This window comes from Streptomyces caatingaensis, from assembly GCF_001187435.1.
Taxonomy (GTDB): Bacteria; Actinomycetota; Actinomycetes; order Streptomycetales; family Streptomycetaceae; genus Streptomyces; species Streptomyces caatingaensis.
Window position 1 is genome coordinate 57,672 of record NZ_LFXA01000014.1, and the last position, 54,568, is coordinate 112,239.

A 54,568-nucleotide genomic window follows, 5' to 3' on the forward strand; every position below is an offset into this window, starting at 1 on the left:
CCGATGCGCAGCGCGGCCGTCCGCTCCTTGATCTTCTCGATGAGGGGGCCGGCCGTGCCGCCGACGGCCACCAGGACCGAGACGGCCATGCAGCGCTCGCCCGCCGACCCGTACGCGGCGTTGACGGCGGCGTCCGCGGCCAGGTCGAGGTCGGCGTCGGGCAGGACGAGCATGTGGTTCTTGGCGCCGCCGAGGGCCTGGACGCGCTTGCCGTGCGCGGTGGCGGTGGCGTGGAGGGAGCGGGCGACGGGGGTCGAGCCGACGAACGAGACGGCGGCGACGTCCGGGTGCTCCAGCAGCCGGTCCACGGCCGCCCTGTCGCCGTTGACGACGTTGAGGACGCCGTCCGGAAGCCCCGCCGCGGCCGCGAGCTCCGCGAGGCGCAGCGCCGCCGAGGGCACCTTCTCGCTGGGCTTGAGGACGAAGGTGTTGCCGCACGCGACGGCGAGCGGGAACATCCACATCGGCACCATGGCCGGGAAGTTGAACGGGGTGATGCCGGCGACGACGCCCAGCGGCTGCCGGATCGCCGCGACGTCGACGCGCGTCGAGACCTGGGTGGAGAGCTCGCCCTTGAGCTTCTCCGGTATGCCGCAGGCGAGTTCGACGATCTCCAGCCCGCGCGCGACCTCGCCGAGGGCGTCGGCGTGCACCTTGCCGTGCTCGGCGGTGATCAGCCGCGCGAGTTCCTCGCGGTGCGCGTGCACCAGCTCCCGGTAGCGGAACAGCACGGCCGTGCGGCGTGCGAGCGAGGAGGTGCCCCACGCGGGGAACGCGTCGCGGGCCGCGGCCACCGCCGCGTCCACCTCCTCGGCGGACGCGAGGGCGACGCGCTTCTCCTGGACGCCGGTGGCGGGGTCGACCACCGGTCCGTGGTTCCCGGAGACGCCTTCGACGGGCTTGCCGCCTATCCAGTGGTTGATCGTCTTCATGGTGCGTGCGGGCCTTTCTCGGTCGGGGCTTCCCTGGCGTGGGCTTCCCGGGTGTGGACTTCCCGGGTGTGGGCTTCCCGGCCGGGGCTTGCCGGGCGTGGGCTTCCCGGCCGGGGGAGAGGTCGGGGGGAGCTCAGAGGTGGTGGCGGCGCGCGGCCGCCTCCCGCTCGTAGGCGGCGCGGGCCTCCACGGCGGCCGGCCGGGTGGCGGCGGCGGCGACGGGGACGTCCCACCACGCCTGGGCGCCGGGCGCGGCCGGTGCGCCCTCGGACGTGTCGGTCTCGACGTACACGCAGGTCGGCCGGTCGGAGGCGCGGGCCTCGGCGAGGGCCGCGCGCAACTCCCCGACGGTGGAGGCCCGCAGGACGTGCAGGCCGAGCGAGGCCGCGTTGGCCGCGAGGTCGACGGGGAGCGGGGCGCCGGTGTACGTCCCGTCCTTGTCGCGGAACCGGTAGGCGGTGCCGAAGCGTTCGCCGCCGGTGGCGGCGGAGAGCCCGCCGATGGAGGCGTAGCCGTGGTTCTGCACGAGCACCACGTTGATGTGGACGCCCTCCTGGACGGCGGTGACCAGCTCGGTGGGCATCATCAGATAGGTGCCGTCGCCGACCAGTGCCCACACGGGGCGGTCCGGGGCCGCGAGACGGACGCCGATGGCGGCGGGGATCTCGTAGCCCATGCAGGAGTAGCCGTACTCCAGGTGGTACTGGCGCCGCGAACGGGCCCGCCACAGCTTGTGCAGGTCGCCGGGGAGCGAGCCGGCGGCGTTGACGACGACGTCCTCGTCGCCGACGACGGCGTCGAGCGCGCCGAGCACCTGCGTCTGGGACGGCCGTACGGAGTCGTCGCCGGCGGCGTAGGCCGCGTCCACGAGCCGTTCCCAACGGGCCTTGCCCGCACGGTACTCGGCCTCGTACGCCTCGCCCACCCGGTGGCCGGCCAGGGCGGCGGTGAGCTCCTCCAGCCCGGCGCGGGCGTCCGCGACGAGGGGCAGGGCGCCCATCTTGTGGCCGTCGAAGGAGGCGATGTTGAGGTTGACGAAGCGAACGCCCGGGCGGGCGAAGAGCGTTGAGGAGGCGGTGGTGAAGTCGGTGTAGCGGGTGCCGACGCCGAGCACGAGGTCGGCGGTGCGCGCCAGTTCGTCGGCGACGGCGGTGCCGGTGTGGCCGATGCCGCCGACGTCGGCCGGGTGGTCGTGGCGCAGCGAGCCCTTGCCGGCCTGGGTGGAGGCGACGGGGATGCCGGTGGCCTCGGCGAGGGCGCGCAGGGCGTCCTCGGCCTCGCTGTGGTGGACGCCGCCGCCCGCGACGATCAGGGGGCGTTCGGCGGCGCGCACGGCGAGGGCGGCCTCGACGACCGCGTCGGTGTCGGGGGAGGGACGGCGGACGTGCCAGACGCGGTCGGCGAAGAACTCCTCGGGCCAGTCGTGCGCCTCGGCCTGTACGTCCTGGGGCAGGGCGAGGGTGACGGCGCCGGTCTCGACGGGGTCGGCGAGGACGCGCATGGCCCGCAGGGCGGCGGGGATCAGGGCCTCGGGGCGGGTGACCCGGTCGAAGTACCGGGAGACGGGCCGCAGGCAGTCGTTGACGGACACGTCCCCCGCGTACGGGACTTCGAGCTGCTGGAGGACGGGGTCGGCGGGGCGGGTGGCGAAGACGTCGCCGGGCAGCAGGAGCACCGGCAGCCGGTTCACCGTGGCGAGGGCGGCGCCGGTGACGAGGTTGGTGGCGCCGGGGCCGATGGAGGTGGTGACGGCCTGCGCGGCGAGCCGGTCGTTCTGCCGCGCGTAGCCGACGGCGGCGTGCACCATGGCCTGTTCGTTGCGGCCCTGGAGGTAGGGCATCGCGCCGGGGCCGGACTCCAGCAGGGCCTGCCCGAGGCCGGCGACGTTGCCGTGCCCGAAGATGCCCCAGCAGGCGTTGATCAGCCGGCGGCGGTGCCCGTCGCGCTCGGTGTACTGGTGGGCGAGGAACTCGACCAGGGCCTGGGCGACGGTGAGCCGGCGGGTCGCGGTAGCGGTCATCGGGCGTCTCCTGCGGGCGCGTTGTAGAGGGGCAGGCGGGGGTCGACCGGCTGGTCCGGCCAGGTGGAGCGGATCCAGCCGTGGTCGGGGTGGTCGCGGATGAGCCACTCGCGGGCCTCGCCGGGGCCGGCCATGACGTTGAGGTAGTACATGGCGTGGCCGGGGGCGGCGATCGACGGGCCGTGCCAGCCGTCGGGGATCAGGACGGCGTCGCCGCCGCGCACCTCGGCGAGGACGTCGGTGCCGCGGCCGTGGCCCGAGGGGGTGACGCGCTGGTAGCCGAGGCCGGGCCGGCCCGCGGCCTCCGCGATCTCGAAGTAGTAGATCTCCTCCAGCTCGCTCTCCTCGCCGGGGCGGCACTCGTCGTGCTTGTGCGGCGGGTAGGAGGACCAGTTGCCGCCCGGGGTGAGGACCTCGACGGCGATGAGCTTGTCGCACACGAAGGAGCCGGCCGCCGCGAAGTTGTTGACCTGGCGGGAGCAGGAGCCGGTGCCACGCAGTTCGACGGGGACGCCGGGGGCGGGCCCGTAGCGGGCGGGCAGGCGGCGCCGGCAGCGGGCGCCGGCGAGGGCGAAGCGTCCGCCGCCGGTGCTGGAGACGCGGACCTCCTCGTCGCGCGGCACGTACGCGAAGTCGGTGACCGCGTCGAACACGCCGGTGCGGCCGGTCAGTTCGAAGGTCTCGCCGCCGCCGGTGGTGACGGTGCAGCCGCCGGAGAGCGGCAGCACGATCCATTCGCTGTCGCCGGTGGGGAAGGAGTGGCCCGCGCCGGGCGGCAGTTCGAGGACGCGCAGGGAGGAGTGCCCCCAACCCGCCTTCTCGGGCGTGATGTCGAGGGCGTAGGGCCCGGCGGCGGCCTGTCCCGCCCTGAGGTGGAATCCGCGGAATGCGTTCATGAAAGGTCCGGTCTCCGTGGTCTACAGCAGTCCGACGGCGGTGTCGACGGCCTTCGCCACGTCCCCGTCGCCGGGGTAGAGCAGCGAGCGGCCGACGACCAGCCCCTGCACCGTCGGCAGGTGCAGGGCCTTGCGCCACTTCTCGTACGTCTTCTCCTGGTCCCGGGAGACTTCCCCGCCGAGCAGGACGGTGGGCAGCGTGGACGTCTCGCACACCCGCGCCATGTCGTCCGGGTCCTCGGTGACCGGCAGCTTCAGCCAGGTGTAGGCGGAGGTGCCGCCGAGGCCGGAGGCGATGGCGACGGAGGTGGTGACGGCGTCGGCGCCCAGGTCGTTGCGGACACGGCCGTCGACGCGGCGGGAGAGGAAGGGCTCGACGAAGACGGGCAGGCGCAGCGCGGCCATCGCGTCGACGGCGCGGGCGGCGGACTCCAGGGTCTCCACGGAGCCGGGGTCGTCGTAGTCGATGCGCAGCAGCAGCTTGCCGGCGTCGAAGCGGAGGCGGGCGAGGTCCTGCGGGCGGTGGCCGGTGAAGCGGTCGTCCATCTCGAAGGACGCGCCGGCGAGGCCGCCGCGGTTGAGCGAGCCCATGACGACCTTGTTCTCCAGGGCGCCGAGGAGGAGCAGGTCCTCGAGGATGTCGGCGGTGGCGAGCACGCCGTCGACGCCGGGGCGCGACAGCGCAAGGCACAGCCGTTCCAGCAGGTCGGCTCGGTTGGCCATGGCGAGCGCGCGGTCGCCGACGCCGAGCGCGCCGCGGGCGGGGTGGTCGGCGGCGACGATCATCAGCCGGCCGCGGTCGCCGAGGAGGGGGCGGCGGGTGCGGCGGGCGGCGGCCTCCGCGACGGCTTCGGGGTGCCGGGCCCGCAGCGCCGGGATGTCGGAGATCCGAGGGGTCAAGGGGTGACTCACCTTCTCGCGGTGCACCTTCTCGAAGTGCGGAAGTGCAGGGGTCAGCGGGGGGTTTCCGCCGTGCGCCGGGCGAGGAACTCCTCGACCTCGGCGGCCGTGGGCATGGCGGAGGAGCAGGCGAGGCGGGAGGCGACGATGGCGCCGGCGGCGTTGGCGTAGCGCATCACCGTCTCCAGGTCCCAGCCGGCCAGCAGGCCGTGGCAGAGCGCGCCGCCGAAGGCGTCGCCGGCGCCCAGGCCGTTGACGACCTCGACGGGGGTGGGCGGGACCTCGGCGACCCGGCCGTCGCGGTGCGCGGCGAGGACGCCCCGGGGGCCCTGTTTGACGACGGCCAGTTCGACGCCCCGGTCCAGCAGGGCCCGTGCGCAGGCGCGCGGGTCGCGCAGTCCGGTGGCGACCTCGGCCTCGTCGACGTTGCCGACGGCGACGGTGGCGTGGCCGAGCGCGGCCTCGTAGTACGGCCGGGCCGCGGCCATGGCCCGGGGGCCGGTGGCGCCGCCGTCGCCGGAGGCGCCGCCCTCGCCGCCCCAGAACATCGGCCGCCAGTCCAGGTCGAAGACGGTGACGCCGGACCTGCCGCGGGCCTCCAGGGCGGCCAGCGTCGCGGACCGGCTGGGCTCCTCGCACAGGCCGGTGCCGGTCATCCAGAAGACCCGGGCGGCCCGGACCGCGTCGCGGTCCAGTTCCTCGGGGCGGATGACCAGGTCGGGGGCCTTGGGGCGGCGGTAGAAGTACAGCGGGAAGTCGTCCGGCGGGAAGATCTCGCAGAACGTGACGGGCGTCGGGTACTCCTCGACGGGGGTCACCCAGCGGTCGTCGACGCCGAACTCCCGCAGCGCCCGGTGGATGTAGTCGCCGAAGGGGTCGCGGCCGGTGCGGCTGACGACGGCGGTGCGGCGGCCGAGCCGGGCGGCGGCGACCGCGACGTTGGTGGCCGAGCCGCCCAGGAACTTCCCGAAGGTCTCCACGTCGGCCAGCGGGACGCCGGTCTGCAGCGGATAGACGTCCACTCCGATGCGGCCCATGGTGATCAGGTCGTACGGATCGGTCATGTGCGCCCTTTCGGTTCGGCCGGGGTGCGGCCCGTCGGCTCTGCCCACAGGTCTAACCGGGGAGATCAAGCCCTGTCAACACTTTGTCCTTACATATTGACGTGAAGGGAGGGTGTGCCGCGGGCACCCGTGAGGTGTCCGTCCGTCCACAACGTCCTTAAGTCCGTATGTCAGGACGAAGTCTTGACACTCCCTTGACCGCCGTGGAGGCTGTGCCCCGCAACCGTCAGCGCCTCCCGGTCACCGCCGACCGGCGAGAGGAGAGCCGCAGCATGTCCGCATCCAGCGCCGCTTCGCCCGTATTGGACCGCATCCGCGTCGGTTCGGCACCCGACTCCTGGGGAGTGTGGTTCCCCGACGACGACCAGCAGGTGCCCTGGCGGCGCTTCCTCGACGAGGTCTCCGAGGCCGGCTACGAGTGGATCGAACTCGGCCCGTACGGCTACCTCCCCACCGACCCCGCCGTCCTCCGCGACGAGACCGCCCGCCGCGGCCTCAAGGTCTCCGCCGGCACGATCTTCACCTCCCTGCACCACGGCCCCGCCGTCTGGGACAGGACCTGGGCTCACGTCACCGAGGTCGCCACCCTCACCCAGGCCATGGGCGCCCGCCACCTCGTCGTCATCCCCTCCTTCTGGCGGGACGACAGGACCGCCGAACTCCTCGAACCGAGCGAACTCACCGACGAGCAGTGGCGGCACCTCACCACCGGCACCGAACGCCTCGCCCGCCGCGTCCGCGAGGAGTTCGGCCTCGACATCGTCGTCCACCCGCACGCCGACACCCACATCGACACCGAGGAACACGTCGAGCGCTTCCTCGACTCCACCGACTCCGGCCTCGTCAACCTCTGCCTGGACACCGGGCATTACGCCTACTGCGGCGGCGACAGCGTCAAACTCATCAAGACCTACGGCGAACGCATCGGCTACCTCCACCTCAAGCAGGTGGACCCCGCGGTCCTCGCCGACGTCACCGCCAAGGGCACCCCCTTCGGGCCCGCCGTCCGCCAGGGCGTCATGTGCGAACCCCCGCTCGGCGTACCGGCGTTGCCGCCGGTCCTCGAAGCCGCCCAGGACCTCGGCGTCGACCTCTTCGCCATCGTCGAGCAGGACATGTACCCCTGCGCGCCCGACCGGCCCCTGCCCATCGCCCGGCGCACCCGGCACTTCCTGCGCTCCTGCGGCGCCTGACCACCCACCCCCTCACCGACCAAGGAGCGGGCACCCCCGCATGAGCACCGACACCCCCCTCGGCATCGCCGTCATCGGCACCGGACGCATGGGCGCCGACCACATCCGCCGCCTCCACACCGTCACCAACGGCGCCCGGGTCGCCGCCGTCGCCGACCTCGACCCCGACCGCGCCGCGCACGCCGCCCACGGCATCGACGGCTGCACCGCCCACACCGACCCCGCCGCCGCCATGGCCGCCCCGGGCGTCGACGCCGTCCTCGTCGCCTCGCCCGGCCCCGCCCACGAGGCCGCCCTCACGGCCGCCTTCGCCCGCGGCCTGCCCGTCCTGTGCGAGAAACCCCTCACCCCCGACGCCGCCTCCGCCCTGCGCGTCGTCGAGGCCGAGGCCCGCCTCGGCCGCCGCCTCGTCCAGGTCGGCTTCATGCGCCGCTACGACACCGGCTACCTCCGCCTCAAGGAACTCCTCGACTCCGGCGCCCACGGCCGCACCCTCATGCTCCACCACAGGCACCGCAACCCCGCCACCCCGCCCGGCTTCACCGACGCGATGCTCATCAACGACTCGGTCGTCCACGAGATCGACGTCACCCGCTGGCTTCTCGGCGAGGAGATCACCGCCGTCCACGTGCTGCGCCCCACCCCCTCCGGCGCCGCCCCCGCGGGCCTGGGCGACCCGCAGCTCGTCCTCTTCGAGACCACCGGCGGACAGATCTGCGACACCGAGCTCTTCCAGAACTGCGGCTTCGGCTACCAGGTCGCCTGCGAGGCCGTCGGCGAGCGCGGCACCGCCCGCACCGGCGACGACCACGGCCTCCTCGTCAACGCCGACGGCCGCTGGGGCGGCACCATCACCCCCGGCTACGTCGAGCGCTTCGCGGACGCCTACGACCGGCAGGTGCAGCGCTGGGTGGACGCCACCCGCCGCGGCACCGTCGAGGGACCGAGCTGCTGGGACGGCTACGCGGCGGCCGCCGCCTGCGAGGCCGGCGTCCGCGCCCAGACCACCGGCGCCCGCGCGGCCGTCGAACTGGCCGGCCGGCCGGGCCTGTACCGCTGACCCGGGCCACCGCACCCGCCCTCCGAAAGGCCGATCCGAAAGGCACCACCCCTCGATGAACGTCGCCGTCGAACCGCCGTCCGCGGACCGACCCCGCACCACCCCGACAGCCGCCCCCCGCAAGGCCGGACGCTTCATCCTCGCCATCGCCGCCGTCGCGGCGATCGGCGGCGCCCTCTTCGGCTACGACACCGGAGTCGTCTCCGGCGCCCTGCCCTTCATGGAGGAGCACTTCGGCCTCTCCTCCCTCGGCGAGGGCGTCATCACCAGCGCCCTCCTCATCGGCGCCGCCTTCGGCTCCCTCGCCGGCGGCCGCATGGCCGACACCCTGGGCCGCAAGAAGGCCCTGCTGTGGGCCGGCGCCGTCTTCACCGGCGGCGCCGTCGCGGTGGCCGTCGCCCCCACCGTCCCCGTCATGACCGCCGCCCGCTTCGTCCTCGGCCTGGCCGTCGGCAGCGCCTCCGTCATCACCCCGCTGTACCTCTCGGAGATCGCCCCGCCGCACATCCGCGGCCGGCTCGTCTCCTTCAACTCCCTGATGATCGTGAGCGGTCAGCTCCTCGCCTACGTCGTCAACGCGATCCTCGCCCGCTGGGAGGCGTGGCGCTGGATGCTCGGCCTCGCCGCCCTGCCCGCCGTCGCCCTCTTCGCCGGCATGTTCTTCCTGCCCGACACCCCGCGCTGGTACATCAGCCGCGGCCGCGCGGAGGACGCCGGGCGCGTCCTGCGCCGCACCCTGCCCGCGGACGAGGTCGAGGCCGAACTCGGCCGCATCGAGCACGCCCGCGCCCTGGAGGCCGGCGCCCGGCGGGGCGCATGGAAGGAACTGCGCACCCCCTGGGTCCGCCGCATCCTCCTCATAGGCGTCGGCCTCGCCGTCGTCCAGCAGATCACCGGCGTCAACGCCGTCATCTACTTCGCGCCCAAGATCCTGGAGTCCACCGGCCTGGGCACGAACGCCGCGATCACCGCCACCATCGCCGTCGGCGCCGTATCCGTCATCGCCACCGCGGCCGGCATGTCCCTCATCGACCGGCTCGGCCGGCGCCCCATGCTCATGGGCGGACTGACCGGCATGGCCGTCTCCCTCGTCGCCCTCGGCGCCGCCTTCCACCTGCCGCGCTCGACCGCCGTCAGCGTCCTCGTCCTCGGACTGATGGTCCTCTACATGGCGTTCATGCAGGCCACCCTCAACACCGGCGTCTGGCTGCTGCTCGCCGAGATGTTCCCCCTGAGGGTCCGCGGACTGGCCATGGGCACCGCCGTGTTCGTCATGTGGCTGGTCAACTTCGCCGTCGCCCTGCTCTTCCCCGTGCTGCTCGACGCCGCCGGGGCGAGCGTGACCTTCTGGCTCTTCGCCGTCGCCTGCGTCCTCTCCTTCGCGTTCTGCAAGCGCTGGGCCCCGGAGACCAAGGGCATGGCGCTGGAGGACCTGGAGCACGAACTGCGCAAGGCCGCCGACGCGGCCTGACCCCCCTTCCCTTTCCCGACGAGAGTGAACTCCCCATGAGAATCGGCCTGATCGGCACCGGGCGCATCGGCGCCTTCCACGCCCGGACCCTCGCCGCCGTCCCCGGCGTCGACACCGTCGTCGTCGCCGACCTCGACGCCGCCCGCGCCGCACGACTCGCCGCGGACCTGGGCCTGGAGGCCGCCGCCGGCATCGACGAGATGTACGCCGCCGGCCTCGACGGCGTCGTCGTCACCGCCGCCACCAGCGCCCACGCCGCACTCATCCACCAGGCCCTCGACCACGGCGTCCCGGTCTTCTGCGAGAAACCCGTCGCCCTCGACGTCCCCGGCACCCTCGGCGTCGTCGAACGCGCCGCCGCCGGCACCGTCCCCGTCCAGATCGGCTTCCAGCGCCGCTTCGACGCCGGCTACACCGCCGCCCGCGACGCCCTCCGCTCCGGCGAACTCGGCTGGATCCACACCCTGCGCGCCTGCACCGGCGACGTCACACCCCCGCCCCCGGCCTTCATCCCCACCTCCGGCGGCCTCTTCCGGGACTGCTCCATCCACGACTTCGACATCATGCGCTGGCTCACCGGCCGCGAGGTCGTCTCCGTCTACGCCCAGGGCGCCAACCGCGGCGCGCCCTTCTTCGCCGAGGGCGGCGACGTCGACACCTGCGCCGCCCTGCTGCGCTTCGACGACGACATGCTCGCCACCGTCACGGCCACCCGCTACAACGGCGCGGGCCACGACGTCCGGCTGGAGGTCTGCGGCTCCCGGGGCGCCCGCTTCGTCGGCCTGGACGACCGCGCCCCCCTCCCGACGGCCGAGAAGAACCTGACGTGGCGTCAGGAAACGCCGTACGCCACCTTCATGGAGCGTTTCCACGACGCGTACGTCGCCGAACTGACGGCCTTCGCCGAGGTCGCCGCCGGACGCCGGGAGAACCCCTGCCCGCCGGACGACGCCCTGGAGGCCCTCTACGTCGCGGAGGCCTGCGACCTCTCCCGCCGCACCGGACGGCCCGTGGACGTCGCCGACGTCCGGGTCTGATCCGTCCTGTGCCCGCGCGGCCGCCACTCGAAGAGCAGGATGGTCGCGTCGTCCCGCAGGTCGCTGTGCTGGTGGTCCAGGATCGCGTGGATGAGCAGCCGCAGCACCTCCGCCGGGTGCTGGCCGGAGGCGGTGGAGCGGATGATGAAGTCGGTGAACCGGTCGAGCCCGAACTCCTCGCCCCCCTCGCTGCGCGCCTCCGTGACGCCGTCGGTGTAGAGCAGGACCCGGTCGCCGGGCCGCAGCACCGTCTCCCGGACCCGCCGGCCGACCGGCGCCAGCCGGAACGGCAGCCCCATCGGCGGCTGCGGGCCGCCGGCCAGGGCGTGGTCGATGACCCGCTCCTCGCGGATCAGCAGCGGCGGCGGGTGACCGCAGTTGATCCAGCGCAACACCCCCGTGGACACGTCGAGTTCGCACAGCACCCCGGTGCAGAACTGGTCCGGCAGCCACTGCGCGAGCGCCTCGTCGACCGTGCCGACCAGGTCGGGCAGATCGGCACCGCTGCGGCGGGCGTTGCGGGCGCCCGCCATGGCGACCGAGGTCGTCAGGCCCGAGGAGAGGTCGTGCCCCATGGCGTCGAAGATCGCCGTGTGCAGGACGTTCTTGACCACCGCGTGGTCGAAGGCGTCACCGCCGAGCTCGTACGCCGGCTCCAGCACCGCCGTCGAGACGCACTCGCTGTTGCCGATGGTGCGCGGCGGCAGGAAGGCCCGCAGCATCTCGGCGTGCAGGCTCATGGGCGCGGTGCGCGTCCGCGCGACCAGCCAGTCGCTGTACGCGCGCTTCGAGGTGATCGCCATCGCGAGCAGGTCCGCCAGCATCCGGCTCCTGCGCAGCCGCGCGCCGTCGAGCGACGCCGACCGCACCGCCAGCACCCCCAGCCGCTCGGAACCGTCCACGAGCGGCGCCCACACCAGCACGCCGTCGTCCGCGTCGGTCACCCGCAGCGACACCGTGCGGTACGCCCACCCCGCCAGCGTCCCCTCCACCGGGAGCGTCGGGTGCCGCTCGTCGAGCGGCACGAGGTGCCTCTGCTGGAGATCGACGAGGTAGATCAGCGCGTTGTCCAGGCCGAGCAGCGCGGCGCCCCGGCGCAGCAGCGAGGAGAGCTCCACCGGCATCGCCATGTGCGCCGCCGAGATCAGGTCTTCCAGCCGCTGGTCGTCGATCGCGGCCGGACCCTCCGCGGGGCCGGTGGCGGGCACGTGCGCTCGGTCGGGCACGGGCGTCACCTCTTCCCTCCGGCCTGCCTCGTTCCGCCGTGGCACGCGGCCCGGCCGCCTCGGACCGCAGGCCGCTCAGCCACCCCCGAAGAGCCGCGCGACCAGCCGGAACGGCGCCGCCACCACAGTGGCGACGGCATGGCCGACGGCCCCGAGCACATCCCCGATCGTCTGCGCCATGACAGCCTCCCGGACAGGTGCCTTCCCCCGCTCCCCCTTCCCAGCCTGCGCCCGCCCGGGGCGTGCCGCACCCCGGGCCCGCACCGGCGGGCGGCGGTCGAAGCGACGCCGTCGCCGGCCGGGCACCGGCCCGGAAGCCGGGTGACACGCCGGCAGGCCGGCGCCCGCTCCCGATGCGGCTTGCAGGAGGAAGCCGAACAACGCCGGTCCGGTCCTCGCCGGGGCGGAGAAACCGCCTCCCACGATGGCCGCCACGCAATCCTGGCCGCCGAACGTGGCCAAGGCGACCAGGCTGCTGCACCCGCGCGGTGCCGTGGTCGTCGCCGACCCGGACGAGCCGCCGCTGCCCTTCGCCGACGAGGCGTTCGACCTGGTGACCAGCCGGCACCCCGCGACGGTGGGAACAGCCCAGCGGTATCCGCGAGCCCGCCGGTACGCACGCCTCGGCGCCTCACCGCTCCGCCCGCTCGGGCTCCCCCGGGCGGGCGGCCGCGCGGCGGGCCGTCTACCAGCGGTACCAGCGGCCCCCGTTCGACCGGACGAGGAAGCCCAGCAGCCAGAGGACCAGGACGATCAGGGCCACCCACCACAGCACCTTCAGTGCGAAGCCGGCACCGAAGAGGACGAGGGCGAGGATCAGGACCAGGAGCAGGGGCAACACGGTGATCACCTCCGAAAAATAGTTCGAATGGTGTGAGCGGTTCGAACGCCGGCCGCGGACGGGCGGCCACTGCTCCGTCCCGAACGAGCGGGGCCGCCGCCGTCCGCGGGACCGTACGCATGCCCCGGCATGGCCGGGGTACTCGTCGGCCATGCCCAGGTCACCCGAGCACGGCGGAAGCGCGCCGGCCGGCGGGCCGGACACGGGCCGGCACGAGACGCCCGAGCAGCGGGCCGACCGGCGGTGGACCGAGCTCATCCAGGAAGTGCGGGTGGCCCAGACCGGGGTGCAGATCCTCTTCGGCTTCCTGCTGACCGTGGTCTTCACCCCGCGCTTCGCGACCGTCACGGAGACGGACCGGATGATCTACGTCGTCACGGTCGCGCTGGGCGCGGCGACGACCGGCGCGCTGATCGGGCCGGTGTCCTTCCACCGGATCGTGACCGGGCGGCGGATCAAGCCGGAGACGGTCGTGTGGGTCTCCCGCCTCACCCTCGTCGGCATCGTGCTGCTGCTGGCCACGGTCACCTCGGCCCTGCTGCTGATCCTGCGCGTCGCGCTGCACGGGTCGGCGGCCGTCTGGGTGGTGGCGGGGCTCGCCGTCTGGTTCCTGGTGTGCTGGTTCGCGCTGCCCATGTGGGCGCTGCACCGCTACCGCGGGGGACGGTAGCGGCGGCCCGCCCGCCGTCAGCGTGGGCAGGCCGCCCCGGCACGTTCGGGTGAACCGCCCCCGCTCCCGCCCCCGGTGCCGAACCCGCCGCTGAAATGGACGAGTTGCCCGTGACGGGACGGGCCGGTGACGCCTGGCGGAAGGGGAGTCGGAGCGAGTGGGTGCGTACATGCCGCGGGGAGGGCCCGACGCGCCGTGGTGGGACCGGCTGTACGAGACGGACCGGCCGGAGTACATCGACCTGCCGGCGCGGGCCACCGAGGCCGCGAAGGTGCTGCGCGGCCTGGACCGCTTCCAGCGCATGACGCGCGCCTACCGCGTGTGCAGCCGTCTGACCCTGGCCGAGGCCGCAGGCGTCGAGCGCCCCAGAATCCTTGAATTGGGCGCCGGCCGGGGGCGGTTGACGCAGCGCATGCTGATCGACCGCCCCACGGCCCGCGTGACGGTCAGCGACGTGAGCGCCGCGTCCGTCGAGGCCCTGCGCGCCGGCCCGCTGGGCGCGGACCCGCGGGTGGACCTGCGCGTGGTGGACGCGACGGACATCGACGCGCCCGACAACAGCTGGGACGTCGCCGTCTTCTGCATGGCCCTGCACCACCTGACGCCCGACCGGGTGCGGCGGCTGATGGCCGAGGGCACCCGCGTGGCGCGCCGGCTGCTGATCGTCGACGGCTGGCGCCACCCCGGATTCCTCGCGATCACCCCGCTGTTCGTCCTCACCGGCGGCCTGGTCCAGGCCCACGACGGCGTGATCAGCCTGCGCAAGTGCTACAGCGCGCGGGCGGTGGAGGCCATGGCGGCCGAGTGCCCCGCACCGGTCTCGGTGCGCTGCCGCTTCAGCCTCCCCGGCTACCTCGTCGCCTCGCTCACCGCCGCCCGGTGACGCGTCCCGAGCGGACCGTCCGCACCCAGGTCGCGATCGCCGGCGCCGGACCCGCCGGACTGGTCCTGGCCTGCGTCCTCCTGCGGGCCGGCATAGCCGTCGAGATCGTGGAACGGCAGCCCCGCGAAACGGTCGAACAACGCGCCAGGGCAGGGATGGTGGAGCACCGCGTCGTCGAGTACCTCCGCGCGCACCGCCTCGCGGACGGGCTCCTCGCCCACGGCGTACGGCACGGCTGGTGCGACTTCCTGATCCCGGGCGAGCGGCTGCGCCTCGACTACGCCGCGCGGGCGGGCGGCGCCGCGCACTGGGTCTACCCGCAGCAGTACCTCGTCCGCGACCTCGTCGCCGCCCTCGAAACGGCGGGCGGGCGACCGTACTTCGCCCGCCCGGTCACCGCCGTCCACGCCCCCGCCGGCGAACGGCCCGCCCTGCGGTGCCCCGGACTCGTCGTCGAGGCCGACTACCTCGTCGGCTGCGACGGCCCCCACGGCGTGACGCGCGAAGCGCTGCCGGCGGCCCTGCGCGACGACGCCTCCCACCGCTACCCCTACGACTGGCTCACCGTCCTGGCCGAGGTCGACCGCCCCGTCGACGGAGTCGTCTACGGCGTGCACCGGCGCGGCTTCGCCGGCATCATGCCCCGCACCGCCCGCCTCGCCCGCTGCTACCTCCAGATACCCGCCGGCGACAGCGCCGCGGACTGGCCGCGCGAACGCGTCCGCGCGGAACTCGGCACCCGGCTCCTCACCCCCCACGGCGCACTGCCGCGCGTCGGCCGCCTCACGGACACCGGCGTCCTGCGCATGCGCAGCACCATCAGCCAACGCCTTTGCCACGGACGGGTGTTCATCGCCGGGGACGCCGCCCACCTGCTGGCCCCCGCCGGGGCCAAGGGCATGAACGCGGCCGTCGCCGACGCCGCCGACCTCGCCGACGCGCTCGTCCGCCACTACCAGGACCGCGACGACGCCCCGCTCGCCGGCTACAGCGCACGCCGCCTCCACCACATCTGGCGCGTCCAGGAGTTCGCCGACCGGTTCCTCGACCTCCTCAACACGGCACGGCCGGACGGCGACGACGGCCGCTTCGGGCTGCACCTCAAACGGGAGCGCATACGCCGCCTCACCGAGGACGGCCCCTTCGGCACCGACTTCGCCCACCAGTACGCCGGCACCGGGGAGTTGCCGCCCGCCCTCCCCACCCCCGGCCCCGCACCGGCACCCGTCCCCGGAGGCAGCCCGCCATGACCCTCGCCCTCCAGCAGGCCAAGGCCCTGTACGGCCTGTCGCGCGGCACCCAGGCGACCCTGAGCATCGCCCAGCCCCTCATCGCGCTGCTCCTCGCCGACGAGCACCCGGCGCCCGGCCGCCTCGCCCTGGCGGCCGCGGCCGTCCTCGCAGGCTTCTTCGCGGTCTTCGCCCTCAACGACCTCCTCGACGCGCCCCTCGACCGGCTGCGGCGCACGTGCGACGACCCCGCCCGGGGCTTCGACCTGGAACGCGCGGGGCTGCACCCGCTCGCCGACGGCAAACTGCCCTACGCGGCCGGGGTCGCCTGGGCCGCCGCCCTCGGCGCCGTGGCCGTCGTCGCGCTGGCCGTGCTCGGCGGGGTCTGCGCGGCCCTGTTCCTCGCGGGCGCCGCGCTGGAGGTCCTCTACTGTCTGCTCGCCCGGGTCACCCCGTACAAGTTCCTGGTCAGCGGCCTGCTGGTCGCCCTCGGCGGCTGCATCGGCTGGTTCGCCGCCGCCCATCCCGCCCCCGACCCCCTCCGCCTGGGACTCTTCGGGCTGTGGATGGCGTCCTGGGAGATGGGCGGGCGCAACATCCCCAACGATCTCGCCGACGTCGAGGAGGACGCCGTGCTCGGTATCACCACCCTGCCCACGGTCCACGGCCCCCGCCGCAGCGCCCGCGTCGCCTTCGGCTGCCTCCTCGTCGCGTCCGCGGCCGGGACCGCGCTCGCCGTCACCGCCCTGCCCTCCTTCGGGCCGCTCGGCGTGCTGGGCGCGGTGCTCAGCGCGGTGTTCCTGCTCCTCGTCCCCGGTGCGGCCCTGGTGCGCCGCCCCTCGGCCGCCACGGCGCTGGGCCTGTTCAACCGGGCCAGTTTCCAGCCGCCGTGCGTGCTGGCGGCCTGCGGCCTGGCGCTGCTGCTGCGCTGAGGCGCGGCCGGACCTCGCGCGGCGTTCAGTGGTCCGGGCGGCCGTACGCGCGGGCCACCGCCGCCGTGTCGACCGGGCGGTCCGCCAGGAACGGGCGGAAATCCCCGGGGCAGTTGAGCTCCCACCGCTCCAGGGGGGAGCCGGGCGAGGCCGTGGCGCCGTCGCGCACGAAGTACAGCACCGTGCTGCCGCCGTCCCCCTCGTGCGGGCTGTAGCCGCCGCCCTCCCACAGCAGCCCGCCGTCCCCGCACCACGTGTCGTACAGTCTCTCCACCAACGGCCGGGTGGGGCTGGTGACTTGGAGGGCCGTGTGGTTCTCGAAGCCCCGCAGCCGCTCCCGCTCGACGATCCGGCGGTCGAGGGCGGGCGCCGTGCGCGGGAAGAGGAACAGCTCCACGGCCGGCGCCGCGCCGCGCCGCTTCCCGGCCGCCAGGTGGAGCCGGGTGATCCACACGTCGCAGTCGGCGGCCGGGATGCCGTAACGGTCGCTGAGCCGCCGCCGGACGACGACGCTCGGCACGGGCGGCGACGGGGCAAGGCCGCGGTTTCTCAAATCCTCGACGGCGGCGTCGAGTTCGGCGGGGAAGAGCAGGAGCGCGCAGTGGGAGAAGGCGCAGTGCCCGGGGACGATGCCGTCGGTGAGCGGGGCGGGGAGGGGCGGTCCGTCGCCGAGGGCGCGGCGGGCGCGGGTCACGACGGAGGCGAGGCGCCGTGTGTCCTCCGGGTCGAGGGAGCTCCGCGAGGAGCCGGTCAACTGCCGGGGGACAGAGGCTGGTTGGCGGTCGGGGATGTCCTCGGCGGGGGTGCCGGGGAGGGGAGAGGGCAAGGGAGGAAGGTCCTTTCGGGTGGCGTTCCGGATCCGGCGGGCACGGCGGTGGGCGGTGGGGGAAGCCGGCGCGGACGGCGCGACGGCGGCGGCACCCGCGCCCGCGCCCGTCGGCCGCAGGTCGTGCCGTCCGTCCGGTACGGCGGTTGCGGGGACGGTCGTGCCCGGGCTCGCGGGCGGGCGGAACGGTGGCAGAAAACGGCGGCAGAAGCGGAACGGGCGGAAAGGAGGGTGCCGGCAGGGGGTGTCACCAGGTGTCTCTCGGCCTTCGCCTTCGCGGGGACGGCCGGCGGCGGCGGGCGCCCCCCCGGCCGTCCGGACCAACGAGGGCCCCCGGAGGCCGTCACGGGCGGTCGCGCGGGCCGCCGGCGGTTCACCCGTACGGGTGGCGGCGGGGGCGGCGGGGACCGGTCGGCCCCCGGATCGCCGGGGCGGCCCGCGCGGGGGAGACTGGGAAGGCCGGACGACGTACCCGAGCGCGAGGAGAGGTTCCATGGCGCATCGGTCGGACGACCGCCTGGAGGGCAAGGCGGCACTGGTCACCGGTTCGTCGCGCGGCCTCGGGCTGCTGATCGCGCGCGAACTGGCCCGGCGCGGCTGCCGCGTACTGATCTGCGCCCGCGACGGCGCCGAACTCGGCCGCGCCGAGCGCATGCTGTGCGCCGAGGGAGCCCGGGAGGTACGGGCCCTGGCCTGCGACGTGACCGGGCCGTCGGCGGCCCGGCGGCTCGTCGACGCGGCGAGGTCCGCCTTCGGCGGGCTGGACATCCTGGTCAACAACGCCGGGATCATCCAGGTCGGACCCGTGACCGCCATGACGGAGGCGGACTTCCGCGAGGCCATGGAGACGATGTACTTCGCACCGCTGCGGCTCGTCCTGGAGGCCCTGCCGGTCCTGCGCGAAGGGGGCCGCGAACGGGGCGGGGAGCGCGGAGAGGGCGGAGGACGTGCACGGGGTGGAAGGCGGGAACGGGGCGGAGGGCGGATCGTCACCATCGCCTCGCTCGGCGGGCGCGTGGCCGCTCCGCACATCCTCCCGTACGCCGGGGCGAAGTTCGCGCTCACCGGCCTCTCGCAGGGGCTGCGCGCCGAACTCGCCGCGGAGGGCGTCAGCGTCACCACCGTCGTGCCCGGTCTGATGCGCACCGGCTCCCACACCGCCGCCCGCTTCAGCGGCCAACCGGCCCGTGAGTACGCCTGGTTCGCCGCCTCCGCCGGGCTGCCGCTGCTCTCGATGGACGCCGAGCGGGCGGCGCGGGCCATCGTCCGGGCCGCCGAACGGCGCCGCCCCGAAGTGGTGTTGACCCCCGTGGCCAAGGCGGCCGTCCGCCTGCACGGGATCGCACCGGCGACCACCACCCGCGCCCTCACGCTCGGCGCCCGGCTGCTGCCCCGGGCCGGACCCGACCCCGACCACGCCGTGCCGGGCCGCCGGGCGGCCCGGCTGCTGGGCAGCGCCGCCGTGGACCGCGTCACCACCCTCAACGACCGTGCCGCACGCCGCCTCAACCAGCGGGTGGAGCCATGACCGACGACGAGACCGGCTACGACGCCTCCCCGTTCGTCCCCGCCCGGGGCGGACTGAAGGCGCTGCGCGAGGCGGCGGCCGGGTGCCGGGGCTGCCCCCTGCACCGGGAGGCCACGCAGACCGTCTTCGGCGCCGGCGACTCCTCCGCCCGGCTGCTGCTCGTCGGCGAACAGCCCGGCGACCAGGAGGACCGCAAGGGCAGGCCCTTCGTCGGCCCGGCCGGCGGCGTGCTGGACCGGGCGCTGGAGGAAGCCGGCATCGACCCCGGCGACACCTATGTCACCAATGCCGTCAAGCACTTCAAGTTCACCCGCACCGGGCCCGGGAAGCGCCGCATCCACAAGGCGCCCGACCTGCGGGAGATGCGCGCCTGCCGGCCCTGGCTCGCCGCCGAGGTGCGTCTGGTCGACCCCGAGGTCGTCGTCGCGCTCGGCGCGACGGCGGGCAAGGCCCTGCTCGGCCCGTCCTTCCGCGTCACCCGCGACCGCGGGGTCGCCCTGCCCCTGCCGCCGCTCGACGGCGCGGACGGGGAGGACGCGGGTGAGGGCGTCCTCGTCGCCACCCTCCATCCGTCCGCCGTCCTGCGCGCCGACGACGAACAGCGGGCGCAGGCGTACGCCGGACTGGTCGCGGACCTGCGGGTCGTGGCGGGGCTGCTGTCCTGACGGCGTCCGGGCCGGCCCCGGGACCCCCGCTCCGGCCCGTCCGGCGCTCCGGAGGTGCGGGCGCCCGGCGGGTGGAGGAGTGTGGAACGAGGGGGGATACCGTCCCGTCCTCGAAAGGGAGTGCGCCGCGATGAGCGCCAAGAACAGGGCCAAGGCGAAGGCCGAACAGGTCAAGGGCCGGGTCAAGGAGGCGGCCGGCAGCGCCGTCGGCGACCGCAGGATGCAGGCGGAGGGCCGCGCCGAGAAGATCAAGGGCGATCTGCACGAGGCGATGGAGAAGGTGAAGCGGACCAGGAAGAAGTAGAAGAAGCAGCGCCGGCGGGCCGCCACCGCAGCCCTGAGCGTCTTCCGCGGCGTGGCCCTCGCCCCGCTGGCGGTCGCCGGGGGCTGACGGTCCTCGCACGGCCGACGGTCCCGTCCGCCGCGAGCAGATCCCGGCCCGGGGCGGACGGCCGTACGGGCCGGGGCCCCGGCCCGTACGCGCCGATGCACCCGGGCGTACGGGGAGCGTGCCGCCCCGTCCCGTCCGACGCCCGCGCTACGCCGCCAGCAGCCGCGTCGCGACCGCCGCCCCGGGACTGCTCCTGACGAGCGCCTCCACGAGAGCGTCCCCGGCTGCGGCAAGCTCGCCGTCGCCCAGCGGGCCGAGGGCGTCCAGAATGAACACCGCCCGCGTCGTCGAGAGGGTCAGCCGCGTCCGCGTGCACTGCCGCCAGTTCCAGCGCCGGCAGGTGACCCCCGCGTCGTCCCGCCACACCACCTCGCCGGGCGGGCAGTGCTCCACCACGGGCTCCCCGCCCGCCGTCGTCTCGAACGGCTCGTCGCCGGTGGCCCGGACGAGGCGCGCCGCGCCCGCGTAGTGGTCCAGGTCCTCGCCGCCGAGCGGCAGGACGTGGGCGACGGAGATCGCGTTGTAGAGGTCGGTGAGCCGGTCCACCCGCGGCAGCCCGGCGTCCACCCGGCGCAGCAGCGCCTCCGCGCTCGGCCGCGTGCGCTGCGGCTTCGCGCCGAACGCGCGGAACGCCTCGCGCCAGGCGGCCAGGTGCGGGTGCTCCTCGGGTGCGAGGTCCGCGAACCGGCGGCGCGCGTCCTCCTCGGCCGCCGCCAGCAGCTCCTCGCTCGCCTCGTCGCTCGGACCGGGCCGCAGGCCCTCGGCGGCGACCAGCAGCGCCCGGTAGTCGGGCCGCAGCGCGTGGACGGCGGGATCGACGGCGGCGGCGTCGAGCCAGCTCTTGAGGTCGGACGTGTCGGCGGCCATGGGACTCCCTTGGGTCAGTGTGCTGAACTCAAGGGTGCCACATCTTGCACTGCGAGGGGAGTGGCGTCCGGCACGCCGTGGCCGCTACGGCAGCGGCTGTTCGTAGCAGTCGTAATTGTGCTGCGAGACGATCAGCCCGTCCCGGATGACGAGGAAGACGCCGATGCGGGCCCGCAGCCGGTGCCCCGCGGGCAGGCCGCCGAGCGGCACCGCCAGGGTGCCGCGCCAGCGCAGCTCCAGGGCCGCCCGGCCGTCCGCCGCGACCGCGTCGAGCACCTCGAAGTCCTGCTCGGCGAGCACCCGTCGGCCGCGTTCCGCGGCCTCCAGGATGGCGGCGAGGTCCCGCACGGCCCCCTCCGGCACGAGGGCGTTGGGGAACTCCCGCTGCACCACGTCCGGATGGAAGAAGCGGGCGAGGTCCGCACCCGTCGCGCCCCGGGCGACCGCCCGGTGGTATCGGACGGCGAGGTCGACGTTCGGATGACGCTGGATCCCCGGCATGGCGCCCAGGGTAGCGGCCTCCCAACCCCCGGGCACCGGGCTCGCGTTGCCGCCGCGGTCAGGTGAGGGCGAAGACGTCGACGGCCTCGCCGAGCGGCCGGTACCGCCCGGGATCCGTGGTGAACACCGTCCACCCGGACGGCACGGCGACCGCCGCGGTGTGGGCGAGCGCGAGGTTGTCCAGCCCGTAGCGGCGCATCATCGCCCCGGCCGCCGCGACGGCCGGCAGGTCCAGCGGACGGATGAGGACCGACGGGCCGCAGCGGGCCAGGAGCAGCTCCAGCGCCGTACGCGCCAGGCCGGGTTTCTCGCGCTCGACCAGGACCAGCTCGCTCTGCGGCACGTTCACCGAGACGGCGTGCCAGCTCCACCGGTCCGTGAGGACCTCGTGCTCGATCCGGTACCCGGTGGCGAGGTCCGTGAGGAACCCGGCGTCCAGGACGACGCCCGTCACCGCCTCCACGGTCACGCGGCGCTGCTCCGCCGGGTGGCGATGTACTGGTCGAGGGAGAGGCGGGTGCGCCGGCCGGTGGTGTCGTCGGCCCACTGCCGGGCCAGCGCGATCTCCTCGTCGCCCAGGCCGAATTCGCGCCGCAGCCGCTCGTCGCTCTCGCGGTGCCGGCGGTCCCGGTCGATCTGTCCGGCCAGCGTCCGGGCCACGAAGGCCGACACGGACTCGATGACGTTCGCGTCCTTCATCCCCCGCAGCTGCTCCGCGAGCTCACGGGGGACGGTGATGCTGATCCGCTCGTAGTCGGGGGTCTTCTCGTCGGCCATGGTCGAAATATTACGGGAGAGACGCCTGGTAATACCGGGCTCCGCCGCCATTGCTCCGCGATTGAACGACGGATGGGCGGAATGCGACGGCGGGATGACCGAACGCGTCCGTCCGGCGACGGGACGAGTCGTCCGTGACGGGGTGAGCCGTTCGGGGGACGCCGGTGATCACCTAGGGTGGTCGGCATGGCTTCCACCGAGAACGACGCCGTGAAGGACGCCGTGGCTTCCACCGAGGACGCCGCGGCCCCCGAGGAGTTCGTCGTCCGGGTGCTCGACTGGGCGCGCGCCTGGCCCGACATCCGGGCCGTCCTGCGCACCGGCTCGCGCGCCCGCCGCGACGGCACGGTGGACGCCGCCTCCGACCACGACATCGAGCTCTACACCACCGACCCGGACGCCTACGCCGCCTCGGACGAGTGGGTCGCCGCCATCGGACCGGTGCTCGTCTCCGTCGGTCTGGAAGGCCCCTGGGAGAACCCGGCGCGGCTCGTGCTCTTCGAGGACGGGCCGAAGGCCGACTTCCAAGTGGTCCCCGTGGCCCGCCTCGCGGAGATGGCCGCCGACGGCCTGGACGACCTGCACGAGCGCGGCTACGAGGTGCTCCTCGACCGCGACGGGGCCGCCGCCCGGCTCCCCGCCGCCACCGGCGCCCCCCGGGCCGCCCTTCCCGACGCGGACGAATTCCACGACCTGTGCGCGGAGTTCTGGTTCGAGGTCGCCCACCTGCCGTGGTGCCTCGCCCGCGGCGAGCTCTGGGTGGCCGCCTCGCGCGACCGGACGGCGAAGGAACTGCTGGAATCCATGATCGAGTGGCACGCCCTGACGCGCCGCGGCGCCGGCCACGACGTCTGGTACGGCGGTACGCGCATGCACCGTTGGGCGGCCCCCGGCGTGTGGGAGCGCCTTCCGGAGACCTTCGGCGAGTTCACCGCGGACGGCCTCCTCCGCGGTGCGCGCGCCACCGCCGACCTCTTCGCCGAGCTGGCCGCGGAGGTGGCCGCCGCCCACGGCCTCCCGTACCCCGGGAACGCCGAACGCGCCATCCGCCCGCGGCTGGACGCACTGCCCCGCCTGTAGCCGGCCGGTCGTCTAGACCCGGACGCTGTGCCCGGAGGTGGCGGCGAAGGTCCCGCCCGCGGGAACGGCCCGGGCCGGGCCCGTGCAGTCCGCCGAGTTGTGCACGAACACGACGCCGCGGGTCCGGTTCTGCACCGAGAGGGGCGCGTCGAGGTTGCGGTAGCAGCCGGACGGATTGGTGAACGTCCGTCCGTTGAGGACGAGTTCGCCGGACGCGGCGGACGCGGATCCGGGCACGGCGAGGGACACGACCACCGCGGTGACGAGCGTACCGAGGACTTGCGGGACCAGGCGTCGCATGGACGTCCTTCCGTCTCGGGGAGGCGAGGACCCCGGACACCTGCCCCGGCGCCGGCCGCCCCATGCGACGGCCACCCGGACGAAGGACCCCGCACCCGGGGACGACCGCCCACGGGGCAATGACCTTGCTCACTCCGGACGTTGATTTCCCGTGCGACGGACACCCGGAAAATCCGGGCGGGTTACGTCCATTCCGCACCGTTGTCGACAATGCAATCGACAACCGTATTCACGGCGAGCGCTCTGCGGCCGCTATCGATAACCGTCTCCATTGCAGCCTTTGCGGAATCCGCTCCCGATGCGCTTCACTTCCCCGTATTCGTTCGCGACTCGATGGGGTGTTCATGAACAAGGGGCGGGGAAACGCCGCGGAAAAGCATGCGCACGCTCACCACGACCATGACCACGACCGTGCCCACGGCCACAGCCACGCGCACGGCCATGGGCACGGCCACGCCCACAGTCACGGCGTGGCGCCCGACGCCGACCGCCGCTGGCTGTCGATCGCCCTCGGGCTGATCGTCGTCTACATGGCCGTGGAGGTCGTCATCGGGCTGGCCGCGGGCTCCCTCGCGCTGCTGTCCGACGCGGCCCACATGCTCTCCGACGCCGCGTCCATCGTGCTGGCGCTGGTCGCGATGCGGCTCGCCGCCCGGCCCGCCCGCGGCACCTACACCTTCGGGCTCAAGCGCGCGGAGATACTCTCGGCCCTGGCCAACGGCCTGACGCTGCTGCTCGTGTCCGTCTGGCTCGCCTACGAGGCGGTCAGCAGGCTCGTCAGCCCGCCCGAGGTCGACGGGCCGCTGATGTTCTACACGGCCCTGTCCGGCGTGGTGGTCAACGTCGCCGCGGCCTGGTGCATGTCGAAGGCCAACCGTTCCTCGCTCAACGTCGAGGGCGCCTTCCAGCACATCCTCACCGACCTGTACGCCTTCATCGCCACCACGGCGGCGGGCGCCGTCGTCATGTTCACCGGCTTCGCCCGCGCCGACGCCGTCGCCACCCTCATCGTCGTCGCGCTGATGCTCCGCTCCGGCACCACCCTCGTCCGGGCGGCCGGCCGCATCTTCCTGGAGGCCGCACCGGCCGGCGCCGACCCGGACGCGATCGGTGCCCGGCTCGCCGCCCACGAGGGCGTGGTCGAGATCCACGACCTGCACGTCTGGGAGATCACCTCGGGCGACGTCGTCCTCTCCGCGCACGTCATCGTCGCGGTCGGCGGCGACTGCCACGGCGTCCGCCGCGCCCTCCAGACCACCCTCCGCGAGGAGTACGGCATCACCCACGCGACCCTCCAGGTCGACCACGCCCCCGCACCCCTGGTGGGAGCCGGCTCGGTGACCGGCGGGCCCGAGGCCCCGCACTGCGAGGACGCGCACGGCACGGTCCACGTCGGGAGCACCCTCCCCGGTAAGGGCTGATGGCCCACACGGCCCGTCGCCCGCACGGCCCGTCGCCCGCCCGGCCCGTCGCCCGCCCGGGCGGCGGCCGCCCACCGGGGGCACAGCCGGTCAGCGGCCGGGGGTCGGTCGATGGCCTGCCGTACAGCCGTACAGTCCTCAGACCGCCTTGTCGGTGCCCACCGTGGTGGCGGCGTGGTCGGGGCTGCGGGCATAGCCGTCGCCCCCGCGGAACTGGGCGGTGCAGCCGCCGGTCAGCGCCAGCACTTCGTCGCAGTCACTCCGGCGAACCTTCCGCACGGCCACATGCCGGCCCGTACCCAGGCCTTCCCCCGGAGCAGTCCTCAGGCGATCAACTGGTCCAGGATTCCGGCCACTTCCACCGGCCGCAGCAGGAAGCCGGTGTGGCTGGTGTCCAGTGAGTGCACCTCGTAGGGGTTGTCGGGGGTCAACGCGTCCGCCTCGGCGATGAGACGGTCCTGCATCGCCACCGGAAGTGTGCGGTCCTCGGTGAGCCGTATGTAGGTGCGGGGGATCGTTCCCCAGGTGTCGGCCCGCCCGCGGGCGTCGGCCGTCATCACGGCAAGGGACTCGTCGGGCTGCAGGATGTTGAGGAACGCGCGGAACTGTTCGTCGGTGCCGTCCGCCATGATCGCTGCCTTGAGGGCCGTGAGCAGGGCGGGATCGGCCGTGCGGTAGTTGGCCCGTCCGACGCCGAGTGCGGCCGGGTCACCCACGTTCAACGCCGCCAGCGGGGCCAACAGGTTGCCGGCGAACTCGGGTTCCTGCATGTACTCGACCGGGCTGGACCGCTGTACGCACGACCAGGCGGAGATGTACACCAGCCTGTCCACCAGTTCGGGGACGGCGTTGCCCACCTGCGTGATGGTGGTCCCGCCGAGACTCGCGCCCACGAGTACCACAGGCCCGTACCGGGCCACCCGGCGGACGACGTCGACCACCATGTCCACGTTGTCGCGCAAGGTGACCCCGGCCAGCGTCGAAGGCTCGTCCGCCCAGGCGTCGAGGTCCTGCGGGGCCTGGTAGGACGTCGGGTACTGGGCGTCGAACCCGTGGCCCGGCAGGTCGACGGCGAAGCTCCGGCGACCGAGCAACGCCAACTCCCGTTGGACGGGCGCCCACATGAAGGAACTGGTGCCGGACCCGTGCACAAGGACATAGGTAGGACCGGCAAGATGAGCATTCATGATCCGGATCGTAACGATCACACCGCGACCCGGCCTCCGGTTTTTCCGGGAGGATCGCCGGGGAGGACTCATCCGCTGCTAGGCCCTTGCTCCCGGGCGCGTGGCGGAGGCGGCCGCAACCGCCGCAGCCGGCGGGTCGCGGGCCGGGCGGCCGAGAAGGCCGGTGAGGTCGGGGGCGGTGCCGTCCAGGAAGCCGTGCCGGATGCCCGTGGCGATCGAGGCGAGCATGGGCGGCTGGAACGGCAGGAGCCCCGGCGTCTCGTCGAGAAGTCTGCGCCGGTACTCGGCCAGGTCGATGGCGCGATGGGGGACCCCGAGCCGGTCGGCCACCAGCCCCGCCGTGATCGGCGTGCCGACGAGGTCGTAGACGCGTCCGCCGTGTTCGGCCGGACTCGCCGCGACGATCGCCGCGGCATCGGCGAGATCCTCCCGCGCGACCGCCGCCAGGGCGCCCTCCCCGAACGCGGACTCCACACCACCTTCGCCCCACATCAGCAGGCCGCCGCCGAAGAGTTCGGCGTACAAGCCGTTGCGCAGGATCGTCCACGGCGCCGAGCGGCCCGCGTCGGTTCCGTGAACTCCAGCGCGCCATCGACGGCATCTCCCAGCGCATGCTCACCCTCACCGTGCGCAGGCTCGAACGCGACGGCCTCGTGCTGCGCACCGTGTACCCGACCGTCCCGGCCCAGGCCGACTACCGCCTGACCGAGACCGGTGCCGGCCTGACCCACCTCGTCAAGGCACTCGCCGACTGGTCGCTTGCCCATCGCGCCGTCATCGCCGAGGCACGGCGCGCATACGACCAGACTCACCCAACAATGAAATCCGCTGACGAGCACGGCAGATCACCGCACATCGGCCACCTGGCGCGGACGCGCTGCCAACAGCGTCATGGCCCAAGGGCTGGAGCACAAATCCTGCTGCGCCCTCCCGATCGCCCCGGTAGCGTGCGCCGACATGACATCGGAACGCGAACGCCCTCCGCTCCAAGCGGACGAACGCACGGCACTCATCGGCTGGCTGGACCTCCAGCGGCAGATCCTGCGCTGGAAATGCGAGGGACTGGGCGACGAGGACGCGCACCGCCCGGTCATCCCGACCTCACCGGCCATGACAATGGCCGGTCTCATCTCCCACATGCGCTGGACGGAGCATCTGTGGATGGAGGTGCTGTTCCTCGGCACCGACGAGAAGCAGAACCCGTCGTTCGACGAGGACGAGGCGGACGAGGACGCCGACTGGCACACCGACGGCCGATCCCTCGCCGAACTCCTCGCGGAGTACGAGGCCCAGTGCACCCGCAGCAACGAGATCGCCGCCGCAGCCTCCCTGGACGACGTCGGCCGCCACCCCGACTTGCGCTCCGGCAGCGCCAACCTCCGCTGGATGCTGATCCACCTCATCGAGGAGACGGCGCGGCATGCCGGGCACGCGGACATCGTCCGGGAACTCCTCGACGGCACGAAGGGCTATTACTGAGCACTCCAGTTGCAGTTCGCTATTGCCGCCGCTGATGCAGTGACCTGACTGGGCGTCATGTGGCGGGGGTTCGTGACCGGCGGCGCGGCGTTTGTAGTGGCAGTGCCGGGCGGTGGCCGGATGGCGGTGCCGGTACCGGTCCGGGTAGCGGCGGACTTCGTACTGGTCCAGGCCGTATTCGTTCTTCCTGCTCTGGAAGCAACGACTCGGTGGCCCAGCGGCTGCCGGCGACCTCGACCAGTTTGCCGACACCGGTTCCGGTGGAGCGTGGGCCAGACAGTAAGCGATCTCGTCGGGATGACTGACGCTGCGGCGGGCCACCACTCACGACGGCGGGCAGGAGTGCGTATCAGGAGCCGCTCGGATCAATCCGTGACGGGCAGGCACTCGGCGAGCAGGGCGACGATGTCACGCCAGGCTCGCTGTGCGTGCCGTGGGTGGTGGCCGACGCCGGGAGGCGCGGTGTGGTCGACCGGTGGGTGGTGGAAGGCGTGAAGGGCTCCTCCGTAGACCGCGAGGCGCCAGTCGACGCCCGCGGCCTGCATCTCTGCGGTGAACGCCTCCCGTTGCGCGGGCGGCATGATCGGGTCTTCCGACCCGACTCCGGCCCATACCGGGCAGCGAATGCGTGCCGCCTCGCCCGGTCGGCCCGTGGTGAGTGCGTTGACCGTCCCGATCGCGCGCAGGTCGACGCCATCGCGACCGAGTTCCAGTGCGATGGCGCCCCCGGTGCCGTAGCCGATGGCGGCGGTCCGGTCGGGGTCGGCCCGTGGTTCGGCACGCAACACGTTGAGCGCGGCGTGACCGATTTCCCGCATGCGGTCGGGATCGGCGAGCAGCGGCATGCAACGGGCCAACATTTCCTCGGGGTCGTCCAAATAGCGTCCGCCGTGGAGGTCGAAGGCCAGCGCCACATACCCCAGTTCGGCCAGAGCCTCGGCCCGCCGGCGCTCGACGTCGCTGAGCCCCATCCCCTCGGGGCCGATCAGGACCGCGGGCCGGCGCTCGGCACCGGCCGGGAGCGCGAGGTGGCCGATCATCGTCAGGTTGTCGGCCGGATATTCGACCGTACGGGTTGTGACTGTCGTCATGCGACTGGACAGTAACGACCGTTGCGCCCGCTCGGGGCGGTGTTCACCTACGGCAGACAGCAGTCCGTCCCGACTGCATCGGGCCCAGCCCAGACAAACCCAACCCCGCCTCCGGTAGATCTTGAACGTCGCCGCCGGAGGTCGCCCCGCACAGTGCCGGGGCGGCCGTCGATCTGACCCTCGCTGATGCCCAAGGGCGTGAGCTGGACATGGGGACCCGGGTGAACGCCAACCCGGAGGAGAGCGCGGGGGCCTGCTACACCGACGCCGGCAACATCGGCGCCCCGGCCCGGAAGAACCGGGAGATCCTGAGGGATGCTCTGATGGCCGTGGGACTGGTGAACTACCCGACGGAATGGTGGCACTGGTCGTATGGCGACCGGTATTGGGCGCTGGCCACCGGCTCCTCTTCGGCGCCGTACGGGCCCTGCGCTTTCCCCCGCCCGTAGGGGCGGCGATTTCAACGGCCCGTCACCCGTGGCACATAGATGGGAAGGGGTAGGTCGTGCGGGAACCGAACGGCACAGCGGCGCTCGTCATCAACTCGGCCGGCGAGTACCTGCTGCATCTGCGGGACAACATCGAGGGGATCTGCGATCCGGGCACGTGGTCTCTGCTCGGCGGGGGCCGGGAAGGGGCGGAGACGGCCGAGGCGGCTATCGCGCGGGAGCTGAAGGAGGAAGCGGGCCTGGTCCTGCCGGAGCTGAGGAGGTACACCGTCGTGTCGGCGCACGTTCCGGCCGACGCGAGCGACCAGATCACGGTCTTCCTGGGGCGCTGGGACGGTGACGCGCAGGCGCTGCCCCTCACCGAGGGGATCATGCTGCACTGGTTCCCGCCTGTCCTGATCCCGCGTCTGGTCATGTGCCCGTGGGCGAACGCCGTCATCGAGCAGCATCAGCGGGAGATGCCGGTCTGAGTCCGGCAGCGCGGAGGCTCACCGGGGACGGGTTTTCAGGCGTCGGTTTTCCAGTCGTCGGTCGACCGGTCCCCGGTGAACCAGGCGTGTTTACTAAGACCCTCACCAAGTTCCCCCTACCCCCACTGGTGACGTTCTGGCTGATGCTTCGCCCGGCTTTTGACGGCTATCGCTGTCGAGGGCTCCGGGCGTGCTGTCAGCACCTTTGGGTGCTCAAGAGCACCCGAGGCCCTTGATCGCATAGTTGGCCCCGTGGAGGGTGTTCAGGGCTGTTCTCGGGCCTGCCCTGTCGCTTGCTGCTCTGTGCCCGTCTCGATCATCTTCCGGACCTGGGCGTTCGCTCATGACCTGCGCGTAGGCGAAGTCGTCGCCCACCTGCTGGCCCTCCTTATGGCTTCCGCGGGTTGACTTCGGTGTTGATCTCCTTGGCGCGTTCGGCGACCGGGTTCAGCCCGAGTGCGGCCATGCGCTGGTCGACATCGTCGGGCTCGCGGATCGGGAAAGGTTCCCCATCGCCGCCCGGTGGTTGGCGGAACTGCATGCCGAACCCCCGGTCGCCGTCAGCAAGAACAGCGATGAGGTCTTCCAGGAAGGCGAGTTGCCAAGGTGGAGCGTCGCCGTCGGTGACCGCCTCGGCGAGGAGGCTGACCCGCTGCTCCAGGAAGTGGGGTGGCCGTCTGCATGCTGGCAGACGAGCCAGGCACAGCGCCCGTCCCGGCACCCGCCTGGTCGTGATGGTCGGCCGGCCGCTGCCGGGCAACCGCAACGACTGCCGGGACTGGGCTGAGTCCGGCGCCGAGGCCGCCGTCGGGAAGGCCGCCGCGATCGCCGCGACGGCGTCCCCACCGCCATGCTCGGCATCGCCGGGCTGCACAATCTCGCCCTCACGGGATGATTCCCGCCCCGTACGCTCAGTCGATACAGAACTCGTTGCCCTCGATGTCCAGCATCGGGATGCACGAATCATTGCCGTCATACAGCGTTTGCACGTGTACCGCGCCGAGCGGGACCAGTCGTGCGCATTCGGCCTCAAGTGCTGCGAGGCGCTCTCTTCCCACCAGCCCGGTGCCGACCCGCACATCAAGATGTACCCGGTTCTTGGCGGCCTTCCCCTCGGGGACGCGCTGGAAGTACAGCCGTGGGCCGACACCTGAGGGATCAATGCAGGCGAACCAAGAATCCCGCTGCTCAGGCGGCTGCGAGCGCCTGTAATCATCCCAAGTGGCAAACCCCTCAGGTGGCGGCGGTACGACGTACCCCAACACCTCGCACCAGAAACGAGCGAGACGCTCAGGTTCTGCGCAGTCGAAGGTGACCTGGAACTTCTTGATCTCTGACATCGGGGCACCGTATCAAGGGGACTTGGGGTTCTGCCGTTCATTTCTTCCGAGGGTCCGCCCGACCCCATCACGCGCTGGGCCATCTCGGACATGAAGCGATCAATCCGGACAGCTCACGAGGACGACGCGACGCTGGCGGCGAAGCTCACCGGGGCACCAGGATCCCGCGCAGTCCCCGCGCAACTCACCGCATAACCTCAGCAGCAGATCGCCGAGTGGCCGTCAGTGCACCACTTGAGCGGACGTGACCCCAGGCACCCAGCGGTACGGAGCGAGCGGCGTGTTCCGCCGACGGCGGTCGGTCTCCGGGGGGGGGCGTCGCGGCAGGCCGCGAATGCCCTGCCCGGCCGCCGCCTACCCGGTGGCAGAGCACCCGGGGCAGCGCCCGACCCGGCGGTGCGGGCAGCGCCGGGGGGTGGGCCGCACCCGCACCCACCGCCCGTCCCGCTCGTCCCGCTCGTCCCGTCCATGATCGAGGACGGCGCGCTGGGGCGGCAGTGCGGGGGAGGCGCCCCGGGGGCCGCCCGGGAATCGGCCGGTCGTGTTCATGGGGACGTTCCTTTCCGCGGGCAGGCCGTGCACGCACGCAATGCACGCCAGTCACGCCAGGCATGTCTTCCACGCTAGGCACCGCCCTTTCCCTCCGCCTCCCCTGACCGGACCGTCCCCCGGGGGACCGGCCGTCGGCCGCCCGGCGGAGCCGCCGGGCGTGTGCGGCGGTGCCGGATTACCGTCGGATATGTGCTGTGCCGCGCGAGACCGGGCAGAGACGGGCCGGGCGACGACGGGCCGCGCGGGAGACCCGGGCGGCCCGTCGCGGGTGACCGATCATGACCACGCGCTGGCGCGAGGAGCAGATGAGCGCCATGACGGCGCAGGCGTCCCGGCGCGTGGCCTGGATCCGCCTCGGCATGTCCGTCCCCCTCTTCCTCGCCGGGGGACACCCGGCCGCGGCCACGTACGGCGCGTGGTTCGACGGCCTGCTCGTCGCCTACCTGCTGTGGGCCTTCGGCCGGCTGCTGTGGGTCCACCACCGGCCGGTGACGGGGATGCGGGGCGCCGCGGTGGCGCTCGTCGTCGACCTCGTGGTGATCACCGGGCTGGCGGCGGTCTCCGGAGGGGCGGGATCCTCCGTCCGCTACGCCTACTTCATGTGGGCCATGGCCACCATCCTCTGGCAGATGCCGCGCGTCACCGCTGTCTTCGGCGGCGTCTGCATGCTGTGCTACGCGGCCATGTCCCTGCCGCACGCGCTGGGCCACACCGAGTGGGACGCCTGGTCGGTCGTGGTCGACGAGGCGTATCTCCTGTGGACCGTCGTCGCCTCCGTCGTCATCGCGTTCCTCCTGGAGGAACGCACCCGGCGCGTGGCCGACCTCATGGACACCCGCGAACTGCTCCTCGAGGACGCGCTCGCCGCCGAGACCCGCGAACGCTCCCGTGTCGCCGACGCACTGCACGACGGCGCCGTCCAGACGCTGCTCGCCGCCCTGCACGACCTGGAGGAGGCCGAGGAGAGCGCCAACGGCACGGAGGGACGCGCCGCGCTCGGCCGGGCGCAGGACGAAGTGCGGCGCACGGTACGGGAGATGCGGGAGATCATCTTCAATCTGCACCCCCAGGTCCTCGCCGCCGCCGGGCTCGGCGCCGCCCTGGAGGCGGCGGGGGAGCGGTACGCCCGCCAGGGCGGCTTCCGAGTCCACTACGACATCCGCCTGTCCGGCCGCACCGGCCATGAGACGCTGCTCTACTCGGCGGCCCGCGAAGTCCTCCGCAACGTGGTCAAGCACGCGCGGGCGACCGAGGTCCGGGTGGGCCTGACGACGGAGGAGGACGAGACCGTCCTGACCGTCCACGACAACGGCACCGGCTTCGACCCGGGCATCGTCATGCGCCGCCTGCGCGAGGGCCACATCGGCCTGGCCAGCCACTACATGCGGGTGGAGAGCGCGGGCGGGCGGTTCCTCGTCGACAGTTCGCCCGGCGGCGGGACGACGGTCGAGGTCCGGCTGCCGACCGCCGACGGTGACGGGGAGGGCGGGGGTCCGGAGCCCGCCGGGCCGGCCGTCCCGTGACCGCGCGCGCCCGGGCCGCGGCGCGGCGACTCGGTGGGCGCCTGCGCGTCCTGCTGCGGCCGGAGGGCCGGCCGCGGTACGCGGACGGGGCCGCCGCCGGGCTCGCCCTCGTCGTGCCGCTCGTCGTCGGCACCCTGTCCGGCCGGCCGGGCGCCGGGGCGGCGGTCGCCCTGCCCGCCGTGCTGCTGGCCATGCCCCTGCCGGAAGGGGCCGGCCCGCGCGGCAGGGCACGCTCCCTCGCCATCCGCACCGTCTGGACGACCGCCGCCGGCGCGTACACCGCCCTGGCCGGCCACGGCATGCCCGCCCTCGCCGCCGGTGTCGCCGTCACCGCCTTCGCCGGGGCGATGCTGCCCGGCGTGGGAACGACGGGGGCCCTCGCCGTCCTCCTCACGGGCATCACCGGCGACGGACCCGAACAGTCGGCGTACCCCGGTCTGCTCCAACTCATCGGCTGCGCCTGGACGACGGCCCTGCTCCTGCCGCGCCGGTACCGCGACATGCGGAAGGGCGGCTCGCCCCCGCGCCGGCTCCCGGGCGCCGACCGCCTGCGGCACGGGGCGCGGCTCGCGCTCCTCACCGGCGGGGCCGTCGCCGCGACCGGCGTCTCGGGGACGCTGTGGGGCCAAGGCCACTGGCTCGTCACGTCCCTCCTCCTCACCCTGCGGCCCACGCCCGAGGAGACCCGCGTCAAGTTCGCCAAACGCATCGTCGGCAACACCGCCGGCGGCGTGGCGGCCGCGCTGCTGCTGCTCGCCCACCCCGGCCCGTACGCCGTCGCCGCCGTCGTCGGCCTCTCCGGCGCCCTCGCCTACGCCTTCCGCACCGCCAACTACGCCTACTGGGCGCTCGCTTCCCCCGTCCTCCTCCTGCTCCTCAGCGACTACGGCGAACCTCTGCCCTGGTGGGCGGCCGGAGTCCGCGTCGGCCTCAATCTGCTGGGCGGATGCCTCGCCCTGTGCGCGACACGGTGGCTGTGGCCGCCGCGCCCGGCGCCCGCCCCGGACGCGGAAGGCTGAGCCTTGGCCGGGCTGCCGGGCGGCCTGCCCGGGGAAGGTCGGTGAGGCACGGAGACATGGCTGAGCGTTCGCCACACCCCCTCCGGACCGGCGCCCCCGTCCGGACCGGTACCACCCCCGGACCGGCGTCGCACGCGGCAGGAGTGGACGCGGGGCCCGGCCGACCGCCCGTCAGCCGCTCACCGTCCCAACTCCCGTGCCGCCGCCCGCACCAGATCCCCATTGCCCCCGGCCCGTGTGCCGTCCGGCAACTCCAGGACGTCCTCCAGACCGATCCGGACGGACAGCCCCTCCCGCACGGCCCTCCGCAGCACTGGCCATGCGCTGCCGTCCTGACCGTGCAACAGCACCGGTATGCCGCCGTCCCCGATCGTCCCGATCTCCCTCAACAACGCCCCGGCCGCGGTCTCGGCGGCCTTTGCGTCCGCCCCGCCTCCCTCGTCCCCCTCGCTCATGACCTCGGCGAGGATCCGCAGCACCTTTCCGGCGAACGGCGAGGCGCCGTACCGGGTGACCGCGTCCGTCCCGGAGAAGAACCCCGCCTCGATCCCCACCCCTCGCTCGGCCAGGGCGGCGGCTACCAGATCCGCGCCTTCCTCATGCCAGTTGACCGAGGCGTGGTCCGGCAGCACCGTCCACGCCCGCACCAACTTGGCCCGCTCGTAGGGATCCGGCACGGCCCACGCCCCGGTCGTCACCCCCACCGGCACGCCCGGCACCACCGCCCGGACCCGCCCGACCACCTCCGCGACCACGTCGGGCGCGAGAGTGTCCGCCCCCGACGGGTCCTTGGGATGCACATGGAGATCCACCGCTCCCGCCGCAACCGCCCCCCGCGCCGCCTCGGCGATCTCGTCCGGCGAGACGGGCAGGGAGGCGAACTCCCGCTTGCTTCTGGGGCCGTTCACACACGCTTGGAGAATCATGACCGCATCATGGCAGCAGGGTCTGACACTCACGCGATGCCGATCTTCACGCGCGGCCCATCCGCCCCCGAAAACCCTTCGCGCCCGCTCGCCCCGCCCGGTACGGTCACGGGCGTGTTCCCTCCACGGGGGAGCCCATGGAAGTCCGTGCGCTGAGAGTAGGTTCCCTCAATGGCATGTCGTATCGGTGAACTCGTGCTCGATTGCCGCGAGCCCGAGGTGCTGGCGCGGTTCTGGTGCGAGGTCCTGGACTTCGTCGTGCTCGACCGCGAGGAGGACGGCAGCATCGAGATCGGCCCGCGCGAAGGATTCGGCGGCCCGCAGCCGACGATCTTCCTCAGCCGCAGTGACGAGCCGGAGCCGGGCAAGTCCCGGCTGCACATCGACGTCAACGCCACCGACCGCGACCAGGACGCCGAGCTCGAACGCCTCCTGGAGCTCGGGGCGCGGCCGGCCGACATCGGTCAGACGGGCGACGAGCCCTGGCACGTCCTCGCCGACCCCGAGGGGAACGAGTTCTGCCTGCTCAAGGCCCGTCTCAACCCGCTCTGACGGATCGGTGCCCGCGGGGCGGCCGCCGAGACCGGCGTGTTGCCCGATCCCGAGTGCCGTCGTCTGCCCGGCTGCCCCCCGGCGACCGGCCGGAGGGGCTACCCGAGGTGGGCGAGGAGGGCGTCGAGTGCCCTGGACAGCGCCTCGGAGTTGGCCGCGTCGAACCACGTGGTGCGGAGGCGCTCGTTGCTTCCGTTCGGGGTCTCGTGGTCACGCGCGAGCTGGTCCAGGGAACGCGTGCTGTCACCCAGCGAGCGCCCGACGCCCTCGAAGAGGCTGCGGACGTAACGGTCCGCGTCCTCGGGGATCCCCTGCCGGGAGGCCCAGGCCGTGAGGGTGGCCAGGTACCGGTAATGGGTGGTCAGGGTGCCCGTCAGCGCGGAGAAGACGCTGAAGTCCGCTTCGTCCGCGACCGGGAGTGCCTCGCCCAGCCGGCCGAAGAGGGCGTCGGCCACCGGGTGGGAGGGGTGGATGACGGTGACGGACCGGCGCTCGCGCACGGTGGGGAGCGGGATGGCGCGTACCAGGGGAGCGTCCGTGCCGAGCGTCCGGCGCAGTCCGTCGATGCCGACGCCGGCGATCAGGCTGATAACGACACGGTCTCCGTCGATCCGGAGTCCGGCGAGCGCCTCGGCGTGGTCCAGAGGGCGAACGGCGATGATTACCACGTCGGAGTGGTTCACGACGTCCTGGTTGTCAGCGCACACGTGCACGTTCGGATACTGCCGGAGAGCGCGGCGGAAGTGCGGGCGCCGCGAGGCGACAGGTATATCTCCGGCGGCTCCTCGACGCCGTCGCACAGTCCCGTCACGATGGCCCGGCCGATCTCGCCCACGCCGATGATCCCGATGCGTTCCATGGGGCCTCCCCGTCATCTTCCTGGCGGTGGCTCCATGCCCCGTGCATCGAGGCGCGTGCCACACAGAGTGCAGGCGCGAGCCCGCGCCACTCGACGTCGCCCCCGGAGTATGGCTCCCGGGGGCGACGGCATTTTCGTTCTCCCCGCACCACACACATTGGTGCAGGCTGAATCCGTCGCGGGAGCTTAGCGCAATTCCCATGTACGACGGGGCACTTGGGGATCTCGATGTGTGTGGCTGCGGCGAATTCGAGCGGTCCGGGTGGGGATGCTCGGCGGTGTCTCCGCCCACCGCGCATACCGGGGAGGGCCCAGTCGGTCACCGGCCGGCTCGGCCGCCGGTGGGGGAGAGAGCGGACGCTCCAGGACAAGGCCGTTGAAAACGAGGCTGCTTCGACGGCTGTTATGGTGACGGGATGTCGGCAACTGCCGCGAAATGAAGCGCAGATGTAAACGGGGGACAGCATGAACGGTCATCACGACGGAACTCCGGAATCCGCCGGCCTCGGCCTGGACTGGGTGACCGGGAGACCGCGTCGCTCCGGTCCGGTGGTGGTGACCGGAGTGTTCGACCTCCTGCACGTCGGGCACGTGCGCTTCCTCAAGGACGCCGCGTCGCGCGGCCTGCCGCTGGTCGTGGGCGTCGAGGACGACCGCCGTACCGCCGCCTGGAAGGGGCCGCGGCGTCCCGTCCAGCCGGAGGCCGAGCGGGCCGAGATCCTGGCGGCGCTGGAGTGTGTGGAGGCGGTGTTCGTCGTCCACGGCGATCCGGGACGGGTCTACTGGGACGACTACGCGAAGCTCCTGGCCACGCTCGCGCCGCGGGCCCTCGCCTGTACGCAGAACGATCCGTACGTGCGGGAGAAGCAGCGGGCCGCGGACGTCCTGTCGGCGGAGCTCTGGGAGTTCCCGCTGACCGGGCAGCGGTCCACCACGGCGCTGGTGGACCGGCTGTGCGGACGGGACGTCTAAGGCCTGTCCGTTGACTGCGAGCCCGGACCAGCACTGCGGCGAGGACCGCGGCCGAGCGGTCGGCGATCGCGAGCTTGTGAACCTCGTGGCCAGGTCCCGCCACTGCTTGAGCAGGGCGAAGGACCGCTCGACCACGGTGCGGTTCTCGTAGGCCACCGGATCGAACTTCGGCGGACGCCCGTCTGCTGAACCGCGGCGGCGACGATGCTCCTGCTGGTCACTCCGTTCAGGGATGACCACGGTGATCCCGCGGGTCTTGGGTGCCGCTCGGATCCCGCGGGAGGAGTAGGTCTTGTCCCCGAGCAGCATGGTCGGGGTCGTGCGCGGGCGGCCTGCCCCGTCCTGGGGACTCGCAGGCTCCCGGCAGCAAGGGCGGGGACTGGCCGTCGTGCGCCTGCCCGGGCGTCACGACGATGGCCAGCGGTCGGCTCTGACCGTCCACCGGGTGGTGGATCTTCGTGGTCAGCCCGCCGCGGGAACGGCCGATAGCAGTGCCTGACAGGCTCTCGGTGGGCGTCGAAGGCCCTGTCCTCGGGCTGGGGCCCAGCACTTGTCGGGGCGGCGGTTGCTGGTGGCGTGCTGGTGGGCCCGGGTGATGGCGGAGTCCACCGTCACCTACCAGTCGATCAGCCCATCGTCGTCCGCGCGGGCGCGCAGCACGCCGAGTACGCGGTCCCAGGTCCCGTCGGCGGCCCGGCGGCGGTGGCCGGCCCACACGGTCTTCCAGGATCCGAACCCGCCGGGGAGGTCTCGCCGAGGAATACCGGTGCGGTACCGGTGGACGATCGCCTCCCCCATGCGCAGGTGGTCGGCCCACGGCTTGCCACGGTGACCGATACCGGAGGGCAGCAGAGGCCGGACACGGTCCCACTGCCGGTCGGTCGGCCGGGTGTGACGAGGCATCAGGAACCGGACCGCAGAGGTGCTGCGCACCCGGGCCGGCGGCCGGACTCAGTCGATCGTCTTGATCACCCGGGCGGGCACTCCCGCGACCACGGTGCCGGCAGGAACATCACGAGTGACCACCGCACCGGCAGCGACCACCGCACCGGCACCGATGGTCACCCCCTGCATGATCACGGCAGCCGTCCCGATCCAGACGTCGTCCTCGATGGTGATCGGGGCGAAGGAGAGGTACTCGCGGCGCTCGGCCAGGGGCAGAGGGTGCCCCCCGGTGATGAGGCTGACCTTCGGGGCGATCATGACGCCGTTGCCGATGCTGATGCCTCCCTTGTCCATGAAGGTGCATCCCTGGTTGACGAAGACGTTCTCCCCGAACGTCGTGTTCAGCCCGTGCTCGGTGAAGAACGGGGGATAGATCGTCACCGACTCGGGGAGCGGGTCACCGAACACAACAGCCAGTAGTTCAGCCCGACCTCTGTGGTCGCTGAACGGCAGCACGTTCAGCCGAGACGTCGCGTCGGTCACTTCCGCGATTCGCTCCGCATGGCGCGCGAACTCGGGCGTACGGACATACATGACTTGCTCTGTGCGGGTGGACATACGCTGATCCCACCACCACTCGGAACACTCGATCAAACGACCCGGCACCACACCGGCCACAACCAGTGGCTGTGGGATCAGGGTAGAAGCGTGGATGTTGAAGCGCTGCGGACGTTTGTGGCCATCGCCGAGAATGGCCAGTTCCAGGCTACGGCCGACGAGTTGGGGATCAGCCAGCAGGCAGTCCCCAAGCGGATCGCGGCCCTGGAGAGACACATCGAGGTCGTGCTTCTGGTGCGAACCTCCCGAGGCTCCCGACTGAGCCTGGACGGGCAGGTCTTCCTGCCGCACGCCAAGAAGGTCTTGGCGGCCATCGAGCAGGCCGAGCAGGCCGTGCGCCCGGCAGCCGCCCCTTGCGCGTCGATGTCCTCAATCGGCGCATCTCCCCGGCCCAGGCCGTCTACCGGTTCTACCGCTCCCACCCCGAAATGGACCTGGACGCGGTCACGCTGAGCAAGGAAAATGCCGACCAGGCCGCCCAGGCGGTGCTCGAAGGCAGCGTTGACGCGTCCTTCCGTCCCCTGCCAGCAGACCAGATCCCGGCCGGGATCAGTGCCGAACGACTTCTGGACGCGTCCCTGGAGCTCATGGTCGGCTCCAGCCACTCGCTGGCTGACGCGCCCTGGGTCAGTCCTGCGGACCTGGCCGGCCACCGCATCTGGATCCCCGGGATCAGGCCGGGCACGGAGTGGGCGGCGTTCTACCAGGCGCTGTCCGAGGCCTTCGGTCTGAGCATCGACGCGCTTGGGCCCGAACTTCGGTGACGAGGCCCTGATGGACGCACTGGCCGACTCGGCCCCGTTGACCACCCTCGTCGGCAACGGGGACCGCTATCTGTGGCCCCAGAACCACGACCTGCGGCGCATCCGGTTGCACGAACCGACCCCGGTCTACCCGCACATGCTGCTGTTCCGCAGCGGAGACCAGCACCCCGTGCTGACTGCACTACGCGACCATCTGCGCGCCGCAGGCCCGCGAACCCCGCACGACGTGTGGGTGCCGTACTGGGCAGACCGCTGACCAGACGACCGAATCAACGGACCGGCCCTGGCCCGGAGACGCTGGATTCGTGCCCGCCCCGGGGCTCCCTGGTGAGATACGTCACCACTTACGTAAGAACCGGACTTTTCGCCCTTCACGTCTCTCCCTCCGATACCTGCTGCCCCACCCCCGCCGCGTCGGGAATCGAAGGAGAGAGCGTCCCCGTGTCCTTTTCCATGGCCCTCGGCATCGGCGTCCTCGGCTGTGCCGCCATCGCGGCAGTGACGTTTCTGGCGGGCCGCCCCCGGCGGATGTCCCATCGCGTGTGCGCCGCTCTGGGATGGCTGTGGGTGGCCGGGGTGGTGGGCCTGACGTTCGGCACGCGCTCCGGCGGGGGGCGGGCGGTGAATGTCGAGCTGCTCGACGTCTCGAATCCGGCGGACGTCCGGGACTTCCTCCTGAACATCCTCATGTTCGTCCCCGGCGGCCTGCTGTCGGCCAGTGCGGGTCTGCGCTTCGCGGCCGCGGCGGCCTGCGGATTTCTCGGCTCCCTCGCCATCGAGGTGACGCAGTACCTCACCTCGTCCGGACGGACGGCCGATGTCAATGACTTGCTGGCCAACTCCCTCGGGTGCGTTGCCGGTTACGCCTGCGCCGTGGCCGTCCGGGCCGTGTTCCGCAGGGCCGTGACGGAGACCGGAGGGCCGAGCGGGCGGGCCTGACGCAGTGTCGTGACACGTTGGTGGGGGAGGGCGGTCGACGTGGCGGCGGTGAGTCCTCGGCGCTCCTGATCGGTGCCGTGCGCTCTCGGGCACGTCGCCGGATCCCTGCTCTCCCTTACCTCGAATCGCCGGAATGTGCCGGCGGAGCGAGGCGATCGGCGGGCCGTCCGCGCCGGCGGGGCATGAGGTCGGCGACGGCCAGGTTGGGCAGCCGGCTCTGGAGGGGCAGTGGGGCGGGCCCTTGGGGACGCGAAGTTCGTTCTGTGTGCAGCGCCTTCGTCCGCGGCGGGGGCCCTCCGCGGGGAGCGGGCCAGGCTGCGCCGCCGAGCGAGCCCTCGTACGTCCCCGAGCTCACTGCACGTGACGCAGGTCACGGAGAAAGAGGGTCGGGGTGAGGGGAACCGACAAGGCGCGGTACCGGTCTGTGTGGTTGGCGATGCCAATGGGACGAGTCGCCGCTTACTTCCCTTACTTCCCTCACTTCCCGTCTTATCCGGAGCTGCCGTCGTGATCCGTACCGTAACCGCCTCCCGCGCCCTGCTGCCGCTGACCGCGACGGCCGGGCTGCTGCTCACCACCGCGTGCGGCGGTTCCGGCGGTGGAGGGCGGGCGGACGGCGCGAGCGGCGGAGCCGAGGGGGTCGAGGTCGGCATGACACCGGCCGGCAGGACGACCGGCGCGGCCCCCGGGTTCCCGATCACGCTCAAGGTGACAGGGGGCGACGGCGTCCTCGCCGATGTGACCGTCACTGATCAGCGCGGACAGCGCCTGGACGGCGCGCTCGCCGCCGACGGCCGTTCCTGGACGTCCCGTACGGGGACCAGGCCCAGCAGCACCTACAAGGTCGGCTACAAGGCGAGGGCCAGGAACGGCGGTGAGCGGAGCGGGTCCGCGACGATCACCACTGCCGCGCCCGAGAAGCCCAACAAGCTGGAACTCCAGCCCGGCAACCGGTCGACCGTCGGCGTGGCGCAGCCGGTCTCGCTGCTCTTCGACCACCCCGTCACGGACGCCCAGAAGGCCGACATCGAGCGGAACCTGCGCGTCGAGACGTCACCGAGGACGGAAGGGTCCTGGGGCTGGGTCAAGGATCTCGACGGCAACGACCGGATCGACTGGCGGCCCAAGGAGTTCTGGAAGCCGGGCACGAAGGTCTCCCTCAAGGGCGCGCTCGCCGGCCTGCCGAGCGGCCAGGGGCGCTACTTCGCCCGCGATTACGACCTGGCGTTCACCGTCGGCGAGAACCGCGTCGTCACCGTGGACGTCGCCGCGCACCGCATGACGGTCACGGAAGGCGGCAAGGAGGTGGCCGCCTATCCGATATCCGCCGGCTCCGACACCTACCCGACCCGCGGCGGCACGCACGTCGTCCTCGCCAAGAACGCCCACGAGACGATGAAGTCCGCGTCGGTCGGCCTCGGCGACGCCTACCCGAGCCTGCCCACCACCTCGGTGGTGCACCTGACGTCCTCGGGCACGTTCATCCACGCCGCCGACTGGAACGCGGACAAGATGGGCTCCCTCAACGACAGCCACGGCTGCGTCGGCATGCACAGCTCCGACGCCAAGAAGCTCTTCGACCGGATCCGCCTCGGCGACCCGGTCGTCGTGAAGAACACCCGGAACACCGAGGCGACGGATCCCGGAAACGGCTTCGGCGCCTGGCAGTTGGACTGGCCCGCCTGGAAGTCGCGCAGCGCCCTCAAGGGCTGACGTCCGCGTGGGAGACATCCGCGGGGGGCATCGGCGGGGGAGACGTCCGCGGCGCCGCGATGTGGCCGGTTCTGCATCGTGGGGAGGGAGGGGCGCGCAACCTCTTCGGGGTGTGGAGTGTCTGTGTGGCAGGGGAGACGGCCGTCCCGCCGCACCATCACCAACCGGCACTTCGACTTTGACGGAGGACACAGTGAAGCGTGCTGTACGTACCGGTGTCGCCGGAGCCGCGCTGCTCGCCGCCACCACGGTCACCGCGCTGGCGGCGGGAGCCGGGACGTCCGTCGCGGCTCCCGCCGGCCCCACCGCCGCCTACAACCACGAGTGCGGCGCCGGTTACGCCCAGGTCAACCAGGTCCCGATCCCGGGGCGCGGCGCGGTCTTCCTGACCTACAACGCCGCCACCGGCAAGAACTGTGTGGTCACCAAGCGGAACACCTCCACCGGCGCACGGCTGTGGGTCGGTTCGTGGATCCAGCGCGACAAGGACGTGAAGTCGAAGCAGGAGCAGTACGGGCTCTTCACCTCCTACGCGGGGCCGGTGTACCTGGACGCCAAGGGCAAGTGCGTGGACTGGGGCGGCGAGATCGACGGCTACGTCGTCGCCCGCTACAAGACCAACTGCGGGGCCTTCGCCCCGGCCGCGACCGGGCGGCAGGCCCACTGATCCGACGGACGTGAGGGAGCCGGCCGGATCCGGCCGGCTCCCCGCCGCGGTGGGTGTCGGGCGGGCGGTTGGGGCGCCGGCCACCCGGTGGGCAGGCCCGCGCGACATCGCCGCCCGCCTTGTCATGGGGGCGCCGCGGGCGCATCAGGACTTCCCGGTGCCGCGCGACCTGTCGAGTGGCCGCATCGCCGCAGGCCGGCAATATCCGCTGTGCTTGCGGCTGAGGATCCGGCTACCCCATGTCCTGCAAGCGCCACAACTGCGAGTTGGGGGCACCTTTTTCGCGGGTCACGATCCACCCACCGGGAGGTACTGTCAAATATCCCGAGGGGGAAGAACCGTGGCGGACGTAGAAAAGTCCGCTGCCCGCGGATTCGAGGTACCAGGTTGCGGCATCCGCCTTGTGTGAACTCTGGCGCACGTAATCACTGTTGTCCGTGATGTAGAACGTTTTGCTGCCGCCGCCGCCACTCACCAGCATGTTGTAGCCGCCGCCTGGACTGGAAACGAAGTAGAACCAATCGTTCAGCCAGGGCCTGGGCTGCCCTGATTGAAGCGGACCCGTGTCACCCGGCGGGCTTTCCAGGAGCCTGTCACTGTGCTCAATCCACAGGCGGTAGGGGTGCCCGTCCTTGATGGGGTCGGGAGTGGGGGTGGGGTCGTGCTCGACGTCGATGGCGAGGGGCCACCAGCCGAGGACGAGGCCCTCGGTGCCGGTCGGGTGACTTGCGGAGGACTGGGTGGATGCCAGGTAGGACAGGCGGTAGCCGTCGGGCGCGTAGGTGAGGTGCCCTTCCCTGTCGTGGTCGTCGTGGTAGTGCGAGTCGTGCCGGTTGCCGGCTTCGATGCCGCGGTTCTTGTTGGTCGTTAGCTTGACCTTGCCGACCTTGAAGCCGTACCAGATTTCGACGCAGGAGATGTACTCGTCGTTGCCGAGCTCAAGTACGCTCGGCTCGCCGTAGGTTGTTGCCTCGTACCGCTCGTATTCGCCGTTTCCGCGGCGGACTGCCAGGGAACCCAGATTCCTGTCGGTGGAGGGCCAGAGCTTCACCCCGGTGATCCACTTGCTGTAGCCGAGCTGGTCGGTGCGTCCGTAGGGCTTGCCGGTGTCCTCGTGGTCGGTCAGGAGGACGCTCATGTTCTCCGTACCGCGGCCCACGGGGTAGCAGAGGTTCCGGACCGGCAGGTCGCCCTTTTCCTGTAGGAGGAGGGGCCAGAGGTCGGAATAGAGGTAGACGCCGAGTGCCAGGGCCGAGGCGTAGTCCCACCTGGCCTTCTGTTCGTTTCCTTCCCTGCCGCCCTTGTCGTACCCGTTGTAGTGGATGCTCTCCGGGGAGAGTGATGTCTTCTTGGCACCCTCGGCGGTCCAGTCGATGACCCACTTGACGTAGTTTCCCTGAGAGGTGTGCTGAGGGGCGTTCCGCTGGTCACGGATGCGGTCGCGTTCCTTCGTCAGGGCACTGACGCCCCTGGCGCTCAGACCCAGTTCCGGTGCCGCCTTGATGCTCTCTTCCAGGCGGCCGAGGTGGCGGCGGTTTTCCTCATGCGTCACCTCGGTGGAGCTCCTCCCGACGAGCCGGTTGAATTCGTTCCGGTAATGACTGATTTCATCGCCGGGAAGATCCCACTTGTGGCCGTACTTGACGGCGTCGGCCAGCATGAGGAGGCGCATGTTGGCCGCAAGGGCGAAGTTGAAGATCGAGACGGTTTCGTAGCCCTGCTTCTGGAAGCTGGGAATCCTCTGGACGACGTCGCCGTAAGCCGACCTGAAGTAGGTTCGGACACGCTCCTTTGCGCCCGTGTCGGTCGGATTGTTCTGGAGGGCGTTGACGGCGGCCGCGTACTCGTTCAGGCCATCCTTCATGCCTACGATGAGGGATGCCTGATCGGTGATCTCCTTCTGCTCGATCCTGGCGTCTATCAGCTTCGAGATGATCTCCAGCTGCTTCTCCCACATCCTCTGTGCGCCGTTGGGCCAGAAGAGGCTGGTGACGATCTGACAGATTCCGACGAGCTGGGTTCCCCCGGGGAAGAACCCCATCATGGAGTAGAGGATCGAGAGGGCGTACTCCGCGATCTTCCAAGGGTCGTCGTAGTCCAGCTTCACCCCCTTCGCCGAGGCGTCGAGCATGGCCCTCATGGCCTGCGTGAGCCTGGCGACGTCGACCTTGGCGGACCCATTGGCCACGGTGGTGGCTCCGTACTCCGCTGATGCCCTCTCCGTGCCCCCTCCCGGTCGCACTCGCGCCGATGCCTCGACGCTGCGAGGCCGGCCTTGGGCAGGTGGCGTCGCGGCATCCGGTGCGCCTTCGTCACCGGGCGTTCCGCTCTCGGTCGTGTCACCCATGGTGGCTCCCCTTCCCGGGCCTTCCGGCCGACCTCGCGCTCCCGGAACGGTCAGCGCGGCTTCCGCCGCTCATACCTACCCAACGCCCGTGAGAGGCCGGCGGGTTGACCGCTGCATCCGGCCACAGGTCTCTTCCTGGGCGGTGCGCGTGCTCGTCATGTCACGGGCGGGGGTCGGGTAGTTCGTCCCCGGACCGAGGGGGGCGATCCGTCGGTCCGGGGACGGCAGGGAGCGGGTCAGCCGGGCAGGCGCCACAGCTGGCCGCCGCCGAAGCCGCGTTCGCAGTTCCAGGCGTGGAGGTCGGCGTCCTGGCTGTCGGCGGTCAGGCAACCGCCGTTGGGATAGCCGTTCTCCATGTTGTAGACGGAGCGGATCTTGTACCAGCCGTTACCGTAGTCCTCGAACCGCCACAGCTGGTTGGTGCCGCCGTGTTCCTTCACCAGGTGCGTGTTCCAGCCGTTGGGGACGACGTCCATCACCATGCCGCCCCGGAAGTCGGTCTCGATCAGCCAGCGGCCGTTGCCCTTGTCCCACAGGGCCCACTTCTGGGCCTGGTTGCCGTTGGGGCCCAAAGCCTTGATCCTGGTGCCGGGGTTGGTGCTGGCGTTGTGCAGGTCGGCGGCGAAGCCGTTGTCCGAGATCAGGGACGTGACCCGGCCGTGGGCGGGCTTGATGCCGCTGCCGGCGTTGCGGGCGTCGGCGGCGTCGTGCGCCGACTTCTGGCTGCGGGTGGGGAACCAGTAGGTGTACTTGTCCGAACGGCTGCCCGCCTGGCCCGTGGAGTGGGTGTGGCCGTAGTGGCGCCAGTTCTGGTAGCCGTAGTTGCCCTCGTCGCTCCAGACCTGGCCGTCGGAGTCGAAGACGTAGACGTCGTAGGAGGCGGAGTCGTCCTTGCCCTGGTACTGGACGGTGCCGTAGCAGTTGGACTTCTGGAGGACGTTCTCCTTGAAGCCGCGGCCGGCGCGGAAGATGCTGATGTTGTACTCGCCCTTGGTGAGGTACTCCAGCTTCTTCTCCAGGCTCTCGACGAAGCCCGCCTGGTCGGCGCGCGTCTCGGCGCTCTTCCGGGACTCGTCGATGAGGGCCTTGACGAAGTTGGCCCCCGAGAAGACCCCGCCGATGAGGGATCCGGCCTCGGCCCCGAGGCCGCTCTCGGAGCTCCTGGGGGTGATGACCCCCGTCCTGACGACGGACTTGCTCACTCCGCCGACGAACTGGCGGCAGTCCAGACCGTTGGGGATGTCGGCGGAGGCCGTCGTGGGAACGGCGACGCCGAGGGCGGCTGTGGCCGCGAGAGCCGTGACGGCGACCGTCAGAGCTTTGGTGACTCTGCGAAACATGGAGTTGATCAGCTTTCTGGTGTGAAGGGCCTGGGCCGCAAGCCCGGAAGCAATGCACCGGAAAGCTATGGGGTGGCGATAGACAGCCGATCAACGATCGATTCATCCCGGATGGACGCGATCGCCCCGCCCTGCGCCGGACGGCCGGCGCAGGGCGGGGGCTCGGCTCACGGCATCAGGCAGTCGGGGAGTCCGACGGTCACCGCGATGGGCGACTCGACAGGACCGATGGCGTCCCCGAAGGAACAGGTGCGGAGACCGTTGTGGTCCGACACCGCGCTCGCCGACGGGACGGCGAAGCCGAAGAAGGCGAGAATCCCCAGGAGGACGACGGCAAGACGACGCATGAACACCCCCACGATGACGCACAGTTGCGATGCCGATGAGCCTCCCCGAGGGTGGGCAACGCCAAGCGTTGTTTCACCCGTACGGGGAGCTTGTTCCTTGTGCCGCGGGACTTGCGGCGGTGCCGGGGGTGTGGTTGTCGCCCTGCCGGGTTGCGCAGGCCCGGTCGCCAACACACCGTCTCGGGTCGGCATGTCCGCCGGGAACCCGGCGTCCTGCGCCCGCGCGGCAACCCGCAGTACGGAGCCTTCGGCAGTCATCACGTGCTTCTCGCCCGCACAGTCGCTTGGTGGGTGGGCGTGGCGCTCCTGCGCTTCACCCCGGCCCGAGCCGGGCGATCGACTTCGTCCGGGGCGTGGACCGCCCTCACCGGCGAGGAACGAACGCAAACGCGTCGTCGGCAACGGCGTCGAGCTGACCGGCCGACGTCCTTCCCCCGCCCAGAGGCGGGCGCTCAGGCGAGGAGTTCGGTGAGCTGGGCCATCTCGGCAGGTGGGTCGATCACCGGTTGGATGAGGAGCTCGCCGACGCCCGCCTGTTCCAGAGCGGTGAGGCGCGTGCGGAGGTCGTCGCGGGTGCCGACGAGGGCCACGCTGTTCATCAGTGAGGGCAGGATCAGGTCCCGCTCCTGCGGGGTGATGCGTCCGAGGTAGTTGGGGTAGATCTTGGTGTAGCGGTCCGGCGCGGTGGCGGTGGTGCCGCGCCGGTCGAGGAGTTGCCGCACCGCCTCGCGCTGGTCGGGGGCGAGGCGATCGGCGAAGGCGGGTGTGTCGGCGGCGAAGCCCAGCAGTGACAGGACGAGGTGACCTGTCGCGTCCCGGGCGGCGTCGCTGTCGGAGTCCTCGTCGCCGCGCAGCAGGTGGAGCGCGGTGACCAGGTAGGAGTTGGGGTGGGAGGCGGGGGTGCGGGGCGTGTCCCGGGCGGCTCGGCGGCGGGCGTCGTGCAGCGCGCGCCAGGCGGTGGGGTCGAGCAGGCCGAAGGAGACGAGGCCGGCGCCGCGGCGGCCGGCGACGCCGGCGGCTTTGGGTCCGTGCAGCGCGGCCACGACGAACTCGATCGGATCGCCGGTGTTCACGTGCGCCCCGGAGTGCAGGAACCGGATGTCGCGGACCCGGTCTCCTTCGCGGTACTCGGTCGAGCGCCCGGCGCACAGCTCCTGGAGCGCCGCGGTGAAGTTCTCCAGCGCAGCCGTCGAGACCGGGCGCATGCCCAGGGTGCGACGAGCGGTGTTCCCGGTACCGACCCCGCAGATGATCCGGCCCGGCGCCAGGGCGTTGAGGCTGGCGAACCCGCTCGCCGCGGCCGGGACCGAGCGCAACGCCGGTGAGGTCACACCGATACCGAGCCGGATGCGGCGGGTGGCCTTCGCGCACAGGCCCAGGGCGACGAAGGGGTCGCCGTGGACCATCGGGCTGTCGTTGACCCAGAAGCTGTGCAGGCCCAACTCCTCGGCCCGCACGGCGAGATCCTCCACACCGGGGTGCGCGGCGACCACGACACCTGCACGCATCAAGCCTCCACAGGACGAGGATCGTCGGATCAGGCCTGCTCATGCTCGCAGCTCCCGGGGCCGAAGCCCATGGCCGGTAGTACGCCGCAATCGGCGGAAGGACGGTTTCGGCCGGCCCCGAGGGGCGAGTGCGCTCGCCCGCGCCGCTGACGTGAGACGGGACGGGGCTACTTCCTCACCGCCCGGCGCGCAGTCGACCGCAGGGTGTGGGCGGTGTCGATGGCGGCGGTACGCGCCCGGTGAGCGGATTCCCGCAGCGGGCCGAGGGAGCGTTTGCCGGGGCCGCGCCCGAGCAACTCCTGGTAGAGGGCGAGGTGTTGCCCGGCTATGCGGTCCGGGGCGAAGCGGGCCGAGTTCTGCCGGGCCGCCTGCCCCATGCGCCGGCGCAGGGCGGTGTCACGGATGAGGTCGCACAGCGCGGCGGCGAGGCCGTCGACGTCGCCGGGGCGGACCAGGCGTCCGTCCACGCCGTGGGTGATGATCTCGCGCGGCCCGTGGGGGCAGTCGGTCGCGACGACGGGCAGGCCGCAGCGCATGGCCTCGACGATGGTCATGCCGAAGGACTCCCGGTCGGAGGCGGAGACGGCGATGGACGCCTTCGCCAACTCGTGCTCCAGCGCGCCGACATGGTCGTTGAGGAAGACGTGGCCGTTCAGCCCGAGGCTGTCGATGAGGGCGGTCAGGGCGCGCCGTTCGTCGCCGGTGGTGTCGCCCCGGCCGAAGATCCGCAGCCGCCAGTCCGGGTGCGCGGCGACGACGTGGGCGAAGGCCCTGACGAGGAGGTCGTAGCGTTTCACCGGGATGAGCCGTCCCGCGGCCACGACGACGTTGCCGGTGTGCTCGGCCGGTTCCGCCGTCAGGGCGGGGACGCTGTTCGCGATCGCCTGCACCCGCACGCCGGGCAGGCCGAGTTGACGGTAGGCGTGGGCGTCGGCCTCGGTCACGGTGGTGAGCGCGTCCAGCAGGGGATAGCGGTGGCGTATCTCGTGGCGCATGCGCAACCCGTGGCCGGAGAGGGCGAGGTGTTCCTGGCCGACCCTGATGGCGGCGGGGTGGGCCTGCCGGGCGATGTGCACGTTCAGCCCGGGCCGGGTGCCGACGATCACGTCCGTCTCCAGGCGGGACAGATAGCGGCCGATGCGTTCGTCCGTGAGACGGCTGTACTGCCGGTGCCGGCCGTCCGCTCGGGGAAAGACGCGGGCGGGCCGGGCGTGACGAGGATCGTCGCCGTCATAGTGCGCGGAGGTGCGGCGCAGGTCCACCAGATGGGTCAGCCGCACGTTCGGCGGTGCGCCCATGGCCGGCGTCTCGCGGTAGCGCAGGACGGAGACGATCTCCACCTCGTGGTGGGTGGCCAGCGCGGCGGCGAGGTTGAACGTCGATCTGATCGTGCCGCCGATGGTGTAGGCGTTGTGGAGCAGGAAGGAAATACGCATGGGCTGGTACACCTCGGGCGGCTGGTGGGGCGAGTGGAGGCGGTCGGGCGGTCACGGCGGCGGTCCGCGGCATGAGGACGGCTTTCCGAGCGGGAGCGATCAGAGTGGGAGCGATCACGGTGCGGAGGAGCACCGGCCCGGATCGGCCCGGCCGGACCGGTCCGTCCAACACCGGTCGACCGTGAGTGACGACGGGCCCGTCCGTCCTGTGCGGCGGAGACACAGCATGCGTGACCCAACCCAAAGAGGACCTGAAGAACCCAAAGGTCATCTTGAGGAAAAGGGACAGGTGGCATGACAGGCTGCACTCTGTGAAAGGCATCCTGGTCATCGAGGACGATCCACAGCTCGGCCCCGCCCTGCACCGCGGTCTGACAGCAGAGGGTTACCGCGTCGAACTCGTCCGCGACGGCACCACCGGGCTGGAGCGAGCCCTGGCCGGTGGGCACTCGGTCATCGTGCTGGACATCATGCTCCCCGGTCTGAACGGCTACCGCATCTGCTCCGCTCTGCGCGCCGCGGGCGTCGACACGCCCGTACTGATGCTCACCGCGAAGGACGGCGAGTACGACGAGGCGGAGGGCCTGGACACCGGCGCCGACGACTACCTGGTCAAGCCGTTCTCCTCGGTGGTCCTGCTCGCACGGCTGCGGGCCCTGCTGCGCCGCGGCGCCGCCGCCACGGCCGGGCAGTCCGTGCTGCGCGCCGGCGACCTGTGGGCGGACCTGACCTCCCGCCGCGCGGGCCGGGGCGCCGTCGAGTTCGCCCTGACCCCGAAGGAGTTCGCGATCCTCACCTGTCTGCTGCACGCACCGGACCGCCCGGTGTCGAAGGAGGAGATCCTCGACGAGGTCTGGGATCCGGCCTACACCGGGGGCACCGCCATCGTGGAGGTCTACATCTCCGCACTGCGCAAGAAGGTGGACGCCCCCTTCGCCACCCACAGCATCGAGACCGTCCGCGGCCACGGCTACCGCCTCACCCCCCGCGAACAGCCCTGATGACCGTCCGGCGGCATCCCTCACGCCGTGCGCCGGCCCTGCTCCGCCGCCTGCCCGGGCAGGCGCGCATCGCGCTCGTGGCGGGAGTCGCCGCCCTCGTGCTGTTCGGCACCGGGGCGTGGTGGCTCTTCCAGCACGTCCGCGCGGGCGCCTACCGGACGACGGACAACCGGGCGTACGACCTGTCCGTCCAACTCGCCGGCCAGGCGGCCGCCGGCCAGGAAATCCTCGGCGACCCCCTGCGCGGCTGGCCCCTCATCGAGATCGACCGGGCCGGCCGCACCGTCGCCGCGGCCGGCGGCACCCAGGACCTCAGCGGCCTGCCGGCCCTGCTCCCGCCGCCCCCCGACCAGCCCCGCCACCGGGAGACCGGCAGCCCGCAACGGGGCACGGTCCACGTCGGCGCGGTCGACGAACGCGACCACGACCGCTTCCACCGCTCCGACGGAACGCTGAAACCGCCGCCCAGCAGCAACACCTCCGCCGAGCAGAAGGCGCTCATCGCCCACCGGCAGGCCCATATCCTCGCCCACCACACCATGACCGTCTTCGCCACCGCCGTGCACACCCCCGCGAGCCAATGCCGCCTGCCCACCGAAGCCGACGGGTCGTGCCGCTCCACCCTCTACGTCCTCGTGCCACCCGGCGACGCCGAGCTGGCCACGGCCTCACTGCGCACCCCGCTCATGGCCGGTGTCCCGCTGGCCGCGCTGCTGGTCGCCGCCCTCGCCTGGACCGCGGCGCGCCGCTCCCTGCGCCCGGTCGAGGCGATCCGGCGGGAGGTCGCCGAGATCACCGACACCAGCCTCGACCGCCGGGTCCCCGTCCCCGACGCCCGCGACCCCGTCCGCCGCCTGGCACTGACCACCAACACCACGCTGGACCGGCTGGAGACCGCCGTGGAACGCCAACGCCGCTTCGTCGCGGACGCCTCGCACGAACTGCGCTCTCCCGTCGCCGCACTGCGCTACGAGCTGGAGACCGCCCTCGCCCACCCCGACGCCATCGACGCGCACCAGACGCTCCGCAACGCCCTCACCGCCACGCGGCGCATCCACACCCTCACCGAGGACCTGCTCCTGCTGGCCCGCCCCGACCACCCCGCCGCCCACTCCCTCGTCGACCTGGCCGGCCTCGCCGCGGAACTCGTCCACGAGTACCGGCACCGCGGTCACCCCGTCTCCCTGCGCGGCGCCCCCGACCAGGTCCCCGTCCGCGGCGACGGCGTACAGCTCCACCGCCTGCTGCGCAACCTCCTCGACAACGCCGTACGCCACGCACGTACCTCCGTCGTCCTGGAGATCACCACCGACGGCCGCGCACACACGGTCACCGTCCACAACGACGGCACGCCCCTGGCCCCGGACGAGTACGAGCGCGTCTTCGAGCGCTTCACCCGTCTCGACGAGGCCCGCACCCGCGACACGGGCGGCAGCGGCCTCGGGCTCGCCATCGCCCGCGACATCGCCGAACGCCACCACGGCACCCTCACCGCCCGCTCCGACCACCCCCATCCCGGCACCACGTTCACCCTGGTCCTCCCCGGAGCACCGGGTACGTCTCCATGAGTACGTCGTGCGGCGGCGGTCCGGGGGAGGACGCCATCGGTTCTGCGGCGGGCGGACAGGGCACGGCCCCGATGGTCAGTTGGACGTCCTGAAAGGAGCGCTGTTGCATCCGCGATCCCGCCGGCGCGTCGGCGGGCGATGCGGTGACGGGCTGCCCGGCTTTCCGCCGGGGCCGGCCCAATGCGCCATGGCCGGTGGGTCGTTGAGGACCCACCGGCCATGGTCAGCGGTGACTCACGTTCGCTCCGGCGGCGTCAGGCCGTCCGGAGGAACGTTTTACTGGCTCTCCTGCGCGTAGTTGCAGGCCGTGATGGCGTCCTCGAACCGCACGCCGGTGGCGTTCAGGCCGAACTTGCACGCCTGATGGGCGATGCCCTTGTCGGCCATGCCGTTGAAGTGACCGCCGATGGAGCAGTCTTCGATGCGCTCATTGGTGGGCGCGTAGTTCTTGCTCTGCAGGTACCGGACGCACTGGGACGTCACCGCGGAAGCGGGAGCGGCGGTGATGACGGAAACCGTAGTAGCCGCGGCGAAAACACCGAGAGAAGCCACTGCGCTCGCTATCTTGCGGTTCATTCTTTCCTTCTTGCTGTACTCGTGATCGGCGCCCGGCCGTCTGGACGACGGCATGCCGACGGGCCTGTTGCCGAAGAGGGTTCGGGAAAATGCCGCCGGGCGGAATCGGTGAAAGTACGCCCGGCGGTTCAGTGATCGACCGCCGATGGCCGCGTGCGGCCCCGGCCGGTCCTAGGGAATGCCTTCCGTGGCGAGCGGGCCCACACCCCATGCGGCAGCCGCACACAGAAATCGTGTGACGGTCCCCGCCCCGTTCGCCTGCATGAAACATCCCCCGTGGTTCTCTCAAAAGCCGCGGCGAAACATGGTGAACGCCGTTCCGGTTTCGCTTGCGTACGCATACCGGTCCGTTGGCGCTCTTCCCTGCCGTTGCGGCCGGGAGTCATTCTGCACAGCTCCGAAGCCGTGATCAATAGCGAAGATCATCTACGATCGGTGCGCCACACTCACCAATCGACGACCACGGGAGGGCCGACGGTGGAACGGCACGAGATGGAGGCGTTCCTCACGCTGGCCGAGGAACTCCATTTCCGGCGCACCTCGGAACGGCTCGGTCTGGCCCAGGGCCGGGTCAGCCAGACCATCCGGAAGCTGGAACTCCGCCTCGGGGTGCCGCTGTTCGAGCGCACCAGCCGGAAGGTGGCCCTGACCCCGGTCGGCGAAAAGCTGCGCGACGACCTGCTGCCCGCCTACCGGCAGATGCAGAGGGCCCTCGCCGACGCGGCGGACGCCGCGCGGGGCGCGCGCGAGGTGCTGAGGGTGGGCTATTCCAGCCCCATGGCGGCCGAGCTCGTCCTCAGGACCGCCGACCGGCTCACCGCCCGCCGCTCCGGCGTGGACGTCCGCATCCGGGAGATCCAGCTCCCCGACCCGTTCGGGCCGATCCGCAGCGGCCAGGTGCACCTCCAGATCACCGAACTGCCCGTCGACGAGCCCGACTTGGCCGTCGGCCCCGTCCTCATCGCCGAGGACCGCAGGATCCTCGTCCACCGCGAGCACCCGTTCACCCGCTCCTCCGGAGTGACCCTGGAGGACCTGGCCGCCACGACCGTCATCACCTTCGCCTCCGCCGTACCCCCGTACTGGCTGGACTACCACTGCCCGCGCCGCACCCCCTCGGGAGCGCCCATCCCGCGGCTCGTGGCCGGCTGCTGGCAGGACGCGCTGGCCATGGTCGGCGCCGGCCGGGGGGTCACGTTCGCTTCCGCGCGCGCCGAGCAGTACCACGGCCGGCCCGACACCGTCTGGCTGCCCTTCCCCCACCTGCCCCGCATCGAGTACGTCCCCGTCCGGCCGCGCACCGGCACCACCCCGCTCGCGGGCGAATTCCTCCGCATCCTCGACGAGGGCGCTCGCCGCTGAGCGGGTGGGAGGCGGAGCCCCTTCCGGGGCGGAGATGGCGTGAAGGGGCTCACGACGCGTTCGGAGGAGGTGCGTCCGTGAAGGTGTGTCCGTGCAGGATCCGCCGGCCCCCGGCCTGGAATCCCAGCCGGGGCCGGACACCGCCCTCGCCGACGCAGCCGGCATCACCGGCATCACCGGCATCAGCACCCCTTCCGCCCGGTACGGGCTCGACCGCCCCGGCGGGCCCGCCACCCGCCGGGAACGCGCCGCACCCTCCCGCCCCTTGTAGGAACCCCACAGAACAGCCCGGCCGGGCCTGACCGTTGTCCCAGGACCGCGACCCCCGGTGATCGGTGAGGATGTGCGGGTGGCCGAACTCCTGAACC

The 54,568-nt window shown here is 72.3% G+C and carries 56 protein-coding genes and 7 pseudogenes (2 of these 63 only partly in view); 32 read left to right on the top strand and 31 right to left on the bottom strand.

Going from position 1 to position 54,568, the window contains the following annotated elements; genetic code table 11:
• The 5 genes from AC230_RS20940 to iolC all read right to left on the bottom strand — a co-directional run.
• A protein-coding gene (locus tag AC230_RS20940) for a CoA-acylating methylmalonate-semialdehyde dehydrogenase (RefSeq protein ID WP_049717873.1) crosses the window boundary here: on the bottom strand, nucleotides 1–932 show its 5' portion. It extends 562 nt beyond the left edge of the window; 932 of the gene's 1,494 nt are visible here — the first part of the coding sequence; its start codon is at nucleotides 930–932; the stop codon falls past the left edge of the window.
• 133 nt (nucleotides 933–1,065) lie between these two features.
• Nucleotides 1,066–2,952, bottom strand: a complete 1,887-nt coding sequence (gene iolD / locus AC230_RS20945) for a 3D-(3,5/4)-trihydroxycyclohexane-1,2-dione acylhydrolase (decyclizing) (protein WP_049717874.1) — start codon at nucleotides 2,950–2,952, stop codon at nucleotides 1,066–1,068.
• Nucleotides 2,949–3,848, bottom strand: coding sequence for a 5-deoxy-glucuronate isomerase (gene iolB, locus AC230_RS20950; protein ID WP_049717875.1), 900 nt, complete (start codon nucleotides 3,846–3,848; stop codon nucleotides 2,949–2,951). Before iolB ends, iolD begins: the two co-directional genes overlap by 4 nt.
• A 21-nt stretch (nucleotides 3,849–3,869) precedes the next feature.
• Entirely contained in the window at nucleotides 3,870–4,748 is an 879-nt protein-coding gene (locus tag AC230_RS20955) for a Cgl0159 family (beta/alpha)8-fold protein (RefSeq protein ID WP_049717876.1), read from the bottom strand.
• Nucleotides 4,749–4,801: 53 nt separating this feature from the next.
• Nucleotides 4,802–5,812, bottom strand: coding sequence for a 5-dehydro-2-deoxygluconokinase (gene iolC, locus AC230_RS20960; protein WP_049717877.1), 1,011 nt, complete (start codon nucleotides 5,810–5,812; stop codon nucleotides 4,802–4,804).
• A gap of 272 nt (nucleotides 5,813–6,084) precedes the next feature.
• Between iolC and AC230_RS20965 the strand changes: the two genes are divergently transcribed.
• From AC230_RS20965 to AC230_RS20980, 4 genes are read left to right on the top strand one after another with little or no spacing between them, the layout of a single operon-like run.
• On the top strand, nucleotides 6,085–7,005 hold the full coding sequence (locus AC230_RS20965; RefSeq protein ID WP_049717878.1) for a sugar phosphate isomerase/epimerase family protein: 921 nt from the start codon (nucleotides 6,085–6,087) through the stop codon (nucleotides 7,003–7,005).
• 40 nt (nucleotides 7,006–7,045) lie between these two features.
• Nucleotides 7,046–8,065, top strand: coding sequence for a Gfo/Idh/MocA family protein (locus AC230_RS20970; RefSeq protein WP_049717879.1), 1,020 nt, complete (start codon nucleotides 7,046–7,048; stop codon nucleotides 8,063–8,065).
• A 55-nt stretch (nucleotides 8,066–8,120) separates the two neighbouring features.
• Complete coding sequence (locus tag AC230_RS20975) at nucleotides 8,121–9,536, top strand: sugar porter family MFS transporter (RefSeq protein ID WP_049717880.1); 1,416 nt, start codon at nucleotides 8,121–8,123, stop codon at nucleotides 9,534–9,536.
• A gap of 35 nt (nucleotides 9,537–9,571) precedes the next feature.
• Complete coding sequence (locus AC230_RS20980) at nucleotides 9,572–10,573, top strand: Gfo/Idh/MocA family protein (RefSeq protein ID WP_049717881.1); 1,002 nt, start codon at nucleotides 9,572–9,574, stop codon at nucleotides 10,571–10,573.
• Here AC230_RS20980 and AC230_RS20985 read toward each other — a convergent pair.
• On the bottom strand, nucleotides 10,501–11,799 hold the full coding sequence (locus AC230_RS20985) for a PP2C family protein-serine/threonine phosphatase (RefSeq protein ID WP_241833312.1): 1,299 nt from the start codon (nucleotides 11,797–11,799) through the stop codon (nucleotides 10,501–10,503). The genes AC230_RS20980 and AC230_RS20985 overlap by 73 nt on opposite strands.
• Before the next feature lie 75 nt (nucleotides 11,800–11,874).
• A complete protein-coding gene (locus tag AC230_RS34370; RefSeq protein ID WP_277816923.1) occupies nucleotides 11,875–11,979 on the bottom strand; it encodes an LPFR motif small protein in 105 nt (34 codons plus the stop codon).
• Between the two features lie 205 nt (nucleotides 11,980–12,184).
• Here AC230_RS34370 and AC230_RS33895 point away from each other — a divergent pair.
• Nucleotides 12,185–12,379 (top strand): annotated as a pseudogene (locus AC230_RS33895) (SAM-dependent methyltransferase); the annotation flags it as partial.
• Nucleotides 12,380–12,484: 105 nt separating this feature from the next.
• Here AC230_RS33895 and AC230_RS20990 read toward each other — a convergent pair.
• Nucleotides 12,485–12,649, bottom strand: a complete 165-nt coding sequence (locus AC230_RS20990) for a hydrophobic protein (RefSeq protein WP_241833313.1) — start codon at nucleotides 12,647–12,649, stop codon at nucleotides 12,485–12,487.
• A gap of 142 nt (nucleotides 12,650–12,791) precedes the next feature.
• On the opposite strand from AC230_RS20990, the gene AC230_RS20995 reads away from it, so the two are divergent.
• From AC230_RS20995 to AC230_RS21010, 4 genes are all read left to right on the top strand, one after another.
• The gene (locus AC230_RS20995; protein WP_049717883.1) at nucleotides 12,792–13,310 is read left to right on the top strand and encodes a DUF6328 family protein; all 519 of its coding nucleotides are present in this window, start codon (nucleotides 12,792–12,794) and stop codon (nucleotides 13,308–13,310) included.
• A 169-nt stretch (nucleotides 13,311–13,479) separates the two neighbouring features.
• Complete coding sequence (locus AC230_RS21000; RefSeq protein ID WP_049718050.1) at nucleotides 13,480–14,193, top strand: class I SAM-dependent methyltransferase; 714 nt, start codon at nucleotides 13,480–13,482, stop codon at nucleotides 14,191–14,193.
• Nucleotides 14,190–15,443, top strand: a complete 1,254-nt coding sequence (locus AC230_RS21005; RefSeq protein ID WP_049717884.1) for an FAD-dependent monooxygenase — start codon at nucleotides 14,190–14,192, stop codon at nucleotides 15,441–15,443. Before AC230_RS21000 ends, AC230_RS21005 begins: the two co-directional genes overlap by 4 nt.
• A complete protein-coding gene (locus AC230_RS21010; protein WP_241833314.1) occupies nucleotides 15,440–16,354 on the top strand; it encodes a UbiA family prenyltransferase in 915 nt (304 codons plus the stop codon). The genes AC230_RS21005 and AC230_RS21010 overlap by 4 nt, the downstream gene beginning before the upstream one ends.
• Nucleotides 16,355–16,379: 25 nt before the next feature.
• On the opposite strand, the gene AC230_RS21015 is transcribed toward AC230_RS21010, so the two are convergent.
• On the bottom strand, nucleotides 16,380–17,180 hold the full coding sequence (locus AC230_RS21015) for a hypothetical protein (protein WP_157868628.1): 801 nt from the start codon (nucleotides 17,178–17,180) through the stop codon (nucleotides 16,380–16,382).
• A 493-nt stretch (nucleotides 17,181–17,673) separates the two neighbouring features.
• Here AC230_RS21015 and AC230_RS21020 point away from each other — a divergent pair, with 493 nt between their 5' ends.
• The 3 genes from AC230_RS21020 to AC230_RS21030 all read left to right on the top strand — a co-directional run bounded on the left by AC230_RS21020 (nucleotide 17,674) and on the right by AC230_RS21030 (nucleotide 19,677).
• On the top strand, nucleotides 17,674–18,708 hold the full coding sequence (locus AC230_RS21020) for an SDR family NAD(P)-dependent oxidoreductase (protein WP_049717886.1): 1,035 nt from the start codon (nucleotides 17,674–17,676) through the stop codon (nucleotides 18,706–18,708).
• Nucleotides 18,705–19,373, top strand: a complete 669-nt coding sequence (locus AC230_RS21025) for a UdgX family uracil-DNA binding protein (protein ID WP_049717887.1) — start codon at nucleotides 18,705–18,707, stop codon at nucleotides 19,371–19,373. The genes AC230_RS21020 and AC230_RS21025 overlap by 4 nt, the downstream gene beginning before the upstream one ends.
• Nucleotides 19,374–19,503: 130 nt before the next feature.
• A complete protein-coding gene (locus AC230_RS21030; protein ID WP_049717888.1) occupies nucleotides 19,504–19,677 on the top strand; it encodes a CsbD family protein in 174 nt (57 codons plus the stop codon).
• Nucleotides 19,678–19,911: 234 nt separating this feature from the next.
• Here AC230_RS21030 and AC230_RS21035 read toward each other — a convergent pair whose 3' ends face one another.
• The 4 genes from AC230_RS21035 to AC230_RS21050 form a co-directional block, all read right to left on the bottom strand.
• The gene (locus AC230_RS21035; RefSeq protein ID WP_049717889.1) at nucleotides 19,912–20,631 is read right to left on the bottom strand and encodes a B3/B4 domain-containing protein; all 720 of its coding nucleotides are present in this window, start codon (nucleotides 20,629–20,631) and stop codon (nucleotides 19,912–19,914) included.
• Nucleotides 20,632–20,715: 84 nt separating this feature from the next.
• Nucleotides 20,716–21,132, bottom strand: a complete 417-nt coding sequence (locus AC230_RS21040) for a nuclear transport factor 2 family protein (protein WP_049717890.1) — start codon at nucleotides 21,130–21,132, stop codon at nucleotides 20,716–20,718.
• A 58-nt stretch (nucleotides 21,133–21,190) separates the two neighbouring features.
• Nucleotides 21,191–21,601, bottom strand: coding sequence for a hypothetical protein (locus AC230_RS21045; protein ID WP_049717891.1), 411 nt, complete (start codon nucleotides 21,599–21,601; stop codon nucleotides 21,191–21,193).
• The gene (locus tag AC230_RS21050) at nucleotides 21,598–21,909 is read right to left on the bottom strand and encodes a hypothetical protein (RefSeq protein WP_049717892.1); all 312 of its coding nucleotides are present in this window, start codon (nucleotides 21,907–21,909) and stop codon (nucleotides 21,598–21,600) included. The genes AC230_RS21045 and AC230_RS21050 overlap by 4 nt, the downstream gene beginning before the upstream one ends.
• A 186-nt stretch (nucleotides 21,910–22,095) precedes the next feature.
• Between AC230_RS21050 and AC230_RS21055 the strand changes: the two genes are divergently transcribed.
• Nucleotides 22,096–22,989, top strand: a complete 894-nt coding sequence (locus AC230_RS21055) for an aminoglycoside 6-adenylyltransferase (protein WP_078871459.1) — start codon at nucleotides 22,096–22,098, stop codon at nucleotides 22,987–22,989.
• A gap of 12 nt (nucleotides 22,990–23,001) precedes the next feature.
• Here AC230_RS21055 and AC230_RS21060 read toward each other — a convergent pair whose 3' ends face one another.
• Complete coding sequence (locus AC230_RS21060; RefSeq protein WP_049717893.1) at nucleotides 23,002–23,289, bottom strand: hypothetical protein; 288 nt, start codon at nucleotides 23,287–23,289, stop codon at nucleotides 23,002–23,004.
• A gap of 470 nt (nucleotides 23,290–23,759) precedes the next feature.
• On the opposite strand from AC230_RS21060, the gene AC230_RS21065 reads away from it, so the two are divergent.
• On the top strand, nucleotides 23,760–24,710 hold the full coding sequence (locus AC230_RS21065; RefSeq protein ID WP_422125614.1) for a cation diffusion facilitator family transporter: 951 nt from the start codon (nucleotides 23,760–23,762) through the stop codon (nucleotides 24,708–24,710).
• A 138-nt stretch (nucleotides 24,711–24,848) separates the two neighbouring features.
• Here the strand turns inward: AC230_RS21065 and AC230_RS32685 are convergent, their stop codons facing one another.
• The 3 genes from AC230_RS32685 to AC230_RS21075 form a co-directional block, all read right to left on the bottom strand.
• Nucleotides 24,849–24,989 carry a hypothetical protein gene (locus tag AC230_RS32685; protein ID WP_157868629.1) on the bottom strand — a complete coding sequence of 47 codons (141 nt, stop codon included), beginning with the start codon at nucleotides 24,987–24,989 and terminating at the stop codon, nucleotides 24,849–24,851.
• A gap of 44 nt (nucleotides 24,990–25,033) precedes the next feature.
• Nucleotides 25,034–25,897, bottom strand: coding sequence for an alpha/beta fold hydrolase (locus AC230_RS21070; RefSeq protein ID WP_049718054.1), 864 nt, complete (start codon nucleotides 25,895–25,897; stop codon nucleotides 25,034–25,036).
• 78 nt (nucleotides 25,898–25,975) lie between these two features.
• On the bottom strand, nucleotides 25,976–26,422 hold the full coding sequence (locus AC230_RS21075; protein WP_241833315.1) for a Rossmann-fold NAD(P)-binding domain-containing protein: 447 nt from the start codon (nucleotides 26,420–26,422) through the stop codon (nucleotides 25,976–25,978).
• Between the two features lie 32 nt (nucleotides 26,423–26,454).
• Between AC230_RS21075 and AC230_RS31340 the strand changes: the two are divergent.
• Together AC230_RS31340 and AC230_RS21080 are read left to right on the top strand one after the other, a co-directional pair.
• Nucleotides 26,455–26,729: pseudogene (locus tag AC230_RS31340) on the top strand (winged helix-turn-helix transcriptional regulator); the annotation flags it as partial.
• 125 nt (nucleotides 26,730–26,854) lie between these two features.
• Nucleotides 26,855–27,376: a DinB family protein gene (locus AC230_RS21080; protein ID WP_049717894.1), complete on the top strand. Its 522-nt coding sequence runs from the start codon at nucleotides 26,855–26,857 to the stop codon at nucleotides 27,374–27,376.
• Nucleotides 27,377–27,478: 102 nt separating this feature from the next.
• Here AC230_RS21080 and AC230_RS33900 read toward each other — a convergent pair.
• Both AC230_RS33900 and AC230_RS21085 read right to left on the bottom strand, forming a co-directional pair.
• Nucleotides 27,479–27,700 (bottom strand): annotated as a pseudogene (locus tag AC230_RS33900) (IS701 family transposase); the annotation flags it as partial.
• A 41-nt stretch (nucleotides 27,701–27,741) separates the two neighbouring features.
• Nucleotides 27,742–28,467, bottom strand: coding sequence for a dienelactone hydrolase family protein (locus AC230_RS21085; protein ID WP_049717895.1), 726 nt, complete (start codon nucleotides 28,465–28,467; stop codon nucleotides 27,742–27,744).
• Nucleotides 28,468–28,595: 128 nt separating this feature from the next.
• On the opposite strand from AC230_RS21085, the pseudogene AC230_RS32150 reads away from it, so the two are divergent.
• From AC230_RS32150 to AC230_RS34710, 3 genes and pseudogenes are all read left to right on the top strand, one after another.
• Nucleotides 28,596–28,916, top strand: a pseudogene (locus tag AC230_RS32150) (M15 family metallopeptidase); the annotation flags it as partial.
• Nucleotides 28,917–28,972: 56 nt separating this feature from the next.
• Nucleotides 28,973–29,386 (top strand): NUDIX domain-containing protein, encoded by a 414-nt coding sequence (locus AC230_RS21095; RefSeq protein ID WP_049717896.1) that lies wholly within the window; start codon nucleotides 28,973–28,975, stop codon nucleotides 29,384–29,386.
• 719 nt (nucleotides 29,387–30,105) lie between these two features.
• A pseudogene (locus AC230_RS34710) lies at nucleotides 30,106–30,231 on the top strand (IS5/IS1182 family transposase); the annotation flags it as partial.
• A 66-nt stretch (nucleotides 30,232–30,297) separates the two neighbouring features.
• Here AC230_RS34710 and AC230_RS31345 read toward each other — a convergent pair.
• Both AC230_RS31345 and AC230_RS32695 read right to left on the bottom strand, forming a co-directional pair.
• The gene (locus tag AC230_RS31345; protein WP_078871460.1) at nucleotides 30,298–30,726 is read right to left on the bottom strand and encodes a VOC family protein; all 429 of its coding nucleotides are present in this window, start codon (nucleotides 30,724–30,726) and stop codon (nucleotides 30,298–30,300) included.
• Between the two features lie 354 nt (nucleotides 30,727–31,080).
• On the bottom strand, nucleotides 31,081–31,275 hold the full coding sequence (locus tag AC230_RS32695; protein WP_157868631.1) for a hypothetical protein: 195 nt from the start codon (nucleotides 31,273–31,275) through the stop codon (nucleotides 31,081–31,083).
• A 281-nt stretch (nucleotides 31,276–31,556) separates the two neighbouring features.
• Here AC230_RS32695 and AC230_RS21110 point away from each other — a divergent pair, with 281 nt between their 5' ends.
• Entirely contained in the window at nucleotides 31,557–32,801 is a 1,245-nt protein-coding gene (locus AC230_RS21110) for a sensor histidine kinase (protein ID WP_049717898.1), read from the top strand.
• Nucleotides 32,798–33,820, top strand: coding sequence for an FUSC family protein (locus AC230_RS21115; RefSeq protein WP_049717899.1), 1,023 nt, complete (start codon nucleotides 32,798–32,800; stop codon nucleotides 33,818–33,820). The genes AC230_RS21110 and AC230_RS21115 overlap by 4 nt, the downstream gene beginning before the upstream one ends.
• A 179-nt stretch (nucleotides 33,821–33,999) precedes the next feature.
• On the opposite strand, the gene AC230_RS21120 is transcribed toward AC230_RS21115, so the two are convergent.
• Nucleotides 34,000–34,746 carry a 3-keto-5-aminohexanoate cleavage protein gene (locus AC230_RS21120; RefSeq protein WP_049717900.1) on the bottom strand — a complete coding sequence of 249 codons (747 nt, stop codon included), beginning with the start codon at nucleotides 34,744–34,746 and terminating at the stop codon, nucleotides 34,000–34,002.
• A 171-nt stretch (nucleotides 34,747–34,917) separates the two neighbouring features.
• Here AC230_RS21120 and AC230_RS21125 point away from each other — a divergent pair, with 171 nt between their 5' ends.
• Nucleotides 34,918–35,298 (top strand): VOC family protein, encoded by a 381-nt coding sequence (locus AC230_RS21125; protein ID WP_049717901.1) that lies wholly within the window; start codon nucleotides 34,918–34,920, stop codon nucleotides 35,296–35,298.
• A 98-nt stretch (nucleotides 35,299–35,396) separates the two neighbouring features.
• On the opposite strand, the gene AC230_RS21130 is transcribed toward AC230_RS21125, so the two are convergent.
• The gene (locus AC230_RS21130) at nucleotides 35,397–36,359 is read right to left on the bottom strand and encodes an NAD(P)-binding domain-containing protein (protein WP_338399822.1); all 963 of its coding nucleotides are present in this window, start codon (nucleotides 36,357–36,359) and stop codon (nucleotides 35,397–35,399) included.
• Between the two features lie 263 nt (nucleotides 36,360–36,622).
• On the opposite strand from AC230_RS21130, the gene AC230_RS21135 reads away from it, so the two are divergent.
• Nucleotides 36,623–37,129, top strand: coding sequence for an adenylyltransferase/cytidyltransferase family protein (locus AC230_RS21135; protein ID WP_049717902.1), 507 nt, complete (start codon nucleotides 36,623–36,625; stop codon nucleotides 37,127–37,129).
• A gap of 13 nt (nucleotides 37,130–37,142) precedes the next feature.
• Here AC230_RS21135 and AC230_RS31350 read toward each other — a convergent pair.
• Nucleotides 37,143–38,032 (bottom strand): annotated as a pseudogene (locus AC230_RS31350) (IS5 family transposase); the annotation flags it as partial.
• 48 nt (nucleotides 38,033–38,080) lie between these two features.
• Nucleotides 38,081–38,608, bottom strand: a complete 528-nt coding sequence (locus AC230_RS21145; protein WP_049718057.1) for a sugar O-acetyltransferase — start codon at nucleotides 38,606–38,608, stop codon at nucleotides 38,081–38,083.
• A gap of 114 nt (nucleotides 38,609–38,722) precedes the next feature.
• Here AC230_RS21145 and AC230_RS21150 point away from each other — a divergent pair.
• From AC230_RS21150 to AC230_RS21165, 4 genes and pseudogenes are all read left to right on the top strand, one after another.
• Nucleotides 38,723–39,652: pseudogene (locus AC230_RS21150) on the top strand (LysR family transcriptional regulator).
• A gap of 185 nt (nucleotides 39,653–39,837) precedes the next feature.
• Complete coding sequence (locus AC230_RS21155; protein ID WP_049717903.1) at nucleotides 39,838–40,335, top strand: VanZ family protein; 498 nt, start codon at nucleotides 39,838–39,840, stop codon at nucleotides 40,333–40,335.
• A gap of 507 nt (nucleotides 40,336–40,842) precedes the next feature.
• Entirely contained in the window at nucleotides 40,843–42,048 is a 1,206-nt protein-coding gene (locus AC230_RS21160; protein WP_049717904.1) for a L,D-transpeptidase, read from the top strand.
• 193 nt (nucleotides 42,049–42,241) lie between these two features.
• On the top strand, nucleotides 42,242–42,715 hold the full coding sequence (locus AC230_RS21165) for a hypothetical protein (RefSeq protein WP_049717905.1): 474 nt from the start codon (nucleotides 42,242–42,244) through the stop codon (nucleotides 42,713–42,715).
• Nucleotides 42,716–42,947: 232 nt separating this feature from the next.
• Here the strand turns inward: AC230_RS21165 and AC230_RS21170 are convergent, their stop codons facing one another.
• The 5 genes from AC230_RS21170 to AC230_RS21190 all read right to left on the bottom strand — a co-directional run bounded on the left by AC230_RS21170 (nucleotide 42,948) and on the right by AC230_RS21190 (nucleotide 49,693).
• A complete protein-coding gene (locus AC230_RS21170) occupies nucleotides 42,948–45,062 on the bottom strand; it encodes an insecticidal delta-endotoxin Cry8Ea1 family protein (RefSeq protein ID WP_078871461.1) in 2,115 nt (704 codons plus the stop codon).
• Between the two features lie 236 nt (nucleotides 45,063–45,298).
• On the bottom strand, nucleotides 45,299–46,402 hold the full coding sequence (locus AC230_RS21175; protein WP_049717907.1) for an RICIN domain-containing protein: 1,104 nt from the start codon (nucleotides 46,400–46,402) through the stop codon (nucleotides 45,299–45,301).
• A gap of 167 nt (nucleotides 46,403–46,569) precedes the next feature.
• Entirely contained in the window at nucleotides 46,570–46,749 is a 180-nt protein-coding gene (locus AC230_RS21180; RefSeq protein WP_157868632.1) for a hypothetical protein, read from the bottom strand.
• Nucleotides 46,750–47,201: 452 nt separating this feature from the next.
• Entirely contained in the window at nucleotides 47,202–48,257 is a 1,056-nt protein-coding gene (locus AC230_RS21185; RefSeq protein WP_049717909.1) for an LLM class flavin-dependent oxidoreductase, read from the bottom strand.
• 167 nt (nucleotides 48,258–48,424) lie between these two features.
• Entirely contained in the window at nucleotides 48,425–49,693 is a 1,269-nt protein-coding gene (locus tag AC230_RS21190; protein WP_049717910.1) for a glycosyltransferase family 4 protein, read from the bottom strand.
• Between the two features lie 311 nt (nucleotides 49,694–50,004).
• Here AC230_RS21190 and AC230_RS21195 point away from each other — a divergent pair, with 311 nt between their 5' ends.
• Entirely contained in the window at nucleotides 50,005–50,694 is a 690-nt protein-coding gene (locus tag AC230_RS21195) for a response regulator transcription factor (protein WP_049717911.1), read from the top strand.
• Nucleotides 50,694–52,262 (top strand): sensor histidine kinase, encoded by a 1,569-nt coding sequence (locus tag AC230_RS30420; RefSeq protein WP_053161316.1) that lies wholly within the window; start codon nucleotides 50,694–50,696, stop codon nucleotides 52,260–52,262. Before AC230_RS21195 ends, AC230_RS30420 begins: the two co-directional genes overlap by 1 nt.
• A gap of 276 nt (nucleotides 52,263–52,538) precedes the next feature.
• Here the strand turns inward: AC230_RS30420 and AC230_RS21205 are convergent, their stop codons facing one another.
• Complete coding sequence (locus AC230_RS21205; RefSeq protein WP_157868633.1) at nucleotides 52,539–52,838, bottom strand: hypothetical protein; 300 nt, start codon at nucleotides 52,836–52,838, stop codon at nucleotides 52,539–52,541.
• A 477-nt stretch (nucleotides 52,839–53,315) separates the two neighbouring features.
• Here AC230_RS21205 and AC230_RS21210 point away from each other — a divergent pair, with 477 nt between their 5' ends.
• The 3 genes from AC230_RS21210 to AC230_RS21220 form a co-directional block, all read left to right on the top strand.
• Nucleotides 53,316–54,200: a LysR family transcriptional regulator gene (locus AC230_RS21210; protein WP_241833317.1), complete on the top strand. Its 885-nt coding sequence runs from the start codon at nucleotides 53,316–53,318 to the stop codon at nucleotides 54,198–54,200.
• Nucleotides 54,201–54,291: 91 nt separating this feature from the next.
• Nucleotides 54,292–54,471, top strand: a complete 180-nt coding sequence (locus AC230_RS21215; protein WP_157868634.1) for a hypothetical protein — start codon at nucleotides 54,292–54,294, stop codon at nucleotides 54,469–54,471.
• Nucleotides 54,472–54,549: 78 nt separating this feature from the next.
• A protein-coding gene (locus AC230_RS21220; protein ID WP_049718060.1) for a cytochrome P450 family protein crosses the window boundary here: on the top strand, nucleotides 54,550–54,568 show its 5' portion. The gene runs 1,253 nt beyond the window's last position; only the first 19 of its 1,272 coding nucleotides appear in the window; the start codon lies at nucleotides 54,550–54,552; the stop codon falls past the right edge of the window.

Coding starts and splice junctions, on each gene's coding strand:
- iolD (WP_049717874.1), bottom strand. CDS start 2,952: ATGACCGCTACCGCGACCCGCCGGCTCACCGTCGCCCAGGCCCTGGTC.
- iolB (WP_049717875.1), bottom strand. CDS start 3,848: ATGAACGCATTCCGCGGATTCCACCTCAGGGCGGGACAGGCCGCCGCC.
- iolC (WP_049717877.1), bottom strand. CDS start 5,812: ATGACCGATCCGTACGACCTGATCACCATGGGCCGCATCGGAGTGGAC.
- AC230_RS20965 (WP_049717878.1), top strand. CDS start 6,085: ATGTCCGCATCCAGCGCCGCTTCGCCCGTATTGGACCGCATCCGCGTC.
- AC230_RS20970 (WP_049717879.1), top strand. CDS start 7,046: ATGAGCACCGACACCCCCCTCGGCATCGCCGTCATCGGCACCGGACGC.
- AC230_RS20975 (WP_049717880.1), top strand. CDS start 8,121: ATGAACGTCGCCGTCGAACCGCCGTCCGCGGACCGACCCCGCACCACC.
- AC230_RS20980 (WP_049717881.1), top strand. CDS start 9,572: ATGAGAATCGGCCTGATCGGCACCGGGCGCATCGGCGCCTTCCACGCC.
- AC230_RS34370 (WP_277816923.1), bottom strand. CDS start 11,979: ATGGCGCAGACGATCGGGGATGTGCTCGGGGCCGTCGGCCATGCCGTC.
- AC230_RS20995 (WP_049717883.1), top strand. CDS start 12,792: ATGCCCAGGTCACCCGAGCACGGCGGAAGCGCGCCGGCCGGCGGGCCG.
- AC230_RS21000 (WP_049718050.1), top strand. CDS start 13,480: ATGCCGCGGGGAGGGCCCGACGCGCCGTGGTGGGACCGGCTGTACGAG.
- AC230_RS21010 (WP_241833314.1), top strand. CDS start 15,440: ATGACCCTCGCCCTCCAGCAGGCCAAGGCCCTGTACGGCCTGTCGCGC.
- AC230_RS21020 (WP_049717886.1), top strand. CDS start 17,674: ATGGCGCATCGGTCGGACGACCGCCTGGAGGGCAAGGCGGCACTGGTC.
- AC230_RS21025 (WP_049717887.1), top strand. CDS start 18,705: ATGACCGACGACGAGACCGGCTACGACGCCTCCCCGTTCGTCCCCGCC.
- AC230_RS21030 (WP_049717888.1), top strand. CDS start 19,504: ATGAGCGCCAAGAACAGGGCCAAGGCGAAGGCCGAACAGGTCAAGGGC.
- AC230_RS21035 (WP_049717889.1), bottom strand. CDS start 20,631: ATGGCCGCCGACACGTCCGACCTCAAGAGCTGGCTCGACGCCGCCGCC.
- AC230_RS21040 (WP_049717890.1), bottom strand. CDS start 21,132: ATGCCGGGGATCCAGCGTCATCCGAACGTCGACCTCGCCGTCCGATAC.
- AC230_RS21050 (WP_049717892.1), bottom strand. CDS start 21,909: ATGGCCGACGAGAAGACCCCCGACTACGAGCGGATCAGCATCACCGTC.
- AC230_RS21055 (WP_078871459.1), top strand. CDS start 22,096: ATGGCTTCCACCGAGAACGACGCCGTGAAGGACGCCGTGGCTTCCACC.
- AC230_RS21060 (WP_049717893.1), bottom strand. CDS start 23,289: ATGCGACGCCTGGTCCCGCAAGTCCTCGGTACGCTCGTCACCGCGGTG.
- AC230_RS21070 (WP_049718054.1), bottom strand. CDS start 25,897: ATGAATGCTCATCTTGCCGGTCCTACCTATGTCCTTGTGCACGGGTCC.
- AC230_RS21080 (WP_049717894.1), top strand. CDS start 26,855: ATGACATCGGAACGCGAACGCCCTCCGCTCCAAGCGGACGAACGCACG.
- AC230_RS21085 (WP_049717895.1), bottom strand. CDS start 28,467: ATGACGACAGTCACAACCCGTACGGTCGAATATCCGGCCGACAACCTG.
- AC230_RS31345 (WP_078871460.1), bottom strand. CDS start 30,726: ATGTCAGAGATCAAGAAGTTCCAGGTCACCTTCGACTGCGCAGAACCT.
- AC230_RS32695 (WP_157868631.1), bottom strand. CDS start 31,275: ATGAACACGACCGGCCGATTCCCGGGCGGCCCCCGGGGCGCCTCCCCC.
- AC230_RS21110 (WP_049717898.1), top strand. CDS start 31,557: ATGACCACGCGCTGGCGCGAGGAGCAGATGAGCGCCATGACGGCGCAG.
- AC230_RS21120 (WP_049717900.1), bottom strand. CDS start 34,746: ATGATTCTCCAAGCGTGTGTGAACGGCCCCAGAAGCAAGCGGGAGTTC.
- AC230_RS21125 (WP_049717901.1), top strand. CDS start 34,918: ATGGCATGTCGTATCGGTGAACTCGTGCTCGATTGCCGCGAGCCCGAG.
- AC230_RS21130 (WP_338399822.1), bottom strand. CDS start 36,359: ATGGGAATTGCGCTAAGCTCCCGCGACGGATTCAGCCTGCACCAATGT.
- AC230_RS21135 (WP_049717902.1), top strand. CDS start 36,623: ATGAACGGTCATCACGACGGAACTCCGGAATCCGCCGGCCTCGGCCTG.
- AC230_RS21145 (WP_049718057.1), bottom strand. CDS start 38,608: ATGTATGTCCGTACGCCCGAGTTCGCGCGCCATGCGGAGCGAATCGCG.
- AC230_RS21170 (WP_078871461.1), bottom strand. CDS start 45,062: ATGGGTGACACGACCGAGAGCGGAACGCCCGGTGACGAAGGCGCACCG.
- AC230_RS21175 (WP_049717907.1), bottom strand. CDS start 46,402: ATGTTTCGCAGAGTCACCAAAGCTCTGACGGTCGCCGTCACGGCTCTC.
- AC230_RS21180 (WP_157868632.1), bottom strand. CDS start 46,749: ATGCGTCGTCTTGCCGTCGTCCTCCTGGGGATTCTCGCCTTCTTCGGC.
- AC230_RS21185 (WP_049717909.1), bottom strand. CDS start 48,257: ATGCGTGCAGGTGTCGTGGTCGCCGCGCACCCCGGTGTGGAGGATCTC.
- AC230_RS21190 (WP_049717910.1), bottom strand. CDS start 49,693: ATGCGTATTTCCTTCCTGCTCCACAACGCCTACACCATCGGCGGCACG.
- AC230_RS30420 (WP_053161316.1), top strand. CDS start 50,694: ATGACCGTCCGGCGGCATCCCTCACGCCGTGCGCCGGCCCTGCTCCGC.
- AC230_RS21205 (WP_157868633.1), bottom strand. CDS start 52,838: ATGAACCGCAAGATAGCGAGCGCAGTGGCTTCTCTCGGTGTTTTCGCC.